Genomic DNA, 56498 nt, shown 5'->3' on the forward strand with positions numbered 1-56498 from the left:
TGCGTTTCGACATCTCTGATCTCCTTCTCGTCGAAGATCAGCAGACTGCAAATCGTAGCTTATGTCAGTGTCCGAATTTCGGGGGGCAGCTCAGTCCAAGTATAGGCAAGCAATCTAACATCTGAGCTTTCGGTATGCTGAAACGTTTTCTCAAGGGCGAGCAAAGCGGCTCCGTTGGCATCCGTAAATCCGCGCTTTGGGATACACGACAATAAGGTGGTAGCCATACGCTTCCAAGCTAGGGCGGACTTTTCAATACGTTCTCCGAGAAAGAAGGTCGCTGCAACCGCAGAAAACGGCACAACGCTGCTCAAGACCTCATATGCAACTGTCGGCCAATCTGCGCCAGCACCGACATCGACTTCATAGGCTGAGGCATATCGACCACGATCGAAATCGCGCAACTTAAGCCCCACCGTGTCTTCGAACAGCTCTGACTCATAATTTAGAGCGGTATCAAAAACTGTGATTGAGTTTTCCGGGAAGATATCTCGGCCGTATCTATCTTTGATCATTTCAGCAGAATTACTCAAAGCGGTCATTAGCGCAAGAAAGCTAGACAGCAGCTACGCCCCACATACCGCTCACTCAACTGTTCCGGCATGAAGGTCCGCGATCACCAGCCCCGCGGTTTCGCATTGGGTCCGCTTCGGACCGGAGCCAGCCCCCCCCTCTCCCCCCGTCCCACATCTTGCGCCGTTGCGCATCGCCCGCCGCATTAACCCTCCCCCTTATCCGCCCCGCACCGACGCGATACCGACGTGATACCGCCGCGATGCAGATGCCGCATGTCCTGCAGGGCAAGGCCGTTAACCATCGAATCGCTGCGCTTGCCGCCAACCCACCCCACCCTGTCGCATTCACCCTTTCACCGCGACACGCGGCCATGCTAAGCCCGATGCGAGAAAAGCAGAGGCACCGAAACCGATGACCAACGAAATCCGCCTCGCCTTCGAGCATCCCGCAGCCCGCGCCTCGGCCACGGCCCCCGACGGCCCGCTCGATCGCATTTCCGTGCGCGACCATATCGTCGCGGTGGAGATCGGGGCATTCCAGGCCGAGCGCGGTACCACGCAGCGCATTTGCTTCAACGTGGTGGTCGAGGTACGCGCGATGACCGGGACGCTCGACGACGATGTCGACCGCATCCTGTCCTATGACAAGGTGACCGAGGCGATCACCGCCGAGTTGGCCGAGGAACGGCTCAACCTGCTGGAAACGCTGGCAGAACGCATCGCCGAACGCATCCTGTGGGAGCCGCAGGCGGTCCGCACCTTCGTGCGCATCGAGAAACTCGACCGCGGCCCCGGCGCGCTCGGGGTCGAGATTGTCCGCTCGGTCGATGATCTGGCCACCAAACCCGCCAGCCCGCATCACGACACAGCACCACATCCGCATGTGGTGTTCCTGACCAACACGGCGGTGCGCTCACCCAACCTGCCGCGCTGGCTCGATCAGCTCGAGGCGCGCGCCGAGCCGGTGATCCTCTGCGTCGGTCGCCCCGAGGTGGACAGCCCCAAGACCGGCCACCGCATGACACAGCGCCGGGTTGACCTGCTGGCGATGGAACAGAACGCCTGGGTTCTGGCCGGGCGCGATGACCGCTGCGTCGTGGTCGCCACCCGCACCGAACTCGACTGGGCCATGAAGAACGGCCAGATCAGCGTCTGGGCCCCCTCCAAGATCGTGCTCGACGCGGTGGACGGGCCGACCGTGGGCCCCGACAAGCCGGTCGATCTTGCCGCGTGGTTCGCCGGGCATATCGAGGCGTCCGACCTGCTGCTCATCGGCGAGGCCCCGCCGTCGTCCTGCGACGTGCCGGTGCTCATTCAGGACATCGCCCGCTCCGGCCTGTGATGCGCTATTACCGCCCCATCCCCCGCACCGACCCTGCCCGTCCCGAGGGCGCATTTGCACTCGCGGGCGGCTGGTGCTGGTTCGACACGGTCGAGGTGCTGACGCGCGACGCCGCCCCGCACCTGATGCCCGCCCGCGACCTGCCCGACGACGCGATGACCCGTCTTACGGCACCCCGCCCACCGATCGCTTCGCTCGACATGACCGAGCCGCAGATCATGGGCATCCTCAACGTCACCCCCGACAGCTTTTCCGATGGCGGCCAGCATTTCGATCCCGCGCAGGCATTGGCCCACGCCCATGCCATGACGCGCGCCGGGGCTGCGATCCTCGATGTGGGTGGCGAATCCACCCGCCCCGGCGCCGCCCCAGTCCAGATCGACGACGAAATTCGCCGCACCGCGCCGGTGATCGCCGCCATTCGCGCCGAGATCGCGACGCCGATCTCCATCGACACCCGCAAGACCCCCGTGGCGCAAGAGGCCGTGCGCGTGGGCGCGAACCTCATCAACGACGTGGCGGGCTTCACCTTCGATCCCGCCCTTGCGCCTTATGCGTCGCAGCACGCCCTGCCGGTCTGCGTCATGCACGCGCAAGGCAGCCCCGAGACCATGCAGCGCAATCCGCGCTATGACGATGTCCTGCTCGATGTCTATGACTGGCTCGGGCAGCGGGTCGAGACGCTCATCGCCCTCGGCATCCCGCGCGGGCGAATCGTGGTCGATCCCGGCATCGGCTTCGGCAAGACGCAGGCACATAATCTGCGCCTGCTGCAAAACTTGTCGCTGTTTCACGGGTTAGGCTGCCCGGTGCTTCTGGGGGCGTCGCGCAAGCGCTTCATCGGCGATATCAGCAACGCGCCGCAGGCGTCCGAGCGCATTCCCGGATCGCTCGCCGTGGCGCTTGGTGGCGTGGCGCAGAGCGTGCAGATCCTGCGCGTCCATGACGTGGCCGAGACCCGCGCCGCGCTCGACCTGTGGCGCGCGGTCACCTTCGCCCCGCGCGCCTGAGTTCGTCAAACCGGATCAGGCCGCCGCAAAGCCTGCGTCGAGCGCTGACAGGATCACGTCGACCTCCGCCTCCGAAATCACCAGCGGCGGCGACATCAGCACGTTATGCGCGCCAAGGCGAACCATCGCCCCCGCCTCATAGGTCGCCTGATGCACCCGTTTCATGGTCTCGGCATCCATCGGCGTCTTTTTCGCCCGGTCGCTGACCAGTTCGATCCCCGTCATGAGGCCATGCCCTCCCCGGACATCGCCGATGATGTCATGTTTCTCGGCCAGCTTGCAGACGCCCTCGTAAAGCTGCGTGCCGCGCGCCGCTGCGTTGGTCTTGGTATCGAGCCGCAGCGTCTCCGAGAGGCAGGCCACCACTGCCGCCGCCCCCACGGGATGCGCCGAATAGGTGTAGCCGGTCCAGATGCTGCCCTCCGGGCCCGCGTTCTCGAACACATCCGCCACCTTGTCGCCCAGCAGGACGCCGCCCACGGGGAAATAGCCCGAGGTGATGCCCTTGGCGATGGTCATCATGTCCGGCTGCACATCCCAATGCCGCGCGCCGGTCCAGTCGCCGGTGCGGCCAAAGCCAGTGATCACCTCGTCCGAGATCAACAGGATACCGTAGCGGTCGCAAATCTCGCGCATGTGCTTCATGAAGGAGGCATCCGGCACGATCACACCGCCAGCGCCCTGAATGGGCTCCATGATAAAGGCGGCAATGGTCGAGGGATCCTGGAACTCGATCTCATCCACCATGGCGGCGGCGATCTTTTGCGATAGCTTGGCCCCATCGGTCTCGTCGAACGGGTTGCGGTAGGTATAGGGGCTGGGCAGGTGGAAACAACCCGGCAAGAGCGGCTCATAGGTGATCCGGAACCGGTTGTTGCCATTGACCGACGCACCGCCCCAATGGGTGCCATGATAGCCCTTTTTCAGGCTCAGGAACTTGGTGCGCGTCGGCTCGCCCCGCAGGCGGTGATACTGCCGCGCCATGCGCAGCGCCGTGTCCACGCTATCCGACCCACCAGAGGTGAAAAAGACGCGCGTCATCCCGTCCTCGGCAAAGAATTCCTGCACCGCATAGGACGCCTCGATCGCTGCCGGGTTGGTTGTGCCGGCAAAGGCCGAATAATAGGGCAACTGCCAAAGCTGATCGGAGATCGCCTGTTTCACCGCGTCATTGGAATACCCAAGGTTGACGCACCACAGCCCACCCACCGCATCGACCGGATCATGCCCGTCGATATCGGTGATCCGCACGCCTTCTGCCCCCTTGATGATCTTGGGTGCGTTGGCCTTCTGCTCACCGGGATGGCCCATCGGGTGCCACAGATGGCGCGCGTTCATTTCACGCAGGAAGTTGTCGTCTTTCATGGGAGCCTCCGACAGGTTCGGTAAATTTGATCAAATTCTGCCACCGCCGTTCGACCCTGTCCAGCGCGATTTCAACGATCCCGCCGGGCCTGATCAGACGCCATCACCTCTCGTGCCACAGCGGCCAGGGTGACGTCGGTCAGATCGGGAAGATCATGGATTGCACACACAGCCCGTTGCGTCATGCGACGGTAGCGCGGGTCGTAATGCCGCGCGATCAGGTCCGCGACCAGATCCGCAAGCGCGCCCTCGCCCGCCATGGCCCGCCACTCTGCCACCTGCTCATGCCCATGATAGCGGACCAGCCGCCCGAGAATCGTATCGAGCTTGTTCGGGTCCGCCACCAGATCGGCATAGTCGGCGATCAGATGCGCAACCCGCGCCGCCATTGGCGCGGTGAGGCGGATCACCTCTGCGGCCTTCATGGCACGGGCGAGCGCGGGCGGCAGGTTGACACGTCCGATTCGAGTGCTTTCGGCCTCGACAAAAACCGGACGCGCGGGATCGAGCACCGCAATCTGTTCCGCAAGGGCGCTTTCGAACGCCTTTTGCGAGGGTTGGCCACCCGCAACCTGCCCGAAGACCGAGCCACGATGCGCCGCCATCTCCTCCAGGTCCAGAACCTGACCGCCCTGCGCCGCAATATGGGCCAGAAGCCGCGTCTTGGCGGTGCCGGTGCCGCCGTCGATCAGCACCACGCGGGCCGGAAACTCGTGGTCATAAAGCATCTCGGACACCAAACGGCGATAACTCCGATAACCACCCGCCACGGTCTCCGCCTGCCAGCCGATCTGCTTGAGGATCACGGTGAACGACCCAGACCGCTGCCCGCCGCGCCAGCAATAAACCAGCGGCCGCCACCCGCCGCCGCGATCCGCCAGCGGCCCCTCGATATGCGCGGCGGCATTGCGCGCCACCAGCGCGGCCCCGATCTTGCGCGCGAGGAACTTATCCTCCTGCACGTAGATCGTGCCGACGCGGGCGCGCTCAGTGTCCGAGAGCACCGGCAGGTTGATCGCGCCGGGTATATGATCCTCTGCGAATTCCGACGGCGAGCGCACGTCGATGATCTCGTCAAACGGCAGCGCGGCAAGCGCTTTGAGGCTGTCGAGCGTGACCGGCATGATCAGGGGGCAAGTTTGGTGGCATTCATCCCCGCTCCATGCGCCGCCCCGCGCCCGAGTGCAAGGGGCTTTGCGGGCCATCCCGCCCCGCGATATGTCTTGCAAGACAGAACGCAGCCAGGGCATAAAGCGGCATGAGCGAGGATCGCGATACCGGGGCCACGGCCCCCCGCCTGCGCCTCAGGATCGTGTTCGGCGAGGATGCGATGCTGGGCCCGGGAAAGGCGGACCTGCTCGAAGGCATCCGCGAGACCGGCTCCATCGCTGCCGCCGGACGACGCATGGGGATGAGCTACAAGCGCGCATGGAGCCTTGTCGAAACCATGAATACGGCGTTTCGGGCGCCCGTTGTGACCTCCTCGCGCGGCGGGGCCAAGGGAGGCGGCGCGGCCCTGACCGACACCGGCGAGACGGTGCTGATGCATTACCGCAAGCTGCAGGAGATCACCGCCGAGGCGGGTTCGGCGCGGATCAGCGCGCTATGTGCTCTTTTGGCCGATATGTCTGATGGAAAATAACGCTTGATCGCTCGGCTTGCATCGGCGATATGTTTTCTGAGACATATCTAAGGGGAATTTTCGTGCGGTCTCAGGTCTTGCGCTCATCCATCCTGTCGCTGGCTCTTGGCCTCGCCTCGCTTGCCCCTTCCGGTGCGCGCGCCGAAAGCGTCACGGTCTTTGCCGCCGCAAGCCTGACCAATGCCATGGCCGAGATCGAGACCGGGTTCGAGGCCGCGACGGGGCATGATCTTGCGATCTCGCTGGCCGGGTCCTCGGCCTTGGCGCGCCAGATTCAGCAAGGTGCCCCGGCGGATGTGTTCATCGCCGCCAATCCCGGCTGGATGGACGCGCTTGAGGCCGATGAGTTGATCGCGCAGGGCACGCGGCGCGATCTGTTGCGCAACGCCCTCGTTCTCATCGCGCATGACGCGCAGCACCCCCCGGTCGAGATCGGCCCCGACATGGACCTTGCCGCGATGCTGGGCGACAGACGTCTCGCTATGGCGCTGGTCGAGGCGGTCCCGGCGGGCATCTACGGAAAGGCGGCGCTGGAAAACCTCGGGCAATGGCAGGCGGTCGCGCCCCGCGTGGCGCAGAGCAACAACGTGCGCGGGGCGCTCGCCCTCGTGGCGCTTGGCGAGGCACCTTATGGCATTGTCTATGCCACCGATGCCGCAGCCGAAGATTCAGTGTCGGTCATCGGCACCTTCCCGGCCGGGACCCACCCGCCGATCATCTATCCCGTGGCCGGGATCGCCGGGCGCGACGGGGCTGGGCAAGCGGCCTTGCTCGAGTACATGGAAGGGGCCGAGGCGCGCGCGGCGTTCGCCCGGCAGGGCTTTGCGGTGATTGCGGAGTAACCTATGCAGGACTGGCTCAGCCCCGCGGAATGGGAGGCGGTGCGCCTGTCGCTGCGCGTCGCGCTCTGGGCCTCGCTGTTCAGCCTGCCGCTCGGTCTGGGCGTGGCCTATGCGTTGGCCCGCTGGCGGTTTCCGGGGCGCGAGGTGCTGAATGTGGTGGTACATCTTCCCTTGATCATGCCGCCGGTGGTGACCGGCTATCTGCTGTTGCTGGCCTTCGGCATCAAGGGGCCCATCGGCGGGTTTCTGGACAGCACCCTAGGGTTCACCTTCGCCTTTCGATGGACGGGGGCGGCACTGGCGGCGGGTGTCATGGCGTTTCCCTTCATGGTGCGCGCCGTGCGCCTCTCGATCGAGGCGGTGGACCCGAAACTGGAACAGGCAGCGGCCACGCTCGGGGCGTCGGGGGCGTGGGTCTTCCTGACCGTGACGCTGCCGCTGATCGCGCCGGGCATCATCGCCGGGACGGTGCTGACCTTCGCCAAGGGCATGGGCGAGTTCGGGGCCACGATCACCTTCGTGTCGAACATCCCCGGCCAGACCCAGACCATCCCGCTGGCGATTGACCTGTTGCTGGAAACCCCCGGCGGCGAGGCGCGGGCGGCGCGGCTGGCCGGGCTGTCGATCCTGATGGCCGCCGCGGCGCTGGCCTTCTCCGAATGGATGGCGCGGCGCGTCGCGGCCCGGGTGGGCGGGCGCTGATGCTGGAGGTGCGACTGTCCCATACGCTCGGGGCGCTGAGCCTCGATGTGGCGTTCGAGGCCCCCAAGGGGATCACGGTGCTCTTTGGTCGCTCGGGCTCCGGCAAGACCACCATCGTCAACGCGGTGGCGGGGTTGCTCCGGCCCGGCACAGGTCGGATTGCCATCGGCGAGCGGGTGCTGTGTGACACCGCGCAGCGCCTTCACCTGCCCCCGCATCGGCGTAGGCTGGGCTATATCTTTCAGGAGGGGCGGCTTTTCCCGCATCTGAGCGTGCGGCAGAACCTGCGTTACGGGCAATGGTTCGCCCCAAAAGGCGCGCGGTCCGCGGATATGGCCCGTGTGGTCGAGATGCTGGGCATCGGCGATCTGCTCGCACGTCGCCCCGGCGCGCTCTCGGGTGGAGAGAAACAGCGCGTGGCCATCGGTCGCGCGCTTCTGTCGGCCCCGCGCACGATCCTCGCGGATGAACCTCTGGCCTCGCTCGACGAAACCCGCAAAGCCGAGATCCTGCCCTACTTGGAGCGGCTGCGCGACGAGGTGGACATTCCGATCCTCTATGTCAGTCATTCCGCCTCAGAGGTGGCACGGCTGGCCACGACGGTCGTGGCGCTCGATGCGGGCCGCGTGGTGGCGCAGGGTCGCGCCGAAGAGGTGCTGGGCGATCCCGCGATCACGCCCCTTGGTGCGCGTGAGGCAGGGGCAGTTCTGGCGGCGCGGGTGGTGCGGCATCACGCCGACGGGCTGACCGAACTCGATGCGGGCGGCGTCGCCCTTTGGCTGCCGCGCGTGGACCGGCCCGAGGGCGCAGACCTGCGCGTGCGCATCGCCGCGCATGACGTGATCGTGGCGCGCGGGCGCCCCGAGGGGCTCTCTGCGCTCAACATCCTGCCCGGGCGCGTGCAGACCCTCCGAGAAGGCACCGGTCCCGGCGCGCTCCTCGCCGTCGATACTCAGGCGGGCCGGGTTCTGGCGCGGATCACCGGTCGCGCAGCGGCGGCGCTCGACCTCGGTCCGGGCGCGGAGGTTCATCTGGTGATCAAGGCTGTCGCGGTGGCGCAGGCGGATATCGGGACGGCGCGATAGCAAGCTGCGGCGGTCCTTCGGTGATATGCCCGATGACCGCCGCCACGTGGCCCGCCGCCTGCAAGGCCCGCAGCCGGCCCTCGGCCATCTCAGGTGCCACTGCCGCCAAGAGCCCCCCTGCCGTCTGCGGATCATGCAGCAGAGCGGCGCGCGCATCCTCGCCCGCCCCGGTCACCGGGGCTGCACGGCGGTTGGCCGCCCAGATGGTCGAGCGGATACCCTGTGCCGCCAGCATCTCGGCCCCGGCGAAAAGCGGGATCGCCGCCGGATCGAGCACCGCGCCACAGTGTGAGGCCCGGCAGATCGCCCAGAGATGATCGGCAAGGCCGAACCCCGTCACGTCCGTCATCGCATGCGCGTCCGACAGCAGCGCCGCCGCGTCCCCCTGCGGGGTGGCCAGCACCTCCCAGAGCGCGCGAATATCGCCGCCGCGCGCCTGTCCGCGCATCTCGGCGGCCAAGAGCGTGCCCGACCCGATGGGGCGCGTCAGAATCAGCGCATCATTCGGGCGCGCCCCGGCAGTGGTGATAGCCTCCCCTTCCAGGAGCCCGGTCAAGGTAAAGCCGATGCTCAGTTCCGCGCCCATCGTGGAATGCCCGCCGACGATTTCGGCCCCCGCCGCGCGCAGGGCGTCGCCCGCCTGCGCCATGATCTCTTCCATGCTGCGGGCCTGAAGCGCCTCGGACATGCGCGGCAGGGTGATCGACACCAGCGCCGCCTGCGGGCGCGCACCCATCGCCCAGATATCGCCCAGGGCATGCACCGCCGCGATCCGCGCCATCAGCCCGTGATCCTCGCTAAATCCGCGCAGATGGTCCGTGGTCAGCACCTGTCGCACGCCGCCGATGTCGAGCACAGCGGCATCATCGCCCGGCCCGCTCAGGATGTCGGGACGCGCCGCGCCGCCCTGCGCGGCCAGCATGCCCGACAGCACATCCGGGGCCACCTTGCTACCGCAGCCGCCGCAGAGCGGCTCTTGCGCCATCTCCTCGCTGAGTGCTCTGACGCGCGGGATTTCCGGTTTCGACATCTGTGGCAGCGGCTCGAATCTCGCCATGAACTTGCGGTCGATCCGATCTTTCCAGCGCCACAGCAGCGGCCCGGAAAAGGCCATGCCCGCCTTCTCGGCCAGCGCCGATTTGCGCCCCAGAGAAATCAGCTTGAGGTAATGCCGCTGCGGGTGAAAGGCGCGCAGATCACCCCCCGAAAGCGCCGCGCGCAGGTTGTGGCGGAGTACCGGGGCCGCGCGCACGGCAAAGACCCCGGCCTTGGGGCGCGGGGCATGACTGAGATGGGCGCAGTCTCCGGCGGCAAAGAGCGTCTCATGGCCCTCGACCCGCAGGTCAGTGCCAACCCGCAGAAATCCTGCATCGGTCACCAGCAGGTCCGATCCGGCCAGCCATGGATGCGCCCGCGCGCCCGCCGTCCCGGCGACGAAGCCCGCCGGGATGGCGGTGCCCCTCGCCATCTCGACACCCTTTTCGGTGATCTCTCGCACCTCCGCCCCGGTCAGCACCTGCACACCATACGCCCGCAATGCCGCCCGCAGCCGGGCGCGTGCGACCGGCGCGTCGGGCGCGATCTCGGCCTCGCGCTCGATCAGCGTGACCTCGGGCCGTGCGCCCGCGCCCTGCAACCGGTGCGCCATCGCGAGCGCCAATTCGATCCCGGCGATGCCGCCACCGATGACCGCAGCCTGCGCCGCAGTCTCGCCCGCCGCCACCCGCGCCACAAACCCGGCCCAGGCCTGCGCGAAGGGGCCTAAGGGCTTGGCCGCCGCGCCGTGATCGGCAAAGCCCGGCAGGTCGGGCATGCCCGAATGGATGCCCACATCGACCGAGGCCACGTCATAGGCGATCTCGCCGCGCCCCGCGACGGTGATGCGCCGCGCCTCTGCGTCGATCCGCGTGGCCGCGCCCACCACCAGTCGCGCACCGGCAAAGCGCGCCAGCTTCACGAGGTCGATCTCCAGTTCCTCGCGCCGGTAATGCCCGGCCACAAGCCCTGGCAGCATGCCGGTATAGGGCGCGACCGGGTTCGGGTCGATCACCGTCAGCCGCGCACCGGGCAGCGGGTCCATCCCCCACATGCGCAGCACCAGCGCATGCGCATGCCCGCCCCCCACAAGGACAAGATCACGCGACAGCGGTACGGCGGTTTGCATCAGGGAACGGGTCTCCGGTTTACAGGGACGGCATAGGCCATTGCCGCCCCGATCAAATGCGTGACAAAGCGGCCAGGCAAGCTCAGAACGGGAAGAACAGCGGGATGACCAGCACCGCGACCGCGGCGAAGATCAGGTTGAGCGGCAGCCCCACGACCACGAAATCCTTGAACTTGTAGCCGCCCGCGCCGTAGACGAAGGTGTTGGTCTGATACCCGATCGGGGTGGCAAAACTGGCCGAAGCCGCGAACATCACTGCAATGATGAAGGGGCGCGGATCGAAGCCCAGTTCCACAGCGATGGCGATGGCAATCGGCCCGACCAGAACCGCCACGGCATTGTTCGACACCATCTCCGTCAGGGTCGAGGTCAGCACATAGATCGCCGCCAGCACCGCCAAGGGCCCCAACCCGCCCACCAGATGCACCGCATGATCTACAAGAACGCGCGCGGCGCCGGTCGCCTCCATCCCCATGCTCATCCCCAGCATGCCGAAGATCAGGAACAGGATGCGCCAGTCGATCGCGTCGAACGCCTCGTCCGGGTCGAGGCAGCGCGTCACCATGACCACCACAGCCCCGATCACCGCAAGTCCGGCTATCGGCATCACCCCGGCGGTGGCCAGCGCCATCACCACGGCGATGGCCAGCGCCATCACCACGGCGATGATCGCGATGGCCAGTGGCGCCTTCTCGCGGCGCACCGGTCGTTCGGTGGTGGCGGTGAGGTTGACGATGCCGCCATCCTCCATCATCCGCTGCAGGCCTTCGGGCGGTCCTTCGAGGAGCAGCGTATCGGCAAATTGCAGCCGCGTGTCTTGGATATCGCGCGAGATGTTCTGTTCGTGGCGATGCACCGCCATCAGATAGACGCCGTATTTCCGGCGCAGCTTGAGGTCCTTGATGGGCCGCCCGCGCAGGTGCGAGTTGGGCCCGACGCTGGCCTCCATGGTGATCGTGCGATCCGCCGTTACCGGTTCGAAGCCGCTGTCATCCATGTCGCGGAATTCCACCTCACCGTTATCCTTGAGCCCGAGGATCTCACCGGTATCCGTCTTGATGACCACCCGGTCGCCCGCCATCAACTGCATGTCCTGCAAATGTCGGCGCATCGACACCTCACCACGCACCACATCGACAATCCGGGCGGCGGAAGTGTTGAACGGCAATTCCTTGAGCGTCTTGCCTATATATTTCGACTCGTGCGGGATCAGCAGGCGCGCGAGAAACTTGCGCTTGCTCTCCTGCCCCAGAACCGAGGCGAGCGAGGCCCGGTCCGGCAGCAAGAAGCGCCCGGCAAACACCATGTAGAGCACACCCACCGTGCACAGCACCAACCCCGGCAAGGTCATCTCGAACATCGACAGCGGCGGCTGCCCGGCATCCATCGCCACCCCGCTCATCAGGATGTTGGTCGAGGTGCCGACCAGCGTGAGCGTGCCGCCGAAGATCGCCGCATAGGACAGCGGAATGAGCAGACGCGACGGGGTCGCCCCGACCGATCCCGCCAGCGAGATGATCACCGGCGTGAGCAGGATCACCACCGGCGTGTTGTTCATGAAGGCAGAGGCGATCATCGTGCCGAACATCATCAGCACGATGGTGCGCAGGAAAGAGCCGCGCGCCTGCTTGCGCAGGACATCTGCAATCAATTCCAGCACGCCCGTGCGTTCCAGCGCCGCCGAGAGGATGAACATCATCGCAATGGTGATCGGCGCAGAGGAACTGAACACCGTCAGGAAATCCGACGTCTCGATGATACCGGTCGCAAGCAGCACCGCCGACGCCCCGAGCGCCGTCACTTCGGGCGGGTATATCTCCTTGATAAAGCTGACGAACACCGCGAGAAGCAGGAGCAGCACAAAAGTTTGTTCCAGAGTCATCGGCGGTTTGTCCGGTCCTGACCATGCCTGAGCATCGAGCGGCACTTAATGACAGCACCGCACGCGAAATCAACCGATAAAAGCCTGTGGTTCAGGAGATTTACGTCTTTTCGCTCAAGCCGCGTGCACCGCGTCGAATTCCGCCAGCCAATTGCCGGAGGAGGCCGGGTCGCTTCGTTCAGTAGCCCTGGCTGCGGATCACGGTGAGGAAGGTTTTCCAGGCCAGCATGAGATCGCGCCGAAAGTTGACCGTTTCGATGTAGAACAGGTCAAGCTCAACCTTCTTGCGGGTGCCTTCAAGACATTCGGTATATCCGAGATCGATCTGTGCCAGACCGCTGACCCCCGGGCGCAAGCAGTGGCGCTCACGATAGCCGGGCACCGACTTGAGATAGTAGCGCGCGTGATGAATGTAATCCGGGCGCGGCCCGATAAAGCTCATGTCGCCACGCAGCACGTTGAATATCTGAGGCAGTTCGTCGATGCGGGTCCGCCGCAGAAACCGGCCCATCCGGGTGATCCTTTCGTGTTCCAACGGGTCCCCGGCACTGCGGAGCACCTTGTCCGTCGGGGTCATCGTGCGAAACTTGATCGCGTTGAACGCCGTACAATCGCGCCCCATGCGGGCCTGCACGTAAAACAATGGTCCACGATTGAAAAACGGGTTAAGGACTGCCAGCACGATGCAGCAGGTGATCAGGATCGGAAGCAGAAGCAGGGCGATAACCAGATCGAAAACAGGTTTGCCGATGGCGAGGTATATATTTGTCCTGTGCGTGGCCTGCGGCAATGTCTCCGCATTGTGTATCAAGTCAACGGCTGCCTTGAAATCAGCCGCATTGAAATCCGAAATGTCGATCGAATGATGCTTCACAAAAATTCCCCCGCGCCGGCCCACATTCTCAAAAGCTGTGTTGCTTTCTTTGGCATGCCGATAAGCAAAACGTGTGTAGCATTCTCGAAACCGTGATCCAACGGAAACTTCCCAAAGGTCAGGCAATTCGCCGGAAAACTACGCGTATTGCAGGCGAAAACTTGCTTACTTTTCCTCAATATATTGATATTATTGAATTTATAAAATGCCTGCGAATGACCGTAAATTACGCAGTTCGGCCCCCATGCGCCATCCAGAACGACGAGTCCGACGGTTTGCGCAGCACACCACCCTGATCCTGCGTGATGGCGATTCGCCGCACCTTTGGCACGCGCGCCTCGTCGGGCACCCAGCGGCGGCATCCGCACAGGGCCAAACCCCCGGCACGTTCCCGCCGGAATGGGCCCGTCAAAAGCGCAGATAATCGCCGACGGCGGCAAACCGCATGCTGCAACCGCGTAAAATAGCAACCCGCCGCCGAAATCGCAGCGCGACTTGCCCGGGAAACGCGGCCTGCACAGCTTTGGCGTACGCTATACGCGTGATCTCAGGAAAGGAGACAGCCATGTATACGCCGCATGATGACGCACACCGCCAAGCCAACCGAGACCTCAATCGCTATGGCGCGCCAGGCTATGAAAGCAGTTCAACCTCGAACGGCGGCCTGGTCGCCTTGTTGGTCGTCGTGACCCTGATCGGCGGTTTGATCGCCCTCAGCATGCTCGCCCCATCCTCAATCGATGAGAACGGCAGCCTGAAAAACAATCCCGAGGCGACGGCACCGGAAAGCATCTCGGGCAGTGCCACCACGGAGACGGTCCCCGCCGCCCCGGCGGAATAAGCTCCACCACTGCCCGGTACGTGCCCGCGCGCCACGACTGCCCCCATGGCGCGGGCATGACCGGGCAATCTCATTCCGCCCTGATTTTCAGCGACGTCACCCACAGGGTCGTCGCATCCTCGGCGCTGACAGAGACCACATTATGCCCCATCGTGGCGTCGTAATAGGCGCTGTCGCCCCGGCGCATCTCGATCGGCTCGTAGAACTCGGTGTAAAGCCGGATCACTCCGGTCAGCACATAGAGAAATTCCTCGCCGTCATGGCGCACCCAACCGCCGAATTCCTCGATGCGGCGCGCCCTTATGCGCGCCCGGTAGGGCAGCATGCGTTTCTGGCTCAGATGCTCGGCCAGCAATTCATGCTCATAGGTCGCCGTCGCCTTAGGCGCCCCTTCGCCCGATCTGGTCAGCGCCATGCGCCCGTTGATGCGCTCGCGCGTCGGCGGGGTGAATAGCTGCGGCACGGAAATCTCCAACCCGAACGCCAGTTTCTTCAGCGCCTCATAGGTGGGCGACATCTGGCCGTTCTCGATTTTCGACAGCGTCGAGCGCGCCAGGCCCGCCTGCCGTGCGGCCTGTTCCAGCGTCCAGCCCCGCGCCTTGCGCAACTCGCGCACCCGCGCGCCCAGATCGAGCGGCTCGGTCGTGCCGCTCTCTCCGGTCTCGCGCGCGACGCGGATCAGGGGATGCGAGGTCTGGTCGGTCATGGCACAGCCCTATAGGCAGGCGCGGGACCACTTGCAACTGGCGCGCGCCCTGCCTAATCGGGGCGGCATGAAAGCCGTATTCGATCAGGGCCCAAGCGCCCCCTGCCCCGCACCTTTCAACCTCGCCGCCTACGTGATGGGACGGGCCGCTGCACAGCCCGACAAGATCGCCCTCGCAATCCTGCGCCTCTCGGGGGCCGAACGCTGGAGCTATGGCCGCCTGCACGCCGCAATTCGCGGCACCGGCACCGGGCTCTTGCGCGCGGGGTTGCAGCCCGGCGATCGGGTGCTGATGCGGCTCGGCAACACGGTGGAATTTCCGATCGCCTATCTCGGGGCGATCGCAGTGGGCCTTGTGCCGATCCCCACCTCCAGCCAGCTGACCGCGCCGGAGGTAGCCGGGATCATCGCCACGACGCAGCCCCGCCTGATCCTGCGCACGGGCGGGATCGCCTGCCCCGAGACCGATATTCCGATCCTCGATGGCCCCGCACTCGAAGCGATGCGCGACTTGGCCCCTGCCACCTACGACATGGGTGATCCCGACCGGCTGGCCTATATCATTTACACCTCCGGCACCTCCGGCACGCCGCGCGCAGTCATGCACGCGCATCGCGCCATCTGGGCGCGGCGGATGATGTATGACGGCTGGTACGGGTTGCGCAGCGAAGACCGGCTCTGCCACGCCGGGGCCTTCAACTGGACCTTCACGCTCGGCACCGGATTGATGGACCCTTGGGCCATGGGCGCGACCGCGCTCATCCCCGCGCCCGAGGTCACGCCAGATCAGTTGCCGCTTCTTCTCAAGCGCCACGACGCGACAGTTTTCGCTGCTGCTCCGGGTGTTTACCGCAAGATATTCAAGAAAAACATGAAGTTTGCTCTGCCCCGCCTTCGCCACGGCCTCGCCGCCGGTGAAAAGCTCTCTGAGACGATCCGCCAGCATTGGCAAGACGCCACCGGCACGCCCGTCTTTGAGGCTTACGGCATGTCCGAATGTTCCACCTTCATCTCGGGCAGCCCCGGTCACCCCGCCGCCCCCGGCACGTTGGGGCGCCCGCAACAGGGTCGGCGCGTGGCAATCCTCGGCCCGGATGGCCCCGTCACGACCGGCGAGGAAGGCACCATCGCCATTCACAAATCCGACCCGGGCCTGATGCTCGGCTATCTCGGCGCGCCCGAGGCGACGGCGGGGAAATTCAGCGGCGACTGGTTCCTGACCGGCGATCAGGGCACGATGGACGAAGACGGCCAGATCACCTATATGGGCCGCGCCGACGACATGATGAACGCAGGCGGCTTTCGCATCTCACCCGTAGAGGTCGAGGCCGCCCTCACCCCGCATCCCGGCATCACCCAGGTCGCGGTCACTGACATCGAAGTGAAAGAGGATGCACGCGTGATCATGGCCTTCTATACTGGCCCCGAACCGCTCGACCCCGCGGCGCTCGACGCCTTCGCGCGAGAGCGTCTCGCGGGATACAAGGCCCCGAGGGGCTATATCCATGTGGCGACCCTGCCCACGGGGGCCAATGGCAAACTCCTGCGCCGCGCCCTGCGGCCGATTTACGAGGACCTTCATGGTCAAGCTTGATATCATTTCCGACCCGATCTGCCCCTGGTGCTATATCGGCAAGACCCTTCTGGATCAGGCGCTTGCCCAGCGTCCCGACCATCCGTTCCAGATCGAATGGCATCCCTTCCAGCTCAACCCCGACATGCCCGCCGAAGGCATGGACCGGCGCGACTATCTGGAGGGCAAGTTTGGCGGCAAGGAGGGTGCTGCGCGCGCCTACGCGCCCGTGCTCGAACGCGCCGAGGCGGCGGGGCTCTCCATCGACTTCGCCGCGATCAAGCGCACGCCCAACACGCTCGACGCGCATCGCCTGCTGCATTGGGCGGGCATTGAGGAGTGCCAGGACCGTATGGCGATGGCGCTCTTTCACGCCTATTTCGATGAGGGTCGCGATATCGGCGATCACGAAACCCTCGCCGATATCGCCGACAGTCTCAGCATGGACGGCGCGATGATCCTGCGCCTGTTGCAGACCGATGCCGACCGCGAGGATATCAAGGCGCGCGACGCGCAGTTCCGTCAGATGGGGATCTCCGGCGTGCCCACCTTCATCGTCGCCGGTCAGCACGCGGTGCCCGGCTGCCAGCCGACCGAGATGTGGCTCAAGGTGATCGACGAGATCGGCGAAAGCGTCCGGGGCTAGAGCCGCGATGCACCGTTTGAAGGCCCTCACCCTTCTGGCCATGCTCGCGCTGATCATTGCGGGCGGCACGGTTTTCTTTCGCCATGTCGAAGGCTGGTCCTGGCTCGACAGCTATTTCTTCACCGTCGTGACGCTCTCGACGGTCGGCTATGGCAACTTCGTGCCGGTCACCGTGGCGGGCAAGATCGGCACCACCGTGTTCATCCTTGTGGGCCTTGGCATCTTCGCCGTGGCGATCCAGCAATTCGGCTCTTTCGCGGTGCGCAAGCGCGAGGAGCATACCGAATGGCTGATCGCCCGACTGGGACATCACAATGATGCGCCCAACGGCGGCACATCCGCGTCTGAAAGCGGGGACAGCACCTCCGCGAATGAGGACGCGCCGCCCCGGTGAGAGCGGTCAGAACGCAGGCAGCCCCTCGGCAAGATCATAGGATTTGACGGCCTGCAAAAGCTGATCCCCCTCCAGGTCGAACACAAAGACATGCGCGCGCTCATCGGCCAGCGTCATGCGGCAGAACTGCGTCTCGGGGTCGAACTCGGATGGGCAACCCGCCAGATCGGCATGCTCGACTGTGTGCTCGAAAAGCTGATAGGTCATGCGTCCCTCGATGGCCTCATCCGCCGTGCCCGCCCCTGCCCCAACCGAGATCAACGCCGCAAGGCCAAGAGAGGTAATAACTGTGAGTTTCATTTTCTGATTCCTTTTGTCAGGTATCGACTATTCATTCCCTATTAATTTAGTCACCTACTTGCAAGCATGATCTGGTCACGCAGTATTCACCGTGCTAAGCCCGCTCCACATCGCGACAAAGGACACTGCATGACCGGCCGGATCGCCCCTGCCCGCACGCTCAAACGGCCGGAATTCATCGCGCTGATGGCGATGATGGCCGCCACCGTGGCCTTTTCCATCGACGCTATGCTGCCGGGCCTGCCGCACATTGCCCGATCGCTCACGCCCGAGGCTCCGAACCGCGCGCAACTGATCATCACCGCCTTTCTGCTGGGGCTTGGCCTGGGCACCTTCGTGTCGGGGCCGCTCTCGGACAGTTTCGGGCGCAAGCGGGTGATCCTGTGCGGGGCTGCGATCTACATCGCGGGGGCGGCGCTTGCGATGGTGGCACCGAGCCTGGAGACCCTGCTCGCCGCCCGCGCGATTCAAGGGATGGGGGCAGCGGCATTCCGCATCGTCTCCATCGCGATCATCCGCGACCTTTACGCCGGGCGCGACATGGCGCGGCTGATGTCCTTCGTGATGATGGTCTTTGCCCTCACCCCCGCCATGGCGCCTCTTCTGGGCGCGGGCGTGATCGCCGTGGCGGGCTGGCGCGGGGTGTTTGGGGCATTCATCGTCTTTGCCACCATCCTGTCGCTCTGGATGGTGTTGCGCCTGCCGGAACCTCTGGCCGTCGCGGCCCGCCGCCCGTTCCGCGCCGCGCCGCTCTGGGCCGCTCTGCGCGAGGTGCTCGCCCACCCCGTCACCCGCACCGCCATCGCGGTGCAGATGCTGTGCATGACCACGCTCTTCACCTCGCTCAGCATGGTGCAACCGATCTTTGACGAGGTGTTCCACCGCGCCGAGAGCTTCCCCTACTGGTTCTTCCTGATGGCCCTGATCGCGGGCAGCGGCAGCTTTCTCAACTCGCGCCTTGTCATGCGTCTGGGGATGGAGCGGATGGTGCGCGCCGCCCTCACCGCACAGATCGCGCTCTCGCTCGCTGCCATCGCACTCTGGCAAATCGGCCTGCCGCCCGAAGCGCAATTCGGCGTGTTCGTGATCTGGCAAACATCGGTGTTCTTTCAGGCGGGGCTCACGCTCGGCAATCTCAACGCGCTCGCCATGGCTCCGATGGGGGCCATCGCCGGCATGGCCGCCAGCGTGACCGGTGCCATCGCCACGGTGGGCAGCGTGGCCATAGCCATTCCCATCGGCCAGCAGTTCGACGGCACGCCGATGCCCGCACATCTGGGCGTGTTGGGCGCGGTGCTGGCGGGTTATGCATTGATGCACCGGCTCAAGATGCAGATGATCGGGACTGTCTGACGGAGATTTATTTTGTATACCGTCGCATACTATCTTTTACAAAGCCGCTTTTTCCGCTAAGACAGCGGCAGTTCCAGCGAGTCGCGCAGCGTGAATGCCACCCGCGTCCCCGCCCACATCCAGATCGGAAAGGACCCACCCGATGGCCAATACCTCCACGCCCGATATCGTCTACACCAAGGTCGACGAGGCCCCGGAACTCGCCTCCGCCTCGCTCTTGCCGATCATCCGCCGCTTCGCCTCTGCCGCAGGTGTCTCGGTCGACACCCGCGACATCTCGCTTGCGGGCCGTATCCTCGCCGCCTTTCCCGATCACCTGACCGAGGATCAGCGTGTCAGCGACGATCTGGCCCAGTTGGGCGAACTGGTCAAAACCCCCGGTGCGAACGTGATCAAGCTGCCCAACATCTCCGCCTCCGAGCCACAGCTGGTCGCCGCGATCAAGGAATTGCAATCTCAGGGCTACGCCCTCCCAGATTACGCCTATGACCCCAAGACCGAGGCCGAGAAAGCCGCGCGCAAGCGGTATGACACGCTCAAGGGCTCTGCCGTGAACCCGGTACTGCGCGAGGGCAATTCCGACCGCCGCGCCGCCGCAGCGGTCAAGAAATTCGCCCAGAACAATCCACACCGCATGGGCGACTGGTCGTCCGACAGCAAGACGCGCGTCGCCACGATGGAGGCCGAAGACTTCTTTTCCAACGAGAAATCCGCCACCCTGCCCAAGGACAGCAGCGCGAAGATCGTGCTGGAGACATCGAGCGGCGAAACCGTGCTCAAGGACGGGCTGAGCTACCCGGCGGGCACTGTGGTCGATGCCACCTACATGAGTGCCAAGGCCCTCGACGTCTTCCTCGCCGAGGAAATCGAGAAAACCAAAGCCGAGGGTATCCTCTTTTCACTGCACATGAAGGCCACCATGATGAAGGTCTCCGACCCGATCATCTTCGGCCACGCGGTGCGGCAGTTCCTCGCGCCCGTCTTCGAGCAATATGGCGACGAGATGAAGGCGCTCGGTGTGTCGCCCGATGCAGGCCTCGGCGACCTGTTGGAGCGCGTAAAGGACAAGCCCGAAATCCTCAAGGCCATCGACGCCTGCATGGCAGACCGTCCGGCGATGTACATGGTGAACTCGGACCGCGGCATCACCAACCTGCACGTGCCCTCCGACGTGATCATTGACGCCTCCATGCCTGCGCTCATCCGCGCGGGCGGCAAGGGATGGGGTCCGGACAACAAGGAACATGACGCGGTCTGCGTCATTCCCGACAGCAGCTACGCCACCGTCTATGACGAGGCGATCAGCTTCTTCAAGGAGACCGGCAAGCTTAACCCCGCCACCGCAGGCACGGTGCAGAATATCGGCCTGATGGCGCAGAAGGCAGAAGAATACGGCAGCCACCCCACCACCTTCGAGATCCCCGAAGGCGGCACCGTCAAGATGATCCTCGACGACGGCACTGTGCTGCACGAGCATTCGGTCGCAGCGGGCGATATCTGGCGCTCGGCCTCGGCGCGCAAGGCCCCGATCGAGGACTGGATCAACCTCGCCATAGAGCGGCAGAAGGCGACGGGCTATCGCGCGATCTTCTGGCTCGATGCCGCCCGCGCCCATGACGCGGAACTGATCTCTTACGTGAAGCCCATGCTCGACGCTGCTGGTGTCGCTGATAAATTCGAGATCATGGCCCCGCGCGAAGCGACCCGCGCGAGCCTCGAGACGATCACCAAGGGCGAGAACACCATCGCGATCACCGGCAACGTGCTGCGCGACTACCTGACCGACCTCTTCCCGATCCTGGAACTGGCCACCTCGGCCAAGATGCTCTCCATCGTCAAGCTGATGAATGGCGGCGGGCTGTTCGAGACCGGCGCGGGCGGCTCCGCGCCCAAGCACGTCCAGCAGTTGCAGGAGGAAAACCATTTGCGGTGGGATAGCTTGGGCGAATTCTGCGCGCTTGGCGAAAGCCTCAAGTTCCTCGCCGAAACCCACGAGAACGCCCGCGCCCGCGTGCTGGGCGAGGCGGTCGAGGCCGCGACGCAGGGCGTCCTCGATCACGGTCGCTCGCCCAGCCGCAAGGTCGGCGAGCCCGACAACCGCGACAGCCACTACTGGTTCGCCCGCTACTGGGCCGAGGCGCTAGCGGCACAATCGGAGGACGCGGCCTTGGCTGAGGAATTCGGCCCCGTCGCCAAGTCCCTCACCGAGAATGAGGCCAAGATCGTGGGCGAACTGGCCGCAGCCCAGGGCAGCCCGGCGGATATCGGGGGCTATTACCACCCCGATGCGGAAAAGCTCGCGGCGGTGATGCGACCTTCGGCGACGCTCAACGCTATCATCGGATAAACAACGACGGGGCCGGATCATCCGGCCCCGTGTCCCGGCGTTATCACGGTGCGGCGTCCTGCCTCTGCTTTTCCGGCGTGGCGGTGGCATTCTTCCACGCCACGATCTCGGCCAGGATCGACAGCGCAATCTCATGCGGGTCAACCGCCCCGATATTCAGCCCGGCGGGCGATTTGAGCACCGCCAATCGCGCCGCGTCAACGCCCTGCTCCACCAGCTTTTCGCGCAGCACGTCGGCCTTTCGGCGGCTCGCCACCATCGCCACCCGCCCCGCCCGCGTGGCCAGCGCCGCTTGCAGCGCCGCCATGTCGCCCTTGCCCTGCGACGCGACGACGACGAAATCGCGCGGCTCCAGCGTGGGGGACTCTCCGTCCGCGAACCGCACAACCTCTGCCTGCCCGGCCTCGGCCCCTGGCTCCATCATCACGCGAAACCCAATCAGCGCGGCATGTTCCGCCAGTGCCCGTGCGATCGGGGTCGCGCCATGGATCATCAACCAAGGGGCGGCGCGCCATGGCTCGATCAACAGATCCACCGTGCCGCCCGAGGGACAGCCGCTCTTGTAAAGCTGCACCTCCGCCTCGCGGCCCAGATCCACCACCTTTTCCGACGGGCGTACCGAAATGAGCTGCGGCGCGCCCTCGCTCAGCGCATGGGTCGAGGCCGCGCGCACCGCGCGCTGCACGCAGGCGCCGCCCAGATGGCCGATGATCTCGCCCGCGCCGGTGACCGCCGCCTTGGCCCCGGCCTTGGCCGAGGTGGCATCGGCGGTGCGAATGACGGTGGCCACGCAGAACGGCGCGCCCGCCCGGCGCAACCGCTCGATTTCCTCGAATATGTCGAACCCGGCCATCGGCCCCCTCCTCAGATCCGTGCGAATTCCGCCTCCAGCGCGGCCAGCACCGCAAGGCTTCCGGCGGGCAGATGCGCATCGAGATGGGGCCGCGCGGCCGCCATCGCCCGCGCCACCGGCGCATGCTCTTGCCAGCCACCAAGCGGGTTGAGCCAGACAATCCGCCGCGCCTTGCGCCTGAGCCGCGCCAGTACCGCCGCCAGCGCCTCGGGCGACCTCGTGCAATAGCCATCCGACAGGATCAGCACCACGCTGCGCGCGCCCAACGCCCGCGCGCCATATCCATCCAGAAACTTCTCCAGCGCGCCCGAGATATCCGTGCCGCCGCCGAACCCCTCGGCCATCAGCGACAACCGGCTTGCGGCACGCAAGGAATCATGGTCACGCAGCGCATCGGTCACCCGCATCAGCCGGGTGTGAAAGAGATAGGCATCGGTGCGCATGTCCTGCCCCACCAGCCCGCGCAGAAAGGCCAGGAACACCCGCGCATGCACGCTCATCGAGCCGCTGACATCGCAAAGCGCCACGATCCGCATCGGGCGCGGCGGGCGGCGGCGGTGAAAAAGCTCCATCGGCTCGCCGCCGCGCGCAAGGCTCGCCCGCTGCACCCGGCGCAGATCAAGCGGGCCGCCGCGCCGCGCGCGCTTGCGCCTGCGCGAGGTCCGATCGCGGATCGCGCGGGCGAGTCTCGCCGCCACGCGCTCGGCCTCGCGCAGGGTGGTCTCATCCATCACCTCGCGCAGATCGCGGCGGCCCAGGGCGTCGGTCCGCGTCGCCATCAGCCGCCCGTCGCGGCCCTCTGCCTCGTCCTCGCCCGCGTCGGGCACATCGGCCTCGGTCTGATCCGGCACACCGCCGTCCTGCTCTTCCAGATGACTGTGCCACAGGACCGGGCGCGCCGATTGCACACGAACATGGGTGTTGTCGGCCCGGTCCTGCCGGCTGCGCCCGGCATTGAACCAGAACGCATCGAACAGATCGTCGAAGCGCCGCCACTCCTCGGCATCGCGTGCCAGCACGGCGGCAAGCGCTGCGCGCGCTTCCTCCGGCGCGCTTGCCTGCACCTGCGTCAAAGCCTCCAGCGCCGCCGCAGTATCAGGCGCGCCCACCGTCATGCCATTTTCCCGCAGATGCGCCACGAAATCGGCCATCCGGTCGGCCATGCCCCCGGACCGCGCGGCAAAGCGGGTGACGCGCATCACGCCACCCGACCGATCAGCCGGTCCATCACCTCGGGTGGCGCGGCATCGTGATCGGCGGCGGTTTTCAACAGGCACACCAGCGTCGCCTGCACCGCCTCGGTCGATTGCGAAAGGTCGTTCACCCCCAGCCCCGACAGCGCCGCCGCCCAGTCGAGCATCTCGGCGACCCCCGGCACCTTCTCCAACTCCTCACGCCGCAGCGCCTGCACCACGCCCACGATCTGCGCCGCCAGCCGCGCCTCCAGCCCCGGCATGCGCGCGCGCAGGATCGCCAATTCGGTGTCGCGGTCGGGAAAGTCGAGATAGGAATAGAGGCACCGCCGCCGCAGCGCGTCCGACAGGTCGCGCGTGCCGTTGGCCGTCAGGATCACCACCGGGCGCGCACGCGCCGAGATCGTACCCAGCTCCGGGATGGTGATCTGGAAATCCGACAGCACCTCCAGCAGGTAGGCCTCGAATTCCTCGTCGGCGCGGTCGATCTCGTCGATCAGCAGTACCGGTGCCTCCTCTTGCGAAATCGCCTCCAGCAGGGGCCGCTTGAGCAGGTAGGTTTCCGAAAAAAGTGCCGCCTCATCGACGCCGCCGCGCGCATCCGCTGCGCGAATGGCCAGCAATTGCCGCTGGTAATTCCATTCATAGATCGCCTGTGCAGCGTCCAGTCCCTCGTAGCATTGCAGCCGGATCAGCCGGGTCTCGCGCAGCCCGGCCAGCGCCTTTGCCACCTCTGTCTTGCCGACGCCCGCCGGCCCTTCGAGCAACAGCGGACGCCCCATGCGCTCGGCCAGATGCAGCGCCATCGCCAGCCGCTGTCCCGCGACATACCCCTGTCCCGCCATCGCCTCCTGCATGTCCTGCCAGTCCTGCATGCGGCCCCGCTGTTTCACCTTTCCCGAAATTCTCACATTCCCTGCTCAGCCATGCAGACCCAACTGATTGGCGATCCGCCAGATCCGCCAATGATCATGCGGCATATGGCTCTGCGTCAGGCCAAAGGGCCGGAATGCATCATGCACCGCGTTGGAAAAGCACGGCACCGAACCGACATTCGGGCTCTCGCCCACGCCCTTGGCGCCGATGGGATGATGCGGCGACGGGGTGACGGTGTGATCGGTGGTGTAATGCGGCGTCTCCCACGCGGTCGGCAGGAAGAAATCCATCAGCGTGCCGGTCATCACATTGCCCATCTCGTCATAGGCAATCTCCTGCCCCATGGCGATGGCATAGCCCTCGGTGGCACCGCCATGCACCTGCCCCTCGATGATCATCGGGTTGATGCGGGTGCCGCAATCGTCGAGCGCATAGAACTGCCGCACCTCATGCTCGCCGGTATCGACGTCGAACTCCATCACGCAGATATAGGCCCCGAACGGGTAGGTCATGTTGGGCGGGTCGTAGTAACTCACCGCCTCCAGCCCCGGCTCCAGCCCCGGAATTGCCTGATTATAGGCGGCAAAGGCGATCTCCTTCATGCTCTTGAACCGCTCCGGCGCGCCCTTGACCGCAAAACGGTCAACGTCGAATTCCACGTCGTCGTCGTGGACCTCGAGCAGATAGGCCGCGATCATCTGCGCCTTGGCGCGGATCTTGCGCGCCGCCATGGCGGTCGCCGCCCCCGCCACGGGGGTCGAGCGCGAGCCATAGGTGCCGAGGCCATAAGGTGCCGTGTCGGTATCGCCCTCCTCCAGCGTGATGTCATCCGCCGGAATGCCGATCTCCGTGGCGATGATCTGCGCAAAGGTCGTGGCATGCCCCTGCCCCTGACTGATCGTGCCAAGGCGCGCAATGGCGCTGCCGGTGGGGTGAATGCGGATCTCGCAACTGTCGAACATGCCGAGCCCGAGGATATCGCAATTCTTTACCGGCCCCGCGCCCACGATCTCTGTGAAATGCGTGAGGCCGATACCGATCAGCTTGCGCGTCTTTCCGGCATTGAAGTCCTCCAGCCGCTGCGCCTGTTCGGCGCGCAGAGCGTCGTAGTTGACGGCCCTTAGCGCCTTTTCCCACGCCGTGTGATAATCGCCGCTGTCATATTCCCAGCCCAAGGCCGACTGATAGGGGAACTGATCTGCGCGGATGAAGTTGATCTGCCGCAACTCGGCGGCATCCATGCCCAGCTTGATCGCCAGCACCTCGATCATCCGTTCGATGAAATAGGCGGCCTCGGTCACGCGGAACGAACAGCGATAGGCCACGCCTCCCGGTGCCTTGTTGGTGTAAACGCCATCGACCGCCAGATAGGCCACCGGGATGTCATAGCTGCCAGTGCAGATATTCATGAACCCCGCTGGAAACTTGGTCGGATCGGCACAGGCATCGAAACCGCCGTGATCGGCGGTTGTGTGGCACCAGAGCCCGGTGATCCGGCCCTCTTTCGTCGCCGCGATCTTGCCCTGCATCCAATAATCGCGGGCAAAGGCGGTGGTCATCAGGTTGTCCATCCGGTCCTCGACCCACTTGACCGGCTTGCCCGTTACGATCGAGGCCACGACCGAACAGACATAGCCCGGATAGACCCCCACCTTGTTGCCAAAGCCGCCGCCGATATCGGGCGAGATGATGCGGATGTTATGTTCTGCGATACCGGAAATCAGCGACACCACCGTGCGGACCGCATGCGGCGCCTGGAACGTGCCCCAGACGGTCAGCTTGCCGGTGACCTTGTCCATGCTCGCAACGCAGCCGCAGGTCTCCAGCGGGCAGGGATGGGTGCGGTGGTAATAGACCATCTCCTCGGCCACCACATCGGCCTCCGAGAGCACCGCCTCGGTGGCCTCCTTGTCGCCCTGTTCCCATGTGAAGATATGGTTGTGATGGCGGCGCGGCCCGTGCGCGCCCTCGGTCTGACCTTCCAGATCCTCGCGCAGCACTGGCGCGTCCGGCTCCAGCGCCTTGAACGGATCGACCACCACGGGCAGTTCCTCGTATTCGACCTCCACGAGTTCCACCGCATCGGCGGCGATATAGCGGTCCTCGGCCACGACAAAGGCCACCTCCTGTCCCTGATAAAGCACCTTGCCATCGGCCAGCACCATCTGCTTGTCGCCCGCCAGCGTCGGCATCCAGTGCAGGCCCAACGGCTCCAGATCGGCGGCGGTCAGCACGGCGATGACGCCGGGCACGGCCTTGGCCGCCTCGGCGTCGATCCGAGAGATGCGCGCATGGGCATAAGGCGAGCGGACGAAATCACCGAACAGCATGCCCTCCATGCGAATATCGTCGACGTAATTGCCCTTGCCCTGGGTGAAACGGACATCCTCCACGCGTTTGCGCGACGAGCCCATCCCCTTTAGGCTGGCGCTGCGGTCTTCGGGGGTTGCGACGTCGTCCTTCATTCTGCGGCCTCCTTCTGGGCGTTGAGCATCTCGGCGGAGGCGAGGATCGCCTTGACGATGTTCTGATAGCCGGTGCAGCGGCACAAGTTCCCGGCCATGCCAAAACGCACCTCCTCCTCGGTCGGCGTCGGGTTCTCCTGCAACAGGCGATGCGCGCGGGTGATCATCCCCGGTGTGCAAAAGCCGCATTGCAGCCCGTGATGCTCGCGGAACATCTCCTGTATCACGCCAAGACTGCCGTCCTCGTTCACCAGCCCCTCGACCGTGGTGATCTCGGCCCCGTCGGCCTGCGCCACGAACACCGTGCAGGATTTGATCGACTTGCCGTTCATGTCCACGGTGCAGGCGCCGCAATGGCTGGTCTCGCAGCCGATATGCGGGCCGGTGATGCGCAGGTTTTCCCGCAGGAAATGGATGAGCAGCGTGCGCGGCTCCGCCAGCCCCTCGACCGCGCGCCCGTTCACGTTCAGTTTCACATGCATTTTCGTCATCATCCCCTCCCTCAACCGGCGCGCTGTTGCGCCCGCGCGATGGCGCGGCGCAAGATCACGCCTGCCACATGTTGCTTGAACGCCACCGGGCCGCGATTGTCGGCCATCGGGTCAATCGCGCCCAGCATGGCCGCGACAGCTCCCTCGACATCGCCCCCCGCCAGCGCCGTGCCTGCATCCTCGGACCAGATCGGCGTATCGGCCAGATTGGTCATCGCGATCGAGGCCGTGCCATGGCCGATCAGCACCGCCGCCGCCGCTGTGGCATAGTCGCCGATCTTTCGTTTCTGCTTTTCATAGGCATAGCCGGTGCCCTGCGCGGGCAGCGGGATACGGATTTGCGTGAGAATCTCCTCGTCACCCCGCGCGGTGAAATAAGCCGCCTCGTAGAACGCGCGCGCCGCCACCTCGCGGGCACCCTCCGCCCCCACCAACTCGAACCGCGCATCCACGCATTGCATCAGCCCCGGCATGTCATTGCCCGGATCGCCGTTGGCGACATTGCCGCCCACCGTGCCCAGATATCGGACCTGCGGATCGGCGATCTGCAACGCCGCCTCGCGCAGGATAGGCAGCGCCCCGGCCAGCCCCTCGTGGGTGATCATCTCATGCTGCGTGACCATAGCGCCGATGCGCGCCTCTCCCCCGGCGATCTCGATGCCGCGCAGGTCGTCGATGGCCTGCAAATCCACCAGATGCGCCAGATCGGCCATGCGCAGCTTCATCATCGGAATGAGGCTGTGGCCGCCCGCGATCACCCGCGCCTCGTCGCCGTGCTGCTGCAAAATCCCGATGGCCGACGCGATATCTGTCGGCCGGTGATACTCGAACCCGGCTGGTATCATGTGTTGTCCTCCCTGCGGCCCGTCCCTCCCGACGGGCCACGTGCATCAAGCGCCGCCTTCTGCTCACGCTCAAATCACGCGGAACAATCCGCGCGTTTCATTTCACGAAATGCGAATTATCCGCACGAACTGCGATCAGAGGCCCAGTGCCTCACGGATCGCCGTCAGGCGCGAGCGGCTGACCGGCACCTTGGAGAGCGCGGGCACTGCCTCGAAATAGCAGGTGCCATTATCCTTGTGCCGCTCGAAGCGCGAGACATGCACCGGGTTCACAAGGTAACTGCGATGTACTCGCAGGAACCCCGACGCGAGCAACCGCGCCTCAGCCTCTGTGATCGACCACGGGCAGAAGAGCTTATCCTCGCCATGGTAGAGCACGGTGTAATGCCCCTCGGCCCGGATCGCGGCCACGGCGGCGGCATCGGCGAAATGGGTCTGCCCCTCGCGCTCATAGGGCAACCGCGCGGGGCGCGACGCAGCCTGTAGCACAGGCGGTGCCTCGGTGGGTTTCAGGAACGTCACCCCGGTCAGCAGGAACGCGCCGCAAATCAGGAACACCGACACCGTGACCCCCATCGCCAAAATGCGATTGTCGAGCACAGGCCCCGCCCCGCCGACCTGATCCGTGGCGACAAAGCCGGTGAGCGCGATGGCCACGAAATGCACCGCGAAAACCGCGCAGCCAAAACAGACTGTGCCCAGCAGGATATTGCGATGCGTGCGCGCGTCATAGGCCACCCAGATCGCCAATGATGACAGGATCACCGAGGCCAGCGTCGCGCTCATCATCTGCACCGGCCCGGACACCGCGCGGCACATTTGCATGCCCGCCATGCCGATGTAATGCATCACAACGATCCCCAGCCCCACGATCACGCCCGCGCCGAGGATCACGCCGGGCGTGCGCCTGCGGAAATGCAGAAGTAGCAGCGCCAGCCCGACCATCAGGATCGCCGCCAGTGCCGAGATCAGCGTGATCAGCGCGTCATAATAATAAAGGATCGGCAGTTGCAGCCCCAGCATGGCCACGAAATGCATCGACCAGATGCCACCGCCCAGTACCACCGCGGCGAGCGCCACCACCAGCTTGCGCCGCCCCTCGTCGAGATGCGATGCGCCGCGCGTCAGCGATAGCCCGGTGAACCCTGCCATCAGCGCCACAGCCAGAGACGCGGCCACCAGCCACGGATTATGCGAATAGTCGAGCACCTGCGTGATCCCCCGCCCCTGTCAGCATAGCCTAGCAAGGCCCGCGCCACGGCGCAATTTTCATCCCACCCCAGCACGCTCACGTGATGGCGGCGGCCTCAGAACACCGCGTGATCGCCGCGTTCCGGCAAAACCTCGCCGCGCGCCAGCCTGCCATAGAATGCTTGCAGCGTCTCGCGCCCCGTCTCGGGCGTGGCATCGGCGTCATAGCGTCCAGTCGCGGGGTCGAGGGCCAGCATGGATTGGGTCGCGTAATAACGCCCGATCCGTGCCAGTTCAGCCTTTGCGGCCATGCGAGGGCTGAGCCTACCCGCCAGCGCCAATCCCGCCACGATCCCGTCCATCAGCCGCAGGGGCACATGGCGGAAATGCGGCGTCATCTCCAGCGCGCGGAACAGCATCGCGCCCTGCTCCAGCGGCGTGATCGCGGGGCCCGGGCCACCGATGGGCAGGACCTGGTTCCACAGCAGCGGATCGCCCGGACAGCCCAGCATGTACCGCGCGAGATCGCCGTCGCTCACCGGCTTGCACGCGGTCACCCGACCGTCGCCAAAAACGAGGAAGGGTTTGCCCGCGCGCAGCCGGTCCAACTGCCCGGAAAGGGATTTGAAGAACGCCGTCGGACGAATGATCGAATACCGCAGCCCCGAGGCCACCAGTGCTGCCTCCGCCGCCAGCTTGGCGCGCTGAAATTCCAGTAGCGGTCGCTGCACGCAGATCGCCGACAACAGCACGAAATGCCCTACGCCCGCTGTCGTTGCCGCCGCCACCGCCTCAACCGTCGCCGCATGATCGACGGCCCAGGCATCTGCGGGCGCGCCGCTGCGAGACGCCATGCAGGAGATCACCGCCCCCGCGCCGCTCGCCTCGAGTGCCTGCGCCACCGTGCCGAAATGCAGGCGCGCACCGTCCGGCAAGCCATGCCCTCCGCCCGCGTGATGCGGGCGCAAAACGCAGTCCACCGCGTATCCTGCCGCCATGGCTTCGGTCACCACCGCCCGCCCTATGGTGCCGGTCGCGCCGAGGACGAGCAGCCGCGTCATGGGCCGGTGAAACTCGTGAAGGGAATGTAGCGCACCGCGTCGCCGGGCCCAATTTCCGCAGGCCCATCGGGCAGTTCCACCAGCCCCTCGGCCCAGCTCAGCCCGCTGATCCGGCCTGAGCCTTCGGATTTGAACACCTCGGCGCGGCCCGCCCGGATGCGCGCACGCAGGTATTCGCGCCGCCCCGGTTTCTTGCGCTTTTCGAAACCAGCGGGCACATCAAAGCCCTGCGGCGCGTGCCAGCCCGCCCCCGACAGCACCGCCATCGCGGGCCGCGCGAAGATCAGCGTGCAGACAAGGGCCGCGACCGGATTGCCCGGCAGGCCGAAGACCGGCACACCACCCCACATGCCCAGAGCGAGCGGCCGGCCCGGCTTGAGCGCAATCCGCCATTCCGCCATCGCCCCCGCTTCGTTCAGGAGCGCCGAGACGTGGTCCTCATCGCCCGAGGAGGCACCGCCCGAGGTCAGGATCACATCCGCCTCCGCCGCGCCCCGGTCGAGTGCTGCACGCAGCGCGGCGCGGTCGTCGGCCACCCGGCCAAGATCGACCAGGTCATAGCCCATCTGCTGCACCAATGCCCCCAGCATGGGCCGGTTGGCGTCATAAATCTGCCCCGCCCGCGCCTGCGCTCCCGGCTCGACCAACTCGTCGCCGGTGGAGATGACCGACACGCGCAGCCGTTCGAACACCGGCAGATCGGCCAGCCCTACAGCCGCGCAGAGCGCGAGGTCCGCAGGCGTCAGCACGCGGCCCGGTTCAAGCACACGCGCCCCCGCCTCCACATCCTCGCCCGCGCGGCGGCTGTTGGCCCCGGGCTTGAGCCCGCCGCGAAACGCGATGCGCCCCTCGCCGAGGGTCACATCCTCTTGCAGGATCACGGTATCGACCCCCTCGGGCAGGGCCGCACCGGTCAGCACCCGCACAGCATGCCCCGGCGGCACCGCGCCCGGATAAGGCACACCCGCCGCCGCGCGACCCTCGACCAGCGGCAGGATCTGATCGCCTTCGCCAAGACCGCCATGGGCAAAGCCATAGCCATCCACTGCCGTATTGGCCTCCGGCGGGTTCGCCCGTCGCGCCACCACCGGGGCCGCCAACACCCGCCCCGCCGCTTGGGTCAGCGGCAAGACCTCCTGCCCCACCACCGCGCGCAACCGGTCGCGCAAGAGCGCTAGCGCGTCGTCCACCGGCGTCCAGTTCACGCCCGCAGGCAGCGCAAAGCAATCGTCGCGCAGGGGCGGCGGTTTCAACGGATCGTCACAGGCGGCCATCAACTCCTCCTCATGCCCGAGGCCGAAAATCCAGCCCTCTTCGGGGGCCTCCACCGTCAGCAAGGCGGCGAGCCGGTCGCAAGGCAAGCGCGCGAGGCCCCGCGCCATCAGCCGCACCTGATGCGCGTCGCGGATGCCGCCCCCGGCCTCGGCGCGTTTGACGGCCCTGTTGATCAACCCCGGCCAGACCTCGACCAACGCCACCGGCGCATCCATCCGCTCGAACGGCCAGACGGCCACCTGCCCCGCGAACCGGCGCCGCAGCCGGTTCAGAACCGGCAACCCGATCAGCACCTGCCCGCCCACGGCCCCCGCGCCACCCATCTGCCAGGCGCTGAACGATCCCGGCGCGCCCGCGTCCGCGCGCCGCCGGTCGGCCAGACCGTGCCCCGCCCGCGTGTCACGGCGCGGCAGGCCCTCGATCTCGCGCTTGAGGCCGTTGAACCAGAACGGCCCGACACCGGGAAACCGCGCGTTGATCTCGCCCGCCACGTCGAAGCGGTTATTGGCGCGCGGGGCATCGTCGACCCGCGCCTCCAGCCAGTCCCAGACGGCAAAGGGGTCATCGCGCCCGGTCAGCCCCCGCGCAAACCCCGCTGGAAAGCCGAACGGGAAATCGCACCCGATGAAGAGGCGACGCCCCGCCGCGCGCTCGGCCTCGATCAGATCGACCAGCGCCGCCTCGGCCTCCACCCGGTTGCGCAGGTAGCGCGGGGCCTCGTCCGCCCCGTCGCGCGTGACCCCCAGCCAGATCGCATCTCGGCAGGGGGTTGGCCCGGTATCGTTGCCGCCCGACCAATCCAGCATCGCAACTGTATCGAATCCCGTCAAAGCCCCACCTCTGCCAATATGAAATCGGCAATCACGCGCGTGTCGTTCAGGTCGAACACCGGCCGGTCCAGATCGAGCGCCACATCGCTCGCCACCGCGCGGATCGTCGGGTCGCCGGGGGCAATGAGCGCATTGCCCGTCTCTGCGCGGAACGCCTCGATCTTGGGGTGGCGGTCACGCTTGTAGCCCTCGACCAGCACCAGATCGACCGGGCTCAGCTTCTGCAAGAGCACCTCCAGCGTCGGCTCCGCCGCCTCGCGCAACTCGTGCATCAGGGCAAAGCGGTTGCGCGAGGCAAGCAGCACCTCGCGCGCCCCCGCCACCCTGTGCCGATGGCTGTCCTTGCCCGGATGATCCACGTCGAAAGTATGATGCGCATGCTTGACGGTCGAGACGCTGAAACCCCGCCCGGTGATCTCGGCCACCAGCCGCTCCATCAGCCCGGTCTTGCCGGCATTCTTCCAGCCGGTCACGCCGTATAATCTCATGCCGCAGCCCTCCGTTGCGCCTCGGCCAGATCCTCGGGCGTGTTGACGTTGAAAAACGCGTCCGCCTTGTCAAAAAGCGCCTCGCGCCCACCATGCCGGTCGGTCCAGAGCACGACCTTGCGCAGCCCGTCCCCGAGCGCGGCGCGCAGGTCGTCGCGCAGCGCCACCGGCCAGAGACCGAAGGTCGGGTGGCGCACCTGCCCGCCCCGGCTCATGGATTTGGTCTCTTCGCAGCCGCGCGGCGTGGCGGCGAGGACCAGAGGATGCGCCATGCCCTCCGCCGCCGAGTGCAGCCGCGCAACGAGATCACAGGGAAAGAATGGCGTGTCGGCGGCCACCGTCACGATTGCCTCTGCGCCCTCTCCCGCCGCCCAGTCGAGCCCGGCGAGAACCCCTGCCAGCGGCCCGGGATAGTCTGCAATCGGATCGGGCAACACGGGCAGGCCGTACGCCGCGAACCGCTCCGGGTCGCCATTGGCGTTGAGCGCCACCGCGCCCACCTGCGGCCTTAGCCGCGCGAGCACATGGTCGAGGATCACCCCCTCGCCCAACGGCAACAGCCCCTTGTCGCCGCCGCCCATCCGCGTCGCCTGCCCACCGGCGAGGATCACCCCGAGCGGCGCACTCATCCGTCGGCACTCTTGCGGCGATGTTTGGGGCTTTCCTCCTCGACGCTCGCCGGGTCCGCATCGCGCAGCACCCGCTCCTCGCCCGCCAGACAGACAAACCGCCGCCCGCGCATCCGGCCGATCAGCGTCAGCCCCACCTGCCGCGCGATCTCCACCCCCCAGGCGGTAAAGCCCGAGCGCGAGGCCAGCACCGGAATGCCCATCATCGCGGTCTTGATCACCATTTCCGAGGTCAGCCGCCCGGTGGTGTAAAGCGTCTTGTCGCCCGCCGCGACGCCTTCGCTCAGCATCCAGCCGGCAATCTTGTCGACCGCGTTATGGCGGCCGACATCCTCCATATAGACCAGCGGCTGCGCGCCCTGGCACAGCACCGTGCCGTGAATCGCCCCTGCCTCAAGATAAAGCGACGGGGTGCGGTTGATCTTCGAGGCCAGCGCATAGAGATCCGAGGTCTTCACCTCCACCTGCGGCAGGCGCACCCCCTCCAGCCCCTCCATCATGTCGCCAAAGACGGTGCCCACGGCACAGCCGCTCGTGCGGGTCTTCTTCTTCAGCTTCTCTTCGTAGGTGGTCTGCCCGTCGGTGCGCACCACGACGGTCTCAAGGTCTTCGTCGTAATCGACCCCGCGCACCACTTCGCCGTCGGCCAGCATCCCCTGATTGCGCAGAAACCCGAGCGCCAGAAATTCGGGGTAATCGCCGATGGTCATCGCCGTCACGATTTCCTGACCGTTGAGAAAGATCGTCAATGGGCGTTCCTCGACCACCGAGATGCGAGACGGCTTGCCCTCGTGATCCACCCCCTCCACCGCGCGTGTCAGGCGCGGCGCGGCGGGGTCGGGCGCGATCACGTAACCGGAAAGGTCATCGCTCTGGGCCAATTGCATCTCCTCCTTGCATTGGATAGGCGGTGTCCGGACAAACAGTCATTCAGGGGCGGACGGTGCCAACTCAAACCACCAAATCGATCTATTGGCAAGGCGTGCGCGACGGCGCGCCCTTCATCCTCGTGATCGTGCCGTTCTCGCTGCTGTTTGGCGTGGTGGCCACCGAGGCCGGGCTCAACATTCTGGAAACCATGAGCTTTTCGGTGCTGGTCATCGCCGGGGCGGCACAGTTCACCGCGCTGCAACTGCTGACCGACGGCGCGCCCACGCTGATCGCGCTCGTCTCGGCGCTTGCGGTCAACCTGCGCATGGCGATGTATTCCGCCTCGCTCACGCCCTGGATCGGCGAGGCCACGCTCGGCCAACGCGCGATTGCCGCCTATTTCACGGTGGATCAGAGCTATGCCTGCGCCATGGTCGCATTCGAGCAAAATCCCGGCTGGAGCATCCGGCAGCGGCTGGCCTATTTCTTCGGGGTGGTGACGCCGATCTGCCCGCTGTGGTATCTGTTCACCCTCATCGGCGCGCTGGTCGGCACCTCGATCCCGCAGGGGCTGGCGCTCGATTTCGCGCTGCCGATCACGTTCCTCGCGATGATCGGTCCGATGCTGCGCACCTCTGCCCATGTTTTGGCGGCACTGGTCTCGGTCGTCACGGCCCTCGTCTTCGCCTTCCTGCCCTATAATCTCGGGCTGCTGGTCGCAGGCGTCGCGGGCATGATGACCGGCGCACAGGCCGAACTTTGGCTCGAACAGCGCAAGGCAGCCCGCCAATGAGCATCGACACCGCAGACCTCTGGTTCGTGATCATCGCGCTCGGGCTGGGCAGTTTCGGGTTGCGCTTCGTCTTCACCGGGCTGGTCGGAAACCGCCCGCTGCCGCCCTGGCTGCTGCGTCATCTGCGCTATACGGCCGTGGCGGTCCTGCCCGGTCTTGTCGCGCCGCTCGTAGTCTGGCCCGCGGCAACCGGCGGCACGCTCGACGCGCCACGCCTCGCCGCCGCCCTCGTCACGCTCGCCGCAGGCTATATCCTGCGCAACGTGATCGTCGCCATCCTACTGGGCGCACTCACCCTCTACGCTGGCCTCGCCATGCTCGGCTGATCGTTTCCTCTAGCCAAGAAGAACCTCGGGCAGTCGCACCCTGGAGAGTTTACGACGTCGTGCAGGGGCGCGGCTGTCAACCGGCCAAAGCCGCAGCAGGATACTCGGCTCGTGATGGCGGCGAAGGCGAAAGGGTTGATGGAGAAGGCACGGTTGTGTTGACCATTTTTTCAATGATTTAGCGAAGAAGTCTTGTGCACTGCATGAGGATTTCGAGGAGCGTCACACCCCCTCGACCGTGAACTCGGGCGCACCTTTCCAGACCAGCTTCCAGCTCGCGCCAGGGCGGACATTCTGGATGATCCCGGGATCGAAGGCTACGAAGCACCGCCCACCGGGGTGGCGCACGGAGGGATAAATCAGCCCGCGATGCCCCTCTGATCTCAGATCCGCAGCAAGGCGCTGCCCGGCCGGGTAGCCTCGCTCGGGGACCGGATCCAGCGCCGGATGCTCTTCCCCGTGCAGAGCCGGGAAATCCCCGATGAAATCCGCCAGCAACTCGACGTAGCGTGCCTCGTCCTCGTAGCGGCCGATGAAGCCCAACTCGCGGGTGCGGTGAAACCCGACCTCCTGCGCGCTCGTCAGCATGTCCCAGGCGCAATACCAAGCGCCGCGCGCGCCGGTGTTGAACCGGTTGCCCGAGGGGCGCGTGTAGGTGAAGGCCGCGTTGATATGGCTCTGACCGTAGAGAGCCAGGTCATGCGACCGCCGCGCGAAAGCGAGTTCGCGGCGATCAAGCGCCGGGCTGCCCTCCCGCTCCGCGATCAGGCGGGCACTGGTCTCACCTTCGATCCCGGCGAGGATCAACGCCTCCTCGTCGCTGTCGACCAGCCCCCGCAGTACCGGCGGCTTGTGGTGAGTCTCGGAAATCAGCCGCACAAGGGCGCGGTCGTTGACCGAGGTGATCCTCAAACCCCGCCCCGCAGCGCATCGACATAGCCGCGCACGCGCAGGATCTTGGGCAATCCGCCCGCGATCATCGCGTCCACGGGCCGCGCGCCGTCGAACTCGGGGCCCCGGTTAGGCAGCTTCACCCAGTCCCGCGAAATCGGCTCGTTGAAGTAGAGTTCGAGCGACTTGTAGAGGCCGATGAGCGCGGACAGGCGCAGCATCTGGTCGCGCGTCAGATCACCGGCAAACACGGGCTTCTTGGCCCGCTTCCAGGTCGATTCCGACATATCCGCCAGCGCCGCCGCTTCCCGCAGGGTGAGCGACCAGGCCTCCGCGATCCGCGCAAAGGCCTTGAGGGCAACCCCCTGCCGGTCCGGTGCGGGACGCTCCAGAACAAGGTTTTCCATGTGGTGGCTCTCCTATGTGGCGTAATCCACAATATAAGACCATATGATATGTATTTCAAGTTCATATGGTCCTAATTTTCACACCAAGTGTGAGAGGGATGCCGGGTTTCACGGGGCGGGTTTGGAGGTCGGAAGAGTGACACCCGGTCGGCCCGTCGCGGTGAACTGCGGTTTCGTATTCACCATTGGGATCGGCGTGGTCCAGGGAACCTGGTCCACGCTCTACGTGGCCAAGAACATCGCCCGGTTTCCTGGCATTGATCGCAGCACGAAACCGAAACGGAGCGTGGATCAATTAGAGTTCTCGCAATTCAATGGATGACGAACGGCACGCTTGCCCCTCGGGCCGGTGCGCCGGTGTTCCCTGCTGGCATGAATTTGCGCCGGGGTATTGACAGCGGTGGCCGCCGCGACGACTTCAGGCCTGTGGACCGGGTCTTCCGGTCCTTGGGATTGTCCTTTGAACCCGCGTCGGCTTTCAGGTCAGCGCGCTGCTGGAGACCAACGAAACATGCAGGCGAATGTCGACCGGACACGCACGGTGGATGCCTTCGTCGATCGCCATTTCACATGGCCCGGAACCTTGCGCCTGCACCGGGCCGCTCTCGGCCTCGACATTCTTCGCGCACCGGTCAACGTGCTGCTGTCCCCTATCCTCGTCATGGCGCGTCTCTCTGGCTTCCTCTGCCGCGTCCTGGGTCTGCACCGGGCCGGGTATTGGCTCCAGAGCCGCAAGCTGCTGCTTCGCACGGCAGTTGCCGCAAAGATCGAGGCGGCGATCCTGTCGGATCTGTTACGGGTTCCGCTGTCATGCGATATGTGCCTGCGCGACCGCAACGCGCTGTCCCGCGCACTCCTCGCCGCACCGCAATATCGCGAGACCTTCCGGGCGCAAGGCAGCGTCGCACAAGCGGAAAGCGTGGCCGCCCGGATCACGGACGCGATCTCCGAATATACCGGCACCCGGTCGGCGATCTCCGAGATGACCACCGCCCTTGTCACCCTGGCTGTCGGCGCCTTCGTGTTTCAGGCCCTGACGCCGGGGATGGTCTCGATGGCACCTGGCGTCGCCGAAGCACTCACGCGGGCGGCTGCGGTCGCGGAATTCCCCCTCGGAGCGTCAATCGGGGGCCTGTGGTACGGCATCTTCCCCGTCGGGCCCTCGGCGGCACAGATCACGGCCACGATCATCGGGCTGCTCTTTCTGGGGTCCATGGTCGCAGCTTTTGCGGGAACGATTGCCGACCCGGTTCAGGTTAGGTTGGGCATCCACCGTCGAAGACTGAGCCGTCTGCTCGACACGGTTGAGGCTGAACTGGTTGGCGTGCGTGACCGGCAATTCGACGCGCGGGAACATGTCTTTGCCCGTTTGTTCGATCTGTCCGATGCCGCCATGTCGTTATTGAGGGCGTTTCGGGGATGATTTGTGTGTACCGTTTTCGGAAATGCCAGCCTGTAAAATTCGGCTTGTGACGACCGCCGGACGTTTCTTTCGAAGACCCAACCCGATCACGCTCAGTTTTATATGCGATCCTCCTCTCGACGCGTTAATCGTCCAAACATGGATCTCGATCAATCTTCTCACGTCGGCGCGCGGAGAGGGGGAGCCGCGCAGCCGAGCAGGACCGAGATTTCCCAAACTCCGTCGGCGAGCAAGAATAATGACCTGCACGATGCGATTGCGGTCGGGATTGGGTCGTCTGCAGATGGTTGCGGCACCGGAGCCGACCTCTTGCACCCGTTTGCATCTCGAAACGTTCCACCTGCGCCACGCCTGCTGCGTGATGTCGGTTTGCCGCTCGCCAATCCCCCCAAAGGACACATGACAGATGCTGCTTGAAATCCTGGTCGTCTTCGCCCTGACGCTCGTCAACGGCGTGTTGGCCATGTCAGAGCTTGCGATTGTGTCCTCCCGCAACGCACGTCTTCAGGTGATGGCGAACAATGGCAGCCGCAGCGCCGCCATCGCCATCAAACTCGCGGCTGATCCTGGCAAGTTCCTGTCGAGTGTCCAGATCGGGATCACCCTGGTCGGGGTATTGTCAGGGGCCTTCTCGGGCGCGACACTCGGGGTCCGGCTGGCGGATGGTCTGGTTGCAGCGGGCATGAGCCAGACACTCGCGCAGACACTTGGCGTGGGGGGCGTCGTGGTGGCGATCACCTATCTCTGATCTTCGGAGAACTCGTGCCCAAACAGATCGCCTTGCGCGCCCCGGAGGCCGCGGCTGTCCGCATCGCACCGCTCCTGAATTTCATTTCCATCGTTGCGGCGCCTGTCGTGTGGATTCTCGACCGATCGGGCCAACTCGTCCTGAAACTGCTCGGTCAATCCGGCGCGCCCGACCGCAAAATGAGCGACGAAGAGATCAGACACGTTCTGTCGGAGGCAGAGTCCGCGGGCATCATGAACAAGGCCGAGACCGACATGATTGCCGGTGTCATGCGGATCGCCGATCGGACGGCCCGCGGCCTCATGGTCCCCAGAGGCGAGGTCGAAGTGGTCGGCGTCACGGATAGCCCAGACCGCATCATCCACCGGTTCCGCGAGACCGGCCATTTGCGTCTTCCGGTCCGCGATGCCGGGCCGGACGACATCATCGGTGTCTTGAAGTCCAGAGATTTCCTCGACACAGGCGAGCAGGGCGCGCAGCTAGACACCGAGGCACTGATCTTTGAAGCCCCTGTCGTGCGCGATGGCATGGCCGCACTCGATGTGCTGGAAGCGCTTCGCAAATCGCCGGCCCACATGGTCCTCGTCTATGATGAATACGGGCATTTCGAGGGCATCATTACCCCGATGGATGTGCTCGAGGCCATCGCCGGAGAGTTTCCCGAAGGGGAAGAGGCGAAGATCGTGGCCCGTGCCGACGGCAGCCTGCTGGTGGCGGGCTGGATGCCGGTCGATGAATTTGCGGAACGCATCGGCATGACGCTCGATAAGGACCGCGACTTCGAAACCGTCGCCGGACTGGTGATCGAGAAGATGGGAGCCCTGCCGGGCCTCGGCGAACATGTCGACATCGGGGACTGGCGGGTCGAAGTGATCGACATCGACGGTCGCCGCATCGACAAGCTGCTGGTGCAACCACATCCGAAATCATGAGTGATTGGCCTGGACGCGGTCGGGCGTCCGAATGGGCAAGTCCTCGCCCACGAAACCATCCGGGCCCGTGTCATGGCTCCGCAGGAGCTTTGTCACTGGGGTGATCGTCATCGCCCCCATCGGCTTGGCCGCCTGCCCGATCTGGACTGCTCGTCATCCGGCCGCGAGCCCCACTCCCGCGATACGCAATCCACGTGCCTGCCGCGCGACACATTCATCTTGTAGCCACCGCTCATGTCACGTCTGGCATCAGTAATTTCGGTATTCACGGGTAATCTCCGCGCCAGGCGCCGGAGGGCTCTCCCGCGGCCTTCACCCCATCACGGCTCACCTGCCCGCCCCTGACTCTCAAGACGCAGCAATGCACGTGCCGCCGCGACATGGAGGTCGTTGTTAAATCCTCAGGATTTCGGAGAGAAGTGGCGCACCTCGACAGAGAAAGTTCGAACACTCTGTTTGAGGCGCTGGCCGAATGGGAACGCCATCTCGCATCAGTAGACGCTAGGCGTCTGGGGTGCGAACATGATAAATTCGCGCCATAAATTCAATAAGATAGCCAATCCAGAGGCGAAGAAGGCGGACTATCCGCCTCCTTTCTCCATCCGCTTCACGTTCGAAGAACGGGCATGGATGGACGCCGAAAGAGGCGACAAATCACTGTCCGCATACATCCGCGAGCACCTTTTTGGCGCAAATGCTGCACCGCGCAAGAAGCGCGGCAACAGCCCTGTTCAGGACAAAGAAGCCCTTGGCCGCATGGCTGGGGCTCTTGGTCAATCCCGCTTGTCCCAGAACATGAACCAGCTCGCCAAGGCGGTGAATACAGGCTCCCTGCCCGTCACGTCTGAAACCGAAGCGGAGATCAAAGAAGCCTGCCGCGATATCGCTGAGATGCGGAAAGAGCTCATGGTCGCGCTCGGCAAAGCGCCAGGGAGCGAGCCATGATCTTGAAGGCAAAAGAACGCGGCAACGCTCCGCAGCTCGCCCGCTACCTGCTGGCGGTGCGGGACAACGATCATGTTGAGCTGCATGACGTGCGCGGCTTTATCAGTGATGATCTGGTCGAGGCATTCGGTGAAGCCGATGCCATCGCACGGGGAACGCGCTGCGAGAAACATCTGTTCTCGATGAGCTTCAATCCGCCTGAAGGCGCGAATGCGTCCATCGAGGACTTCGAAAAGGCAATAGAGCAAGTGGAAGCCAAGCTCGGGCTGGAAGGCCAGCCCCGCGCCATTGTCTTCCACGAGAAGGACGGACGGCGACACGCTCATGCCGTTTGGTCGCGGATCGACAGCGAGCGGATGCGAGCGCTGAACCTAAACCATTACAAAATCAAGCTGCGTGACGTGTCTCGCCAGCTCTTCATAGAACACGGCTGGGCGATGCCGCGCGGCCTGGAGGATCGCAGTTTGCGCGATCCGTTCACCTTCACGCGCGAGGAATGGCAGCAAGCGCAGCGGGCTGGGCTCGACACCAAAGAGCTGAAGGCAGTCTTCAGGAATGTGTGGGAAGCATCAGATAACCGCGCGGCATTCGAACAGGCGCTCAAGGAACGCGGGTTCTGGCTCGCGAAGGGTGATCGGCGCGGCTTTGTCGCGGTTGATTATCGCGGCGAGGTCTATGCAGTCGCCCGCTACAGCGGCGTGAAGGCAAAGGACGTGGCCGCCAAACTCGGCGACCCGAACGAGCTTCGCTCTGTCGATGAGATCAAGGCCGATATCGCGAGCGGTATGACCGCCAAGCTGCAAGAGTTCATCAAGCAGGCCGAACGGGACGCGGCGCGGCGGTCTTTGCAGATCGACTTCCGCAAGGCGGATATGGTCGGGCGGCATCAGGAAGAGCGCCGCCTTCTTACTGAAGCCCAAGAGAAGCGCTGGCAGGCCGAAACCCGCAAGCGGGCGGAACGTCTGCCGAAGGGGTTCTCGGGCATCTGGCATCGCCTGACAGGCAAGTATGCCAAGGTCAGAGCGCAGAATGAACACGAGGCGCTGGAAGCCCTGCACCGCGACCGCGCCGAAACTGACGCGCTTATCTTCAAGCAGATCGAAGAGCGGCAAGCCATCGAGCGTGATATCCGAGCGCAGAGGGAAGCTGCTCAAGAAGAGCTGCTGCGGCTGCGCGAGGCCAGCCCTGCTCCCGCAGGGCATCGTCTAACGCCTGTCATAGCAGTTCATCCTGACGGCGCGACCCTTCCCACGGCATCGGCACCCCCTCAACCTGCGTTTCGCTTTTATTCGCATACAGGCGCGTCATTGCGAAGTCCATGCGCTGAAGAGAGTTTTTCTGGGCGCTTTTTGCGCTGCCAGCACCAACCCACTTCACACGCATCAGACCCAGAAAAGGAGAAGTCCATGAGTAACCTACTTCAGCACGTCACGCGCGTTGTTCAGAACGGCGGGACGGTGAACACCCACGGCATGCCTCACCAGACTGCCGAACGGGTGAATGCCCAAGCCAACAGCACGAAGAACGGCAAGTGACTCTACGGGTGGCGCGGCGGCGTAGGTCGCCCCGCCATCTTCAACCAACCAACGCCAATCGAAAGGCAATCACGATGATTACCAACTCTGTCACCGCACAATTCAACGGACGCTGCCCGTCCATTTGCCAGGGACTCGCCCGTCACGGCGAGGGAACCGAAGAGAGATTCTTCAGAAGAAAGCGAACCCATGAACGGAAAACCTAGCCGAAACGGTGGATCACCGACCGCAGCCCTGCTGTTCGGTGTCTCGTTCTACGCGCTCGCCAGCTACTGGCCGCAGGTTATGGGCGGAACGCCCAATGCGGCCGATGACGTCTACACTGGCTTCTTCAAATTCGTTGGTGCGGTGTCTGCACTTGGCGGCCTTGGCGGTTATTACAACGCCTGGCGGCAGCGCGAGAAGCGCAAGGCCAGCGAAGAGGTCTCGGGCACATTCGGCGAAGCCGCGTTCGCCACACTCGACGAGTGCCGCGACGCTGGCCTGCTGAACCCCAACGGGCTGTATCTCGGCCTGCTCGATGGTCAGCCAATCTTCTACAGTGGCAAAGCCCACCTTCTGACATGTGCGCCCGCGCGGCAGGGCAAGGGCATCGGTGTCGTCATCCCGAACCTGCTGCACTATCAGGGCTCGGTCATCGTCACCGATCCCAAGGGCGAACTTGCCGCCGTCACGGCGGCGCACCGCCGCGAGCGTCTTGGTCAGGATGTGGCGGTCTTCAACCCGTGGGGGCTGCACGGCCTGCCGCAGCACCGCATTAATCCTCTTGAGAATATCATCGCCATTGCGGGCGATCCCGCCCGCCTGCGCGGCCTGACCGATGAGGTCAAGGCGATTGTCATGCAGCTCTATCCCGAGCCCGAAGACACGCGGAATCAGTTCTTCCGCGAAGGGGCGCGGAATATCATGCGGGCGGTGCTGCTGTATCTGGCGCTCTGCGCTCCGAAGCGCTGCACCCTTCCTGAGATGTGGCGCATCATCGGCAATCCGTTGCGCCTTGAGCGCACGATTGCCGCGATGCGCAAGGAAGATGCATTGGGCGGCATCCTCGCCGATCTCGGCGATGATCTTGACCATCAGATGGATGACAACCCCGATCTGTTCGGTGACTTCCGCTCGGGCGCTGTCCAGCACCTCTCGATCTTCGAGCCTGGCGGATATCTGGCCGATGCGGTCAGCGCCTCGGACATATCCCTTGCCGATCTGAAGACGGGCAACGTCACGCTGTACCTTGCCTTTCCGCCTGATCGCATCGCCTCGCACGGCGCGGCGCTCGGTCTGATCGTCAATCAGGCGATCACGGCGGTCGCGCGGTCGAAGGAGCGCGGTGAGGTGCTGTTCATGCTCGATGAGTTTGCCAATATCGGCAAGCTCGCAGGGCTGGCCGAAAGCCTGACCGCCCTGCCTGGGCTGGGCGTTCGGGTCTGGATGATCGTGCAGGAGCTCGCCGAGATCGTGCGCATCTACGGCCAGCACACGGCAAAGACGATCCAGTCGCAGGCCGAAGTGCGCCAGTTCTTTGCCGTCAATAGTGCGGAGCTTGCACAGTCCCTGTCGCGTGAGCTCGGCCAGAGGACGGTCAAGACGCGCAACCATAATCTGGGGCGCTCTGACACCGATGATGTTGGCGAAAGCCTGTCCGAGCTATCGGAAATCGATCAAGCGTGAAGTGCTTGAGGGCGAGTTTGAAGAGGTGCTGCAAGGTCTACAGCCGACAGAAGGTCTGTTTGCACTGGTAAAGGCCATGTTCCGCGACGCATGGGACATGCGCCTCGCACAGGCCTCAGAAGTCGCCAAGGGCGTAAAAAGCAACATCAAGCAGCTCGATAAGCAGATCGACCAGCTTCTTGATCGCATTGTCGATGCGAGCAACGGTTCTGTGGTGTCAGCCTATGAGAAGCGTATCGCCAAGCTGGAGCGCGAAAAGGTTCTGGCCGAAGAACAGCTCGCCCAAAGCGGCAAGCCTCGGCATACCTTTGAGGAGTCGTTCGAACACGCCATGCGATTCCTCGCAAGCCCTTGGACTATATGGGAGAATTCCGATCTGACACTCAAGAAAATGGTGCTCAGACTGGCATTTGTAGAGCCTCTGCCCTACTGCCGAAATGAGGGACTTCGAACACCTAATTTAGCCTTACCATTCAAGGCTTTAGGTGACTTTTGCAGCAACAAATGTGAGATGGCGCACCCAGTAGGATTCGAACCTACGACCTTCGCCTTCGGAGGGCGACACTCTATCCAGCTGAGCTATGGGTGCGAACTGCTCGCGCAGTGCTTACTTCAATTTTCCGCGGGATTAAAGCAACATCGGCAGTCCCGCAAACTACCGATCCGAAACAGTTGATTTCACTCGTCTTTACGAAACGGGCCCTTGCCTTCAGCCGTCTGAGGATAGCGCTCCATCCGGCTCGGCTATGGATCCGTTTACGCGCGGTATAGCGGGACGCGGTCTGTCCCGCAATCGCAAAATCAGGCGAAAAGATCGTGCGCCAGTTCGAGCGCGTCAATCAGCGCATCGACCTCGGCGCGGGTGTTGTACATCGCAAAGGACGCGCGGCAGGTGGCGGTCAGCCCGAGATGGTCCATCAGAGGCCCGGCGCAATGATGCCCGGCACGCACCGCCACCCCCTTCTTGTCGAGGATGGTCGAGATGTCATGCGCATGCGCCGCCCCGTCCATGGTGAACGAGAAAATCGCCGCCTTGTTGGGCGTGGTGCCCTGCACGCTCAGCCAGTTGAGCCCCGCAAGACGTTCCTGCGCGTAGTGGCACAGATCGTCCTCGTGCCGCGCGATATCCTCCATTCCGACGCCCATCATGTAGTCGAGCGCCACGCCAAGACCGATGGTCTGCACAATGCCCGGCGTGCCGGCCTCGAATTTCATAGGCGGGTCGTTATAGGTCACCGTCTCCTTGCTGACCTCGCGGATCATGTCGCCGCCCCCCATGAAGGGCCGCATCTCGGCGAGCCGCTCGCGTCGCACGAAGATCGCGCCGGAACCCGACGGACCATAAAGCTTGTGCCCGGTGATGGCGTAGAAATCGCAGCCCAGATCGTCGACATTGACCGGCATATGCACCGCCGCCTGAGAGCCGTCCACGAGCACCGGCACGCCTTTTTCACGGGCCGCATCGCAAATCGCCTTCACGTCAACCTTGGTGCCCAACACATTGGAAAGATGTGTGATTGCGATCAGCTTGGTCTTGGGCGTGATGGCGTCGATGATCTTTTGCGGGTCGAGATAGCCGCGCGAATCCACATCCACCCATTTCAGCGCCACGCCCTGCCGCTCGCGCAGGAAATGCCAGGGCACGATATTGGCGTGATGCTCCATCACCGACAGCAGGATCTCGTCGCCCGCCTCCATCCGCGGCATGGCCCAGCCATAGGCAACCATGTTGATCCCCTCGGTGGTGCCGGAATTGAGCACGATCTGATCCTCATCCGCCACGCCAAGGAATCGCGCGATGATGCCGCGCACGCCCTCGTATTTCTCGGTGGCAAGGTTGCTCAGGTAATGCAACCCGCGGTGCACATTGGCATATTCATGGGCATAGGCCGTGGTGATCGCGTCGATCACCACTTGCGGCTTTTGTGCCGAGGCCCCGTTATCGAGATAAACCAACGGCTTGCCGTTCACGTCTCGTGCGAGAATCGGAAAATCGGCGCGGATTTTTTCGACATTGAGCATCTCAGCCCCCTCCCATCACGACGACACCGACGAGGCTGAGAAACGCACTCAGCCCGATCACCATCGCCACCAGCGACAAAAGGATCACCCCCGCCGCCTTGAACATGTTGCCGAACCGATGCGCGGCATCGACAAAGCTAATCAATATATAAATGCCCCATACCGCCGCGACCATCACCACCAGCGCGCCCAGAACCGGGGTCACGAATACCAGAACCAGCACCGCGAGTTGCACCATCAGTCGCAACACCTGCAACCACGTCAGCAGGACGAGTATATCGTTCATCGATCCGGGCGCACCGCCCAGACCCTGCCCCACGTAATGGAGCGCGATCACCGTGATCGCCAAGGCCCCGAACAGGAAAACCGCGAACAGGATCGGCGAGTGAAACGCGGGCGGCATCAGCGCCACCGACGGATCGGCAGGCGGGCTCAGTTGCAGCGACAGCGAATAGACGATGGAATTGAGGATCGACATCAGCGCAAGCGCCATCCACAACCACTGCCCCGGCAGCCGCATCCCGATCAGCGCGCGCGCCGCCTTCTGCGGCTGAAACAGCGTCTGCCGCACCAGATCCTTGACGTGATCGCTTGTCATGCGCTGCTCCATTCCGCCTCTCGCAGACCGGATAGCCAGAACCAGCCGAAAACACCACACCAGATCAGCCCGACTCCCTGCAACCCCGGCCCCGGCCCGATGAAACCGGCCACCAGCCCGTGCAGCAGGATCAGCGGGCTTGCCGCCAGAAATGCCCAGAAGAGCGCCAGCCGCGCGCCATACCCGGTGCCGCGCCCGCCGATCAGCCGCGCGATCCCGTGGCTGATCAGCGCAATCGCATAGAGCAGAAGCGGCGCGATAAACAGCCACGCCATCAGCGTGCCGCCCAGAAGCGGGTTGAGATCCTGCCCGGTCAGATGCGCCTCTCGCGCCAGACGCGGCCATTGCGCGACAAACACCACCATGCAGGCCGCAACCAGCATCACCAACGCGCGATCTTCGCGCTCGCCCATCTCCAGCAGGCGCCGCACCACCCGGCGCGGTCCGCGATAGGTGGCGACAATGTCGCGCGTGACCGGCATCAGCTGCGCCGCCGCTCCAGCCAGCCCGCCAGCCGCGTGGTGATCTCCTCGCGCAGGCCTTCGTCCTCGATCTCCTCGACCGCTTCGGCCAGGAAGGACAGCGTCAACAGATCCGTCGCAATCGGCTTGGGGATGCCACGCGAGCGCAGGTAATAGAGCGCATCCTCGTCGATCGCGCCCGAGGTAGAGCCATGCGAACAGACCACGTCATCGGCGTAGATCTCCAACTCCGGCTTGGCGAGGAACTGGCTGTCGTCGTCCAGCAGAAGCGCCTGGCTGATCTGGTAGCCATCGGTCTTCTGCGCGCCGGATTTCACCAGGATCTTGCCCTGAAACACGCCCGTCGCGCCGTTGCGCAGCACCTTCTTGAACACCTGCCGACTCTCGCAGCGCAGCGCGTCATGGGTGACGAACACCGTATCGTCGCCGTGGAAATCGCCGTCGCCCATGGCGGCACCCGCCACATGCGCGGTGGCATCATCGCCGCAGAACTCGATCACGCATTCATTGCGTGTCATCACGCCATTGGCGGTCATGGTAAAGGATTTGAACACGCTCTCCGCGCCCAGCCGGGCAAAGACATGCGTCGCCGCGCGCCGCTCGTGGTCGCGCCCCTGCGTGCGCACATGGTGGAAGGTGGCGCCGTCGCCAACCTCGACCTCCATCACCTTGTTGAACCGCGCCGCCGCCGGGCCGTTCTCCAGCACGGTCAGATCCGCGCCCGGATCGAGCTTGACAAGGTGATGCAAGATCGCATCGGAAGATATTGATTTATGGACATAAACCAGATTGATCGGCTTGGCTGCCTTGCCCGTGACATGGATCAGCATCCCGTCGCGTGCCAGCGCTGTGTTGAGCGCGGCCAGCGTGCGGGGCACCGGGCTCTGCCCGCGTTCCTCAAGCACCCCGTAAAGATCGCGCGCCCAGTGGATATCGCGCTGCCCGGCCTCGCTCAGCCGTTCTATCCGAACCGCCTCCAGCGCCAGATCGTCGCTGGCCTCCGGGTCGAACACGCCATCGACGAACACGAGGCGGAGCCGGTCCACGTCACCGAACATCTCCGGCTCGTCCGATGCGTCATGCAACGCGGCCTGCGGCGCGTCAGGTGCGGTCAGGCTGTCGGGCCGGGTGAATTTCCAGTACTCATGCCGCCGCTCGGGCAGGCCCATGGCCCGCACCCGCGCCAGCGCCGCCTCGCGCGCGGCGGTGATCCAGCCCGCCCCCTCGGGCAGGCTCACCCCCGCCAGACGCGCCTCGGTCACGCTCTGCCTTGCCTGCGGCACCGCCATCACGCCACCTCCGCTTTCAGGAATTCATAGCCGTTCTGCTCGACTTCGAGCGCCAGTTCCGGTCCGCCCGTTTTGATGATCCGCCCCTCGGACATGATATGCACCACGTCCGGCTTGATGTGATCCAGCAGGCGCTGATAATGCGTGATCACCAGAAACCCGCGCCCCTCGTCGCGCAGCGCGTTCACACCATCGGCCACCAGCTTCATCGCATCCACGTCGAGGCCCGAATCGGTCTCGTCGAGAATGCACATCTTGGGCTCCAGCATGGCCATCTGCAGGATCTCGTTGCGCTTCTTCTCACCGCCCGAAAAGCCCACATTCACCGGCCGCTTGAGCATATCGGCGTCGATTTTCAGCGTCTTGGCCTTCTCGCGCACAAGCTTGAGAAAATCTGTGGCGCTCATCTCCTCTTCGCCCCGCGCCTTGCGCTGCGCATTCACCGCCGTGCGCAGAAAGGTCATGTTGCCCACACCGGGAATCTCGACAGGATATTGAAACGCCAGAAACAGCCCCTCAGCCGCGCGCTCTTCCGGCTCGAGGTCGAGCAGATCCACACCATCGAGCGTGGCCGACCCCTGCGTAACCTTGTAGCCGTCACGCCCTGACAACACATAGCTCAGCGTCGATTTGCCAGAGCCGTTGGGCCCCATGATCGCATGCACCTTGCCGGCCTCGACGGTCAGGTCGACACCTTTCAGGATGGTCTTGTCCTCGTCTTCAAGATCGACGTGCAGGCTCTTGATATCCAACATTTTCTTATGTCCTTCCTAGTGTCCTCGCAGCGTCATGGCCGCTGCATCATCTCGATCGTCGTCAATAGCGTCTCGGGCCGCAGGGCCATGGGCATCACCTCGAATTCGGCCATTCGCCCGATCACCCGGCGCGGTGCTCCGATGTATTGCTCGATCCGGTGATACTGCTTGCGCGGCACATAGTCGTCAAACAGCAGCGTCACCGGCCGCGTCGTGCGCAGCGCCGCAGCCATCGCACAGCCGACACGAAACCGCCCATCGACCAGCACCACGTCGGGTTGCCTCAACGTGTCCAGATCCCAGACCGCCAGCGGATACTGCGCATAGCGAGACCAGCCGCTTTGGTCCGTCGGAAAGCCCCACGCTTTGGTCGGCCCTATATCGGACCAGATCACATCGACGCGGGTGCCGTCGGCGGGCGGGGATTGCGCGAACCAGTCGCGCATCATCTGCACCCAGTCATGATCGCTCTCGACCGAGACTACCGTCTTGCCCGGCATCTCGGCGGCCACCACTGTAGACCCGCCGGAACCGTATTCGAGGATCACCCCCGCCCCCGCGTAGATCTCGCGCAGATGGGCCGCCTCCGCCTCGGGCAGGGTCAACTCGGGCCGGGTGATCGCCTCCGCCTGACGCATCTCAGCCCTGCACACCGGCGCGTGCGCGATCAATCAGGCGCACCATCGCGATCGTCAGCACACTCCAGCACAGGAACAGCAAGAGCCCGACCATCAGTTCGACCGTTTCGGCCCGCCCCGCAGCGATGATCCCGTTCTGCACGCATTCGGCGACAATCTCGTCATGGCCAAGCGCCAGCAGGAAGATCGTGAAATGGCCCAGGATCAACAGGCCAAGCCGCCGCCCCTCCTGCCGCAGCGGCGGCGGAAAGCGCGTGAGCCACGCAATGGCAAGCCGCTTCGGGCCGTTGATGGCACCCTGCCCGGTCATCAGCCGACCGACCCTTCCAACGAGATCGCCACAAGCTGCTGCGCTTCCATGGCAAATTCCATCGGCAGGGCCTGCAACACGTCGCGGCAGAACCCGTTGACCACGAGGGCGACCGCTTCTTCCTCGTCCATCCCGCGCGAGCGGCAGTAGAACATCTGGTCGTCATCAACCTTGGAGGTGGTCGCCTCATGCTCCACGCGGCTCGAGTTGTTCTTGACCTCGATATAAGGCACCGTATGCGCCCCGCATGTATCGCCGATCAGCAGACTGTCGCATTGCGTGTAGTTACGCGAATTCTTGGCCTTGGGGTGCATCGACACCAGCCCGCGATAGGTGTTCTGCGCATGGCCCGCGCTGATCCCCTTGGAGACGATGCGCGAGCGGGTATTCTTGCCAAGATGGATCATCTTGGTGCCGGTATCGGCCTGCTGCCAGTTGTTGGCGATGGCGATGGAATAGAACTCGCCCTGGCTCTCGTCGCCGCGCAGGATGCAGGAGGGATATTTCCAGGTCACGGCAGAGCCAGTCTCGACCTGCGTCCACATGCATTTGGCGCGGTCGCCCCGGCAATCGGCGCGCTTGGTGACGAAATTGTAGATCCCCCCCTTGCCGTTCTCGTCGCCCGGATACCAATTCTGCACGGTGGAATATTTCACCTCGGCATCTTCCTCGATGATGATCTCGACCACGGCGGCATGCAATTGGCTCTCGTCGCGCTGCGGCGCGGTGCAGCCTTCAAGGTAGCTCACATACGACCCCTTGTCGGCGATGATCAGTGTCCGCTCGAACTGCCCGGTATTCTCGGCATTGATCCGGAAATAGGTGCTCAGCTCCATCGGGCAGCGCACACCCGGCGGCACATAGACGAACGACCCGTCGGAAAACACCGCCGAATTCAGCGTGGCATAGAAATTGTCCGAGACCGGCACGACGCTCCCGAGATATTTCTTCACCAGTTCGGGATGCTCCTTGATCGCCTCGGAGATCGAGCAGAAGATCACCCCGGCCTTGCGCAATTCGGCCTGAAAGGTGGTGCCGACAGACACCGAGTCGAACACCGCATCCACGGCCACCTTGCGGCCCTCGGCGGGCGCGTCCTCGGCCCCCTCGACCCCGGCAAGGATCATCTGCTCCTTCAGCGGAATTCCAAGCTTGGCATAGGTCTCCAGCAGCTTGGGATCGACATCATCCAGCGATTTGGGCTTCTCGGCCATGCTCTTCGGGCGCGCGTAGTAATATTGCGACTGAAAGTCGATCTTGGGGTAATCCACCATCGCCCAGTCAGGCTCTTTCTTCTCCAGCCAGCGGCGATAGGCGGCCAGCCGCCACTCGGTCATCCATTCGGGCTCTTCGTTCTTCGACGAGATCAGCCGCACGATGTCCTCGTTGAGGCCCAGTGGCGCGTAATCCATCTCGATATCGGTGTTCCAGCCGTGTTTGTAGGCACCACCCACCTGCCGCACCGCATCGACGGTCTCCTGATCGACGCCTTCCTTGACCTGGGTCTCGTCCAAAGCAACCATCGGCTTTCTCCCTTCCTCTCAGACCTTGCGGGCCTGATGTTTCGTCCAGCGCGTCAGCCAGCTCTCGGCAAAGCGCATGATCTCGTCTTCCGTCACATCCGGCCCCAGTGAGACACGGATCGCGCAACTGGCCTGCGCCTCGTCATAGCCCATGGCGCGCAACACCCGGCTCGCCCTGACCTTGCCGCTCGAACAGGCGCTGCCTGCGGATATGGCAAACCCGGCGAGGTCCATCGCCATCACCTGTGTCTCGCCCTTCCAGCCCGGCGTTATGAAACAACTCGTGTTGGTCAGGCGCGGCGCGGCTTTCCCGACAAAAATAGTCTCATTCGCGGTCGCTGCAATAGTTGATTCTAGAATGTTTCTAAGTTTTTCGACCCGGCCCCAGACCCCCACCGCCAGATCGCGCGCCGCCGCCTCGGCCGCCGCGCCGAACCCGGCGATACCGATGACATTCTCGGTGCCCGCGCGGCGGCCCATCTCCTGCCCGCCGCCGCGGATCTGCGCCGCCAGATCGGTGCCGCGCCGGATGACCATCGCGCCCACACCCTTCGGCCCGCCCAGCTTATGCGCCGAGACCAGCGCCATCTGCGCGCCCGACCAGTTGAAGGCCACCGGCAGCTTGCCAAAGCCCTGCGTCATGTCACTCACCGCCAGCCCCTCGGGCAGGTCCTGCATAACGCCGGTCTCGGAATTGGCCAGTTGCAGCACCGACTGCGCGGGGTCTTCCACCGTGACCCGTCCCGCCGCATCGACCGCCAGATCCTCGCTCACCCAGGCCCCGACCGCATCATGTTCGATCATTGCCCCGCTCAGGCCCCGCCCGGCACAGGCCAATGCGGCGCCCTCGGTGGCCCCCGAGGTAAAGATCACATCCGCCCCCTCGGCGCCGAACGCCGCCGCCACCTGTGCACGCGCCCGCTCGACCAGCGCCTTGGCCGCCCGCCCCTCGGCATGCACGCTCGACGGATTGCCGAGCAGGTCCATCGCACCGATCATCGCCACGCGCGCCTCCGTACGCAGCGGGGCCGTCGCATTGTAATCGAGGTAAACCCTGTCCATGCCTGCCGTTTCTTTATGGGTCAAATACTCCGGGGGTGTGGGGGCTGGCCCCCACCTGTCCCAAGGTCTCAGTCCTCGTCCACCACGGAGAAGAGATGCGGCACCGCCGGGCACGGCGCCAGCGAATTGCCCGCCACATCGCTCAGCCTTGTCTGATGCAGGAACACATAGACCTGCGCGCTCAGCCCCTCCCAGAGCCGGTTTGTCATGGACTGCGCCCGCGACCCGCTCGCGCCGCCCGAGGCCCCGGCCCCTTTGTGCAGCGCATCCACCGTCTCGTCGACCGCTGCCAGCACATCGGCGACGCGGATTTCCGTCGCGGGCCGCGCCAGACGATAACCGCCGCCCGGACCACGCACAGAGGTCACCAGTTCGGCCCGGCGCAGCTTGACGAAAAGCTGTTCGAGATAGGGCAACGAGATATCCTGCCGCCGCGACACCTCGCCCAGTGTCACCACCTCGCCATCGGGCTGCAGCGCGATATCGACAAGCGCCACCATCGCGTAACGCCCCTTGGTGCTGAGTTTCATGGGCCTCTCCCTTCGCGAACAGATTGACCTTGCGCGACGCAGGGCTTATCTCGCACTGAGCCAGTCCGGCGCTGACCGTAATTTAGAAATGTTCTAAGGTGGTCGAGCGAATTCGTCAAGATTTTCGCCACCGCACGCAACAAGGACAAAAGGGACCCTATGCCCGAGGTAATCTTTCCCGGCCCCGAAGGCCGTCTCGAAGGCCGCTACCATCCGCAAGCCGACAAGGACGCACCGATTGCCATCGTGCTGCACCCGCATCCACAATTCGGCGGCACGATGAACAACAAGGTCGTCTACAACCTGCATTATGCCTTCTACAACATGGGCTTCACCGTGCTGCGCTTCAACTTTCGCGGCGTCGGACGGTCTCAGGGCGAATACGATCAGGGCGTGGGCGAATTGTCGGATGCCGCCTCGGCGCTCGATTACCTGCAGTCCATGAACAACAATTCCAAGCACTGCTGGGTCGCGGGATTTTCCTTCGGGGCGTGGATCGGCATGCAGCTTCTGATGCGCCGCCCCGAGATCACCGGCTTCATTTCGGTCTCGCCCCCCGCCAACATGTATGATTTCAGCTTCCTTGCGCCCTGCCCGGCCTCGGGTCTGATCATCAACGGCAGCAATGATCGCGTGGCGCCTCCGGCGGATACCACGTCGCTGGTCGGCAAACTGCACGAACAGCAGGGCATCACCATCACCCATGAAGAGGTCGAAGGCGCCGACCACTTTTTCCGCGACCCTTACATGGACGGCATGATCGACACGGTCTCGACCTATGTCAAGCGCCGCCTGACCGAAACCACGCGCTAGGGGCTGTTGCATGGGGATCACCGAGGACCTCGCAGACGAGCTGGCCCGCGACGTGATCAAGGCGATCGAGGTCACCGGCAACGAGGATCTTGTCACCGATATCCAGAAGGTGCTCGGCGCCACCTCGCAAACCGCCGAAGAGGCGTTTCTCACGGCCCTGCGCGTGCGCCGCGCCAATATCAAGGCGCGGGCGCTGCTGGTGGACAAGATCAAGAAGTTCAAGGCCGACAAAGACGCCGCCGCACGAAAAGGCGGGGGCTGAACGGTCGTATAGGCGGCCGTTGCGGTTTCGGCCTTGAGCGGACCTTTCGTATCAACGAGATGAGCCGCCCGGTGGGCAACTGTGTTGTCAGGTGGGGGCCTTGAAGGGGGTCTGGTCGCGCAAGACAGCGTTGGCGACGGTGAGCAGCTTGCGGGCGACGGCGATGGCGATGAGCTTTCCCGTCGTTGCCTAATCGCCCGGCCCGGCATCACCGGCCACCACGCGCGCCGCCGCCTGCAGACCGCCCGTCCCGTGCGGGATATCGAGGGCGATCAAACCGGCCTCGATCGCGCCGAGCGCGCCGAGGATCATATGCGCGTTGACATGCCCCATGTGACCGATCCGGAAAAACCCGTGCCAGGCCGGGTCACCGGGCTCTGCCATGCCCAGACCGATGCCAAGCGTCACGCCGGCATTGTCCTGTACCCATTGCCGCAGACCCGAGCCATGCGGCGCGCCGATCCGAAGCGCGGTCACTGCCCGGCTGCGCAGATCCGGATCGGCGATGTTGAACTCCAGTGGGCCGGTTTCGCCCCACCTTTCGCAGGCCGCCCAGATCGCGCGGGCCAGCGTCTCGTGCCGGGTCCAGATCGCCTCGATCCCCTCGGCCCGAATGAGATCGAGCGCCGCGCGCAGGCCGAAAAGATGGTGGGTCGGTGCCGTGCCGCCGAAATACTGGTAGAACATTTGCGGATCGGCGCGGTTGGTCCAGTCCCAGTAGCGGCTGACCCGTTCCATCCCGCGCCGCGCCTTTGCCGCCTTGTCGGAAAAGAACACGAAAGCCATGCCCGGCGGCACCATCAGACCTTTCTGGCTGCCCGCCACCATCACATCGACGCCCCAGGCATCCATCTCGAAGCGGTCACAGGCCAACGAGGCGATGCAATCGGCCATCAGGAGCGCGGGATGCCCCACCGCGTCAAGCACCGCGCGCATCCCCGCGATATCGTTGCGCACCGAGGTGGAGGTATCGACATGAGTGGCCAGTACTGCCTTGATTTCACGTGCCTTGTCGGCGCGAAGCGCCTCTTCCAACCGGTTCAGATCGACCGGCGCGCGCTTGCCGAAATCGAGCATGTCCACGGCAATGCCCTGGCCCTCGGCCACCTCGCCCCAGCCATGCCCGAACCGGCCCGTCGCGGGGATCAGCACCCGCTCGCCGGGGGCGATCACATTGGCCAGTGCGGCCTCCCACGCGCCATGGCCGTTGGCGATATAGATCGCCACATGGCCCTCGCTGCGCGCCACGTAGCGCAGATCGGGGATGAGGCCCGCCGTCATCTCGATCAGGTCGCCCTCATAGATATTGGGGGCCGAGCGGTGCATCGCGCGCAGCACCTCCTCGGGCATGACGGAGGGGCCGGGAATGGCAAGATAGGGGCGGCCGCTGGCAAGGCTCATATGGGTCGGTCTCCTGTTCGGGTCGGCGCAGACCTTACGCCGTTGCCGGGCGGCGTCAATGCACCTGCCGCTTGTCATTCCGCCTGCACCTGCCTAGACCGGAGACGGCCCGCCACAGGAAAATGAAAGAGCCCCGAAGCCATGCGCCTTTTCAAACGGATCGCCGATTGGGAACGCAGGCAGCGGGCCTTTTACAACACCGATCTCTCGACCCCAGAGAATCGTCGCCGCGCGCGGGTCTACAACCTGTGGTTCGATCATGCGGCACTGCGCGGGGTCTGGAGCAATCACCATCCCGTCGCCCCCGGCGTCTACCGCTCGAACCAGCCCACCGATGCCCGGTTCGTCCGGCTCAAGGCCAGGGGCGTGCGTGGCATCCTCAACCTGCGCGGGGCCACCGGGGCGGCGCATTACCTCGTCGAAGAGGAAAGCTGCCGCCGCCTTGGCCTGCACCTCGTCAGTTGCCCGCTGCAAGCCCGCGCCCCGGCCCCGCGC

General features: G+C 64.7%; 54 protein-coding genes, 1 tRNA gene and 1 pseudogene (1 of these 56 running past the window's edge). 22 read left to right on the forward strand and 34 right to left on the reverse strand.

What is annotated here, in order from left to right; all coding sequences use genetic code 11:
* Positions 1–59 precede the first annotated feature (59 nt).
* Positions 60–515 (reverse strand): hypothetical protein, encoded by a 456-nt coding sequence (locus ACSSV4_RS15580; protein ID WP_454276014.1) that lies wholly within the window; start codon positions 513–515, stop codon positions 60–62.
* A gap of 412 nt (positions 516–927) precedes the next feature.
* Between ACSSV4_RS15580 and ACSSV4_RS15585 the strand changes: the two genes are divergently transcribed.
* The gene (locus ACSSV4_RS15585) at positions 928–1857 is read left to right on the forward strand and encodes a dihydroneopterin aldolase (protein ID WP_454276015.1); all 930 of its coding nucleotides are present in this window, start codon (positions 928–930) and stop codon (positions 1855–1857) included.
* On the forward strand, positions 1857–2867 hold the full coding sequence (gene folP, locus ACSSV4_RS15590; RefSeq protein ID WP_454276016.1) for a dihydropteroate synthase: 1011 nt from the start codon (positions 1857–1859) through the stop codon (positions 2865–2867). The genes ACSSV4_RS15585 and folP overlap by 1 nt, the downstream gene beginning before the upstream one ends.
* Before the next feature lie 15 nt (positions 2868–2882).
* Here folP and ACSSV4_RS15595 read toward each other — a convergent pair whose 3' ends face one another.
* Entirely contained in the window at positions 2883–4232 is a 1350-nt protein-coding gene (locus ACSSV4_RS15595; protein WP_454276017.1) for an aminotransferase class III-fold pyridoxal phosphate-dependent enzyme, read from the reverse strand.
* A gap of 71 nt (positions 4233–4303) precedes the next feature.
* A complete protein-coding gene (mnmH, locus tag ACSSV4_RS15600; protein ID WP_454276018.1) occupies positions 4304–5356 on the reverse strand; it encodes a tRNA 2-selenouridine(34) synthase MnmH in 1053 nt (350 codons plus the stop codon).
* A gap of 134 nt (positions 5357–5490) precedes the next feature.
* Between mnmH and ACSSV4_RS15605 the strand changes: the two genes are divergently transcribed.
* From ACSSV4_RS15605 to modC, 4 genes are all read left to right on the forward strand, one after another.
* Complete coding sequence (locus tag ACSSV4_RS15605; RefSeq protein WP_454276019.1) at positions 5491–5874, forward strand: winged helix-turn-helix domain-containing protein; 384 nt, start codon at positions 5491–5493, stop codon at positions 5872–5874.
* A 62-nt stretch (positions 5875–5936) separates the two neighbouring features.
* A complete protein-coding gene (modA, locus tag ACSSV4_RS15610) occupies positions 5937–6716 on the forward strand; it encodes a molybdate ABC transporter substrate-binding protein (protein WP_454276020.1) in 780 nt (259 codons plus the stop codon).
* 3 nt (positions 6717–6719) lie between these two features.
* A complete protein-coding gene (gene modB / locus ACSSV4_RS15615; RefSeq protein ID WP_454276021.1) occupies positions 6720–7418 on the forward strand; it encodes a molybdate ABC transporter permease subunit in 699 nt (232 codons plus the stop codon).
* Complete coding sequence (gene modC / locus ACSSV4_RS15620; protein WP_454276022.1) at positions 7418–8503, forward strand: molybdenum ABC transporter ATP-binding protein; 1086 nt, start codon at positions 7418–7420, stop codon at positions 8501–8503. The genes modB and modC overlap by 1 nt, the downstream gene beginning before the upstream one ends.
* Here the strand turns inward: modC and selD are convergent.
* From selD to ACSSV4_RS15635, 3 genes are all read right to left on the reverse strand, one after another.
* Positions 8457–10667, reverse strand: coding sequence for a selenide, water dikinase SelD (gene selD / locus ACSSV4_RS15625; protein WP_454276023.1), 2211 nt, complete (start codon positions 10665–10667; stop codon positions 8457–8459). The two genes, modC and selD, sit on opposite strands and share 47 nt — an antisense overlap.
* A gap of 82 nt (positions 10668–10749) precedes the next feature.
* Positions 10750–12549, reverse strand: a complete 1800-nt coding sequence (locus ACSSV4_RS15630) for an SLC13 family permease (RefSeq protein WP_454276024.1) — start codon at positions 12547–12549, stop codon at positions 10750–10752.
* Positions 12550–12727: 178 nt separating this feature from the next.
* Positions 12728–13549, reverse strand: a complete 822-nt coding sequence (locus tag ACSSV4_RS15635; RefSeq protein ID WP_454276025.1) for a sugar transferase — start codon at positions 13547–13549, stop codon at positions 12728–12730.
* Positions 13550–13988: 439 nt separating this feature from the next.
* Here ACSSV4_RS15635 and ACSSV4_RS15640 point away from each other — a divergent pair, with 439 nt between their 5' ends.
* Positions 13989–14264, forward strand: a complete 276-nt coding sequence (locus ACSSV4_RS15640; protein ID WP_454276026.1) for a hypothetical protein — start codon at positions 13989–13991, stop codon at positions 14262–14264.
* A 70-nt stretch (positions 14265–14334) separates the two neighbouring features.
* On the opposite strand, the gene ACSSV4_RS15645 is transcribed toward ACSSV4_RS15640, so the two are convergent.
* The gene (locus ACSSV4_RS15645; protein WP_454276027.1) at positions 14335–14970 is read right to left on the reverse strand and encodes a helix-turn-helix domain-containing protein; all 636 of its coding nucleotides are present in this window, start codon (positions 14968–14970) and stop codon (positions 14335–14337) included.
* 67 nt (positions 14971–15037) lie between these two features.
* Between ACSSV4_RS15645 and ACSSV4_RS15650 the strand changes: the two genes are divergently transcribed.
* The 3 genes from ACSSV4_RS15650 to ACSSV4_RS15660 are packed head-to-tail and all read left to right on the forward strand — an operon-like array spanning position 15038 to position 17583.
* Positions 15038–16564 carry a class I adenylate-forming enzyme family protein gene (locus ACSSV4_RS15650; protein WP_454276028.1) on the forward strand — a complete coding sequence of 509 codons (1527 nt, stop codon included), beginning with the start codon at positions 15038–15040 and terminating at the stop codon, positions 16562–16564.
* Positions 16551–17189: a DsbA family oxidoreductase gene (locus ACSSV4_RS15655; RefSeq protein WP_454276029.1), complete on the forward strand. Its 639-nt coding sequence runs from the start codon at positions 16551–16553 to the stop codon at positions 17187–17189. The genes ACSSV4_RS15650 and ACSSV4_RS15655 overlap by 14 nt, the downstream gene beginning before the upstream one ends.
* Positions 17190–17196: 7 nt before the next feature.
* Positions 17197–17583 (forward strand): potassium channel family protein, encoded by a 387-nt coding sequence (locus ACSSV4_RS15660; RefSeq protein WP_454276030.1) that lies wholly within the window; start codon positions 17197–17199, stop codon positions 17581–17583.
* A gap of 6 nt (positions 17584–17589) precedes the next feature.
* On the opposite strand, the gene ACSSV4_RS15665 is transcribed toward ACSSV4_RS15660, so the two are convergent.
* Positions 17590–17883 (reverse strand): hypothetical protein, encoded by a 294-nt coding sequence (locus ACSSV4_RS15665; protein ID WP_454276031.1) that lies wholly within the window; start codon positions 17881–17883, stop codon positions 17590–17592.
* Between the two features lie 129 nt (positions 17884–18012).
* On the opposite strand from ACSSV4_RS15665, the gene ACSSV4_RS15670 reads away from it, so the two are divergent.
* Positions 18013–19236 carry an MFS transporter gene (locus ACSSV4_RS15670; protein ID WP_454276032.1) on the forward strand — a complete coding sequence of 408 codons (1224 nt, stop codon included), beginning with the start codon at positions 18013–18015 and terminating at the stop codon, positions 19234–19236.
* A gap of 142 nt (positions 19237–19378) precedes the next feature.
* On the forward strand, positions 19379–21583 hold the full coding sequence (locus ACSSV4_RS15675; RefSeq protein ID WP_454276033.1) for an NADP-dependent isocitrate dehydrogenase: 2205 nt from the start codon (positions 19379–19381) through the stop codon (positions 21581–21583).
* A 43-nt stretch (positions 21584–21626) separates the two neighbouring features.
* On the opposite strand, the gene ACSSV4_RS15680 is transcribed toward ACSSV4_RS15675, so the two are convergent.
* The 12 genes from ACSSV4_RS15680 to ACSSV4_RS15735 all read right to left on the reverse strand — a co-directional run bounded on the left by ACSSV4_RS15680 (position 21627) and on the right by ACSSV4_RS15735 (position 34667).
* Positions 21627–22436 carry an XdhC family protein gene (locus tag ACSSV4_RS15680; protein WP_454276034.1) on the reverse strand — a complete coding sequence of 270 codons (810 nt, stop codon included), beginning with the start codon at positions 22434–22436 and terminating at the stop codon, positions 21627–21629.
* 11 nt (positions 22437–22447) lie between these two features.
* Positions 22448–23635, reverse strand: a complete 1188-nt coding sequence (locus ACSSV4_RS15685; protein WP_454276035.1) for a vWA domain-containing protein — start codon at positions 23633–23635, stop codon at positions 22448–22450.
* A complete protein-coding gene (locus ACSSV4_RS15690; protein WP_454276114.1) occupies positions 23635–24504 on the reverse strand; it encodes an AAA family ATPase in 870 nt (289 codons plus the stop codon). The genes ACSSV4_RS15685 and ACSSV4_RS15690 overlap by 1 nt, the downstream gene beginning before the upstream one ends.
* A 45-nt stretch (positions 24505–24549) precedes the next feature.
* Positions 24550–26970 carry an aerobic carbon-monoxide dehydrogenase large subunit gene (locus tag ACSSV4_RS15695; protein ID WP_454276036.1) on the reverse strand — a complete coding sequence of 807 codons (2421 nt, stop codon included), beginning with the start codon at positions 26968–26970 and terminating at the stop codon, positions 24550–24552.
* Positions 26967–27464, reverse strand: coding sequence for a (2Fe-2S)-binding protein (locus ACSSV4_RS15700; RefSeq protein WP_454276037.1), 498 nt, complete (start codon positions 27462–27464; stop codon positions 26967–26969). The genes ACSSV4_RS15695 and ACSSV4_RS15700 overlap by 4 nt, the downstream gene beginning before the upstream one ends.
* 8 nt (positions 27465–27472) lie before the next feature.
* Positions 27473–28306: an FAD binding domain-containing protein gene (locus tag ACSSV4_RS15705; RefSeq protein WP_454276038.1), complete on the reverse strand. Its 834-nt coding sequence runs from the start codon at positions 28304–28306 to the stop codon at positions 27473–27475.
* A gap of 135 nt (positions 28307–28441) precedes the next feature.
* A complete protein-coding gene (locus tag ACSSV4_RS15710) occupies positions 28442–29515 on the reverse strand; it encodes an MHYT domain-containing protein (RefSeq protein ID WP_454276039.1) in 1074 nt (357 codons plus the stop codon).
* Between the two features lie 98 nt (positions 29516–29613).
* On the reverse strand, positions 29614–30558 hold the full coding sequence (locus tag ACSSV4_RS15715) for an NAD(P)H-binding protein (RefSeq protein WP_454276040.1): 945 nt from the start codon (positions 30556–30558) through the stop codon (positions 29614–29616).
* Positions 30555–32663, reverse strand: coding sequence for a molybdopterin-binding protein (locus tag ACSSV4_RS15720; RefSeq protein ID WP_454276041.1), 2109 nt, complete (start codon positions 32661–32663; stop codon positions 30555–30557). The genes ACSSV4_RS15715 and ACSSV4_RS15720 overlap by 4 nt, the downstream gene beginning before the upstream one ends.
* Complete coding sequence (mobB, locus tag ACSSV4_RS15725) at positions 32660–33151, reverse strand: molybdopterin-guanine dinucleotide biosynthesis protein B (protein WP_454276042.1); 492 nt, start codon at positions 33149–33151, stop codon at positions 32660–32662. Before mobB ends, ACSSV4_RS15720 begins: the two co-directional genes overlap by 4 nt.
* Positions 33148–33780: a molybdenum cofactor guanylyltransferase MobA gene (mobA, locus tag ACSSV4_RS15730; RefSeq protein ID WP_454276043.1), complete on the reverse strand. Its 633-nt coding sequence runs from the start codon at positions 33778–33780 to the stop codon at positions 33148–33150. The genes mobB and mobA overlap by 4 nt, the downstream gene beginning before the upstream one ends.
* Positions 33777–34667, reverse strand: coding sequence for a formate dehydrogenase accessory sulfurtransferase FdhD (locus ACSSV4_RS15735; RefSeq protein WP_454276044.1), 891 nt, complete (start codon positions 34665–34667; stop codon positions 33777–33779). The genes mobA and ACSSV4_RS15735 overlap by 4 nt, the downstream gene beginning before the upstream one ends.
* A 56-nt stretch (positions 34668–34723) precedes the next feature.
* Between ACSSV4_RS15735 and ACSSV4_RS15740 the strand changes: the two genes are divergently transcribed.
* The gene (locus tag ACSSV4_RS15740) at positions 34724–35443 is read left to right on the forward strand and encodes an AzlC family ABC transporter permease (protein WP_454276045.1); all 720 of its coding nucleotides are present in this window, start codon (positions 34724–34726) and stop codon (positions 35441–35443) included.
* Entirely contained in the window at positions 35440–35769 is a 330-nt protein-coding gene (locus ACSSV4_RS15745; RefSeq protein ID WP_454276046.1) for an AzlD domain-containing protein, read from the forward strand. Before ACSSV4_RS15740 ends, ACSSV4_RS15745 begins: the two co-directional genes overlap by 4 nt.
* A gap of 222 nt (positions 35770–35991) precedes the next feature.
* Here the strand turns inward: ACSSV4_RS15745 and ACSSV4_RS15750 are convergent, their stop codons facing one another.
* On the reverse strand, positions 35992–36681 hold the full coding sequence (locus ACSSV4_RS15750; RefSeq protein WP_454276047.1) for an RES family NAD+ phosphorylase: 690 nt from the start codon (positions 36679–36681) through the stop codon (positions 35992–35994).
* Positions 36678–37067: an antitoxin Xre-like helix-turn-helix domain-containing protein gene (locus ACSSV4_RS15755; protein WP_454276048.1), complete on the reverse strand. Its 390-nt coding sequence runs from the start codon at positions 37065–37067 to the stop codon at positions 36678–36680. The genes ACSSV4_RS15750 and ACSSV4_RS15755 overlap by 4 nt, the downstream gene beginning before the upstream one ends.
* A 511-nt stretch (positions 37068–37578) precedes the next feature.
* On the opposite strand from ACSSV4_RS15755, the gene ACSSV4_RS15760 reads away from it, so the two are divergent.
* The 5 genes and pseudogenes from ACSSV4_RS15760 (at position 37579) to ACSSV4_RS15780 (ending at position 44318) form a co-directional block, all read left to right on the forward strand.
* Positions 37579–38490, forward strand: a complete 912-nt coding sequence (locus tag ACSSV4_RS15760; protein ID WP_454276049.1) for a DUF6635 family protein — start codon at positions 37579–37581, stop codon at positions 38488–38490.
* A 406-nt stretch (positions 38491–38896) separates the two neighbouring features.
* Positions 38897–40170, forward strand: a pseudogene (locus tag ACSSV4_RS15765) (hemolysin family protein).
* 522 nt (positions 40171–40692) lie between these two features.
* Positions 40693–41115, forward strand: coding sequence for a hypothetical protein (locus tag ACSSV4_RS15770; protein WP_454276050.1), 423 nt, complete (start codon positions 40693–40695; stop codon positions 41113–41115).
* The gene (locus ACSSV4_RS15775; RefSeq protein ID WP_454276051.1) at positions 41112–42650 is read left to right on the forward strand and encodes a relaxase/mobilization nuclease domain-containing protein; all 1539 of its coding nucleotides are present in this window, start codon (positions 41112–41114) and stop codon (positions 42648–42650) included. The genes ACSSV4_RS15770 and ACSSV4_RS15775 overlap by 4 nt, the downstream gene beginning before the upstream one ends.
* 189 nt (positions 42651–42839) lie before the next feature.
* Entirely contained in the window at positions 42840–44318 is a 1479-nt protein-coding gene (locus tag ACSSV4_RS15780; RefSeq protein WP_454276052.1) for a type IV secretory system conjugative DNA transfer family protein, read from the forward strand.
* Between the two features lie 512 nt (positions 44319–44830).
* On the opposite strand, the gene ACSSV4_RS15785 is transcribed toward ACSSV4_RS15780, so the two are convergent.
* From ACSSV4_RS15785 to iscR, 11 genes are all read right to left on the reverse strand, one after another.
* Positions 44831–44907, reverse strand: a tRNA-Arg gene (locus ACSSV4_RS15785).
* A gap of 212 nt (positions 44908–45119) precedes the next feature.
* The gene (locus ACSSV4_RS15790; RefSeq protein WP_454276053.1) at positions 45120–46340 is read right to left on the reverse strand and encodes a cysteine desulfurase; all 1221 of its coding nucleotides are present in this window, start codon (positions 46338–46340) and stop codon (positions 45120–45122) included.
* Between the two features lies 1 nt (position 46341).
* On the reverse strand, positions 46342–46938 hold the full coding sequence (locus ACSSV4_RS15795) for a Yip1 family protein (protein ID WP_454276054.1): 597 nt from the start codon (positions 46936–46938) through the stop codon (positions 46342–46344).
* A complete protein-coding gene (locus tag ACSSV4_RS15800) occupies positions 46935–47420 on the reverse strand; it encodes a YIP1 family protein (RefSeq protein ID WP_454276055.1) in 486 nt (161 codons plus the stop codon). Before ACSSV4_RS15800 ends, ACSSV4_RS15795 begins: the two co-directional genes overlap by 4 nt.
* Positions 47420–48709: a Fe-S cluster assembly protein SufD gene (gene sufD, locus ACSSV4_RS15805; RefSeq protein WP_454276056.1), complete on the reverse strand. Its 1290-nt coding sequence runs from the start codon at positions 48707–48709 to the stop codon at positions 47420–47422. The genes ACSSV4_RS15800 and sufD overlap by 1 nt, the downstream gene beginning before the upstream one ends.
* Positions 48709–49464 (reverse strand): Fe-S cluster assembly ATPase SufC, encoded by a 756-nt coding sequence (gene sufC, locus ACSSV4_RS15810; RefSeq protein WP_454276057.1) that lies wholly within the window; start codon positions 49462–49464, stop codon positions 48709–48711. Before sufC ends, sufD begins: the two co-directional genes overlap by 1 nt.
* Positions 49465–49496: 32 nt before the next feature.
* On the reverse strand, positions 49497–50102 hold the full coding sequence (locus ACSSV4_RS15815; RefSeq protein WP_454276058.1) for a hypothetical protein: 606 nt from the start codon (positions 50100–50102) through the stop codon (positions 49497–49499).
* Position 50103: 1 nt separating this feature from the next.
* A complete protein-coding gene (locus ACSSV4_RS15820; protein ID WP_454276059.1) occupies positions 50104–50412 on the reverse strand; it encodes a hypothetical protein in 309 nt (102 codons plus the stop codon).
* The gene (gene sufB, locus ACSSV4_RS15825; RefSeq protein WP_454276060.1) at positions 50412–51935 is read right to left on the reverse strand and encodes a Fe-S cluster assembly protein SufB; all 1524 of its coding nucleotides are present in this window, start codon (positions 51933–51935) and stop codon (positions 50412–50414) included. Before sufB ends, ACSSV4_RS15820 begins: the two co-directional genes overlap by 1 nt.
* Before the next feature lie 18 nt (positions 51936–51953).
* Complete coding sequence (locus ACSSV4_RS15830) at positions 51954–52997, reverse strand: cysteine desulfurase family protein (RefSeq protein WP_454276061.1); 1044 nt, start codon at positions 52995–52997, stop codon at positions 51954–51956.
* A gap of 68 nt (positions 52998–53065) precedes the next feature.
* A complete protein-coding gene (gene iscR, locus ACSSV4_RS15835; RefSeq protein WP_454276062.1) occupies positions 53066–53527 on the reverse strand; it encodes a Fe-S cluster assembly transcriptional regulator IscR in 462 nt (153 codons plus the stop codon).
* A 159-nt stretch (positions 53528–53686) separates the two neighbouring features.
* Between iscR and ACSSV4_RS15840 the strand changes: the two genes are divergently transcribed.
* Both ACSSV4_RS15840 and ACSSV4_RS15845 read left to right on the forward strand, forming a co-directional pair.
* Complete coding sequence (locus ACSSV4_RS15840) at positions 53687–54340, forward strand: alpha/beta hydrolase (protein WP_454276063.1); 654 nt, start codon at positions 53687–53689, stop codon at positions 54338–54340.
* A gap of 10 nt (positions 54341–54350) precedes the next feature.
* The gene (locus ACSSV4_RS15845) at positions 54351–54602 is read left to right on the forward strand and encodes a hypothetical protein (protein WP_454276064.1); all 252 of its coding nucleotides are present in this window, start codon (positions 54351–54353) and stop codon (positions 54600–54602) included.
* Between the two features lie 189 nt (positions 54603–54791).
* On the opposite strand, the gene ACSSV4_RS15850 is transcribed toward ACSSV4_RS15845, so the two are convergent.
* On the reverse strand, positions 54792–56003 hold the full coding sequence (locus tag ACSSV4_RS15850; protein ID WP_454276065.1) for a pyridoxal-phosphate-dependent aminotransferase family protein: 1212 nt from the start codon (positions 56001–56003) through the stop codon (positions 54792–54794).
* A gap of 141 nt (positions 56004–56144) precedes the next feature.
* On the opposite strand from ACSSV4_RS15850, the gene ACSSV4_RS15855 reads away from it, so the two are divergent.
* Positions 56145–56498: the 5' portion of a fused DSP-PTPase phosphatase/NAD kinase-like protein gene (locus ACSSV4_RS15855; protein ID WP_454276066.1), read on the forward strand. It continues 330 nt past the right edge of the window; only the first 354 of its 684 coding nucleotides appear in the window; it begins with the start codon at positions 56145–56147; its stop codon lies off the right edge, out of view.

This window comes from Roseovarius sp. MBR-154 (assembly GCF_053628595.1).

Bases quoted from the DNA above. Each gene is read 5' to 3' on its own strand.
- modB (WP_454276021.1), top strand. From the start codon at position 6,720: ATGCAGGACTGGCTCAGCCCCGCGGAATGGGAGGCGGTGCGCCTGTCG.
- sufC (WP_454276057.1), bottom strand. From the start codon at position 49,464: ATGTTGGATATCAAGAGCCTGCACGTCGATCTTGAAGACGAGGACAAG.
- ACSSV4_RS15700 (WP_454276037.1), bottom strand. From the start codon at position 27,464: ATGATGACGAAAATGCATGTGAAACTGAACGTGAACGGGCGCGCGGTC.
- modC (WP_454276022.1), top strand. From the start codon at position 7,418: ATGCTGGAGGTGCGACTGTCCCATACGCTCGGGGCGCTGAGCCTCGAT.
- ACSSV4_RS15685 (WP_454276035.1), bottom strand. From the start codon at position 23,635: ATGCGCGTCACCCGCTTTGCCGCGCGGTCCGGGGGCATGGCCGACCGG.
- ACSSV4_RS15705 (WP_454276038.1), bottom strand. From the start codon at position 28,306: ATGATACCAGCCGGGTTCGAGTATCACCGGCCGACAGATATCGCGTCG.
- ACSSV4_RS15745 (WP_454276046.1), top strand. From the start codon at position 35,440: ATGAGCATCGACACCGCAGACCTCTGGTTCGTGATCATCGCGCTCGGG.
- ACSSV4_RS15715 (WP_454276040.1), bottom strand. From the start codon at position 30,558: ATGACGCGGCTGCTCGTCCTCGGCGCGACCGGCACCATAGGGCGGGCG.
- ACSSV4_RS15820 (WP_454276059.1), bottom strand. From the start codon at position 50,412: ATGACCGGGCAGGGTGCCATCAACGGCCCGAAGCGGCTTGCCATTGCG.
- ACSSV4_RS15815 (WP_454276058.1), bottom strand. From the start codon at position 50,102: ATGCGTCAGGCGGAGGCGATCACCCGGCCCGAGTTGACCCTGCCCGAG.
- ACSSV4_RS15665 (WP_454276031.1), bottom strand. From the start codon at position 17,883: ATGAAACTCACAGTTATTACCTCTCTTGGCCTTGCGGCGTTGATCTCG.
- ACSSV4_RS15660 (WP_454276030.1), top strand. From the start codon at position 17,197: ATGCACCGTTTGAAGGCCCTCACCCTTCTGGCCATGCTCGCGCTGATC.
- ACSSV4_RS15585 (WP_454276015.1), top strand. From the start codon at position 928: ATGACCAACGAAATCCGCCTCGCCTTCGAGCATCCCGCAGCCCGCGCC.
- ACSSV4_RS15630 (WP_454276024.1), bottom strand. From the start codon at position 12,549: ATGACTCTGGAACAAACTTTTGTGCTGCTCCTGCTTCTCGCGGTGTTC.
- mobA (WP_454276043.1), bottom strand. From the start codon at position 33,780: ATGAGTGCGCCGCTCGGGGTGATCCTCGCCGGTGGGCAGGCGACGCGG.
- ACSSV4_RS15655 (WP_454276029.1), top strand. From the start codon at position 16,551: ATGGTCAAGCTTGATATCATTTCCGACCCGATCTGCCCCTGGTGCTAT.
- iscR (WP_454276062.1), bottom strand. From the start codon at position 53,527: ATGAAACTCAGCACCAAGGGGCGTTACGCGATGGTGGCGCTTGTCGAT.
- sufD (WP_454276056.1), bottom strand. From the start codon at position 48,709: ATGGCGGTGCCGCAGGCAAGGCAGAGCGTGACCGAGGCGCGTCTGGCG.
- ACSSV4_RS15670 (WP_454276032.1), top strand. From the start codon at position 18,013: ATGACCGGCCGGATCGCCCCTGCCCGCACGCTCAAACGGCCGGAATTC.
- ACSSV4_RS15605 (WP_454276019.1), top strand. From the start codon at position 5,491: ATGAGCGAGGATCGCGATACCGGGGCCACGGCCCCCCGCCTGCGCCTC.
- sufB (WP_454276060.1), bottom strand. From the start codon at position 51,935: ATGGTTGCTTTGGACGAGACCCAGGTCAAGGAAGGCGTCGATCAGGAG.
- selD (WP_454276023.1), bottom strand. From the start codon at position 10,667: ATGCAAACCGCCGTACCGCTGTCGCGTGATCTTGTCCTTGTGGGGGGC.
- mnmH (WP_454276018.1), bottom strand. From the start codon at position 5,356: ATGCCGGTCACGCTCGACAGCCTCAAAGCGCTTGCCGCGCTGCCGTTT.
- ACSSV4_RS15775 (WP_454276051.1), top strand. From the start codon at position 41,112: ATGATCTTGAAGGCAAAAGAACGCGGCAACGCTCCGCAGCTCGCCCGC.
- ACSSV4_RS15695 (WP_454276036.1), bottom strand. From the start codon at position 26,970: ATGAAGGACGACGTCGCAACCCCCGAAGACCGCAGCGCCAGCCTAAAG.
- ACSSV4_RS15735 (WP_454276044.1), bottom strand. From the start codon at position 34,667: ATGCAATTGGCCCAGAGCGATGACCTTTCCGGTTACGTGATCGCGCCC.
- ACSSV4_RS15795 (WP_454276054.1), bottom strand. From the start codon at position 46,938: ATGACAAGCGATCACGTCAAGGATCTGGTGCGGCAGACGCTGTTTCAG.
- ACSSV4_RS15845 (WP_454276064.1), top strand. From the start codon at position 54,351: ATGGGGATCACCGAGGACCTCGCAGACGAGCTGGCCCGCGACGTGATC.
- folP (WP_454276016.1), top strand. From the start codon at position 1,857: ATGCGCTATTACCGCCCCATCCCCCGCACCGACCCTGCCCGTCCCGAG.
- ACSSV4_RS15780 (WP_454276052.1), top strand. From the start codon at position 42,840: ATGAACGGAAAACCTAGCCGAAACGGTGGATCACCGACCGCAGCCCTG.
- ACSSV4_RS15840 (WP_454276063.1), top strand. From the start codon at position 53,687: ATGCCCGAGGTAATCTTTCCCGGCCCCGAAGGCCGTCTCGAAGGCCGC.
- ACSSV4_RS15680 (WP_454276034.1), bottom strand. From the start codon at position 22,436: ATGGCCGGGTTCGACATATTCGAGGAAATCGAGCGGTTGCGCCGGGCG.
- ACSSV4_RS15650 (WP_454276028.1), top strand. From the start codon at position 15,038: ATGAAAGCCGTATTCGATCAGGGCCCAAGCGCCCCCTGCCCCGCACCT.
- ACSSV4_RS15645 (WP_454276027.1), bottom strand. From the start codon at position 14,970: ATGACCGACCAGACCTCGCATCCCCTGATCCGCGTCGCGCGCGAGACC.
- mobB (WP_454276042.1), bottom strand. From the start codon at position 33,151: ATGAGATTATACGGCGTGACCGGCTGGAAGAATGCCGGCAAGACCGGG.
- ACSSV4_RS15595 (WP_454276017.1), bottom strand. From the start codon at position 4,232: ATGAAAGACGACAACTTCCTGCGTGAAATGAACGCGCGCCATCTGTGG.
- ACSSV4_RS15690 (WP_454276114.1), bottom strand. From the start codon at position 24,504: ATGCAGGACTGGCAGGACATGCAGGAGGCGATGGCGGGACAGGGGTAT.
- ACSSV4_RS15790 (WP_454276053.1), bottom strand. From the start codon at position 46,340: ATGCTCAATGTCGAAAAAATCCGCGCCGATTTTCCGATTCTCGCACGA.
- ACSSV4_RS15580 (WP_454276014.1), bottom strand. From the start codon at position 515: ATGATCAAAGATAGATACGGCCGAGATATCTTCCCGGAAAACTCAATC.
- ACSSV4_RS15640 (WP_454276026.1), top strand. From the start codon at position 13,989: ATGTATACGCCGCATGATGACGCACACCGCCAAGCCAACCGAGACCTC.
- ACSSV4_RS15800 (WP_454276055.1), bottom strand. From the start codon at position 47,420: ATGCCGGTCACGCGCGACATTGTCGCCACCTATCGCGGACCGCGCCGG.
- ACSSV4_RS15755 (WP_454276048.1), bottom strand. From the start codon at position 37,067: ATGGAAAACCTTGTTCTGGAGCGTCCCGCACCGGACCGGCAGGGGGTT.
- ACSSV4_RS15675 (WP_454276033.1), top strand. From the start codon at position 19,379: ATGGCCAATACCTCCACGCCCGATATCGTCTACACCAAGGTCGACGAG.
- ACSSV4_RS15770 (WP_454276050.1), top strand. From the start codon at position 40,693: ATGATAAATTCGCGCCATAAATTCAATAAGATAGCCAATCCAGAGGCG.
- ACSSV4_RS15830 (WP_454276061.1), bottom strand. From the start codon at position 52,997: ATGGACAGGGTTTACCTCGATTACAATGCGACGGCCCCGCTGCGTACG.
- ACSSV4_RS15850 (WP_454276065.1), bottom strand. From the start codon at position 56,003: ATGAGCCTTGCCAGCGGCCGCCCCTATCTTGCCATTCCCGGCCCCTCC.
- ACSSV4_RS15760 (WP_454276049.1), top strand. From the start codon at position 37,579: ATGCAGGCGAATGTCGACCGGACACGCACGGTGGATGCCTTCGTCGAT.